Consider the following 55,378-nt stretch of genomic DNA (forward strand, 5'->3'; position numbering starts at 1 on the left):
CGTGCGGTGGTGGCGAAGTTCGCTCAGCCCTCGCCAGTGACCGTGATTTCTCAGGCTCGCCTCGACCTCGTCGGCCACCAGGAGGCCGCGAACGGTGAAGAACATGTCCGTGGTGAGGACCTCGTCGTCCGTCAGGGAATCGAGGCCCACGAGTGCGCGTCCGGCTGGATTGACGTACAGCACCGCACCCGAGAATTCGGACAATGCGATCAAATCGGGCGACAGGTCCAGTATCGCCTGCAGTACGGCCAGGTCATCGGTCGGATCCGGCATAGCCGTCCTTTCAGGCCAACTGACAGTCGACAACACATCGTATGGCCTGGCCCAGCCGAAAGTACTGGATCCGTTAGAGCGCACAAGAGCCGTCGGATACCCCGCGACGGCGGAACCGAATCACTTGGCCTCTTCCGCCGACAAACCTTTTGGTTTCCCTGCACACTGACGAAATGTGGTGGTGGATTCTGGGCATCCTGGCGCTGTGGATCGTGATAGCGCTCATCTTCGCTCTGCGCATCAGCCGTGGGCTGGGATCGATCGGCAACTGGGACGACGAGGACGAGGATCTCTAGAGCGCCGGATACACTATGCGTCGTCGATTGCAGTTCGCGGTCGACCCGGAGGGTCATCCGTCGAGCAGCGGCGTTGTCACCCGGAGCAGGTGCACGCCATGGTTCCGCGCTGCTACCTGCATCAACGTTGATTGCATGCAGCTCGGACTGAGGTGAACGATGGCAGAACCCACCGCGCGAGCGTCGGACAATTCGCCGACGTTGTTGGGACTCGCGGACTTCGCGCGTGACCTGCGCAAGGGCAACCGCACGGTCGAGGAAACCGTTCAGCAGATCCTGGCGCTGTCGATCGAACTGATCGGCAATGTCCACCACGGATGCGTGACCACCCTGGAAAAGGGGAAACGCACCGTGGTCGCGTCGACGGATTCCGTCGCCGAGGAGATGTGCCGGCTGCAATACGAGCTGGACGAGGGGCCCATCGACAACGAACTCCAGCACCTCGACACTGTGGTGTCCGGGGAGCTCGACGGCGAGCAGAGGTGGCCACAGTTCGCGAAGATCGCGGTGGCCGAAGGGGTGCGATCCCTGGCTGCGTTCCGGCTGTACTCCGGTGACGGCGACCTCGGCGCACTGGTGTTCTACAGCAAGAGCACCGATGCGTTCGACGAGGACGATCTGATCGTCGGGGAAGCCGTCGCGACGCACGCAGCATTGGCTCTCCTCGCCGCGCGCGAACGGGATCAACTGAAGTCGGCGCTCGCGCGGCGGGACATCATCGGCCAGGCCAAGGGCATGCTGATGGAGCGGTACTCGATCGACGCACTCCGTGCCTTCGACCTGCTGGTCAAGCTGTCCCAAGAACGTAACCAGCGACTCCACGACGTCGCCGCAGAACTCGTCGCCGTCGAATCGGTGTCGCAGTAGTCCGAGGTCGACAATGCTCGAGGTTACTGTCGAAGTATGACCTTCGAGAGCACCTACGCCGATCGATTGGATGCGCTCGTGCTGCCGTGGCAGGGAGCCGAGGCGCCGAGTCCGCAGTTACTGGTGTTCAACGACGCCCTCGCCGGCGAGCTGAGAATTCCCGACGTCGGCGTCGACGTTCTGTCCGGCGCCACTGCTCCGGCCGGGTCCAACCCGGTGGCCATGGTCTACGCGGGTCACCAATTCGGTGGGTACGCACCGCTTCTCGGCGACGGTCGCGCACTGCTGCTCGGAGAAGTGCTCGTCGGCGACGGGCGGGTGGACGTTCATCTCAAAGGATCCGGCCCGACGCCGTTCTCCCGCGGAGGCGACGGATTCGCCGTCGTCGGCCCGATGCTGCGTGAGTACCTGATCAGCGAGGCCATGCACGCGTTGGCGATTCCCACGACGCGTTCGCTGGCCGTGACGGCCACCGGGCGGGATGTGTACCGAAACGGGCCGGAGCCGGGTGCGGTGCTGACGCGCATCGCGGCCAGCCACATTCGGGTGGGAACGTTCGAGTTCGCCGTTCGTCGCGACGGCCTCGTTCAACCGTTGGCGGACTACGCGATCGAGCGTCACTACCCGGCCGCGACGGGCGATTACCTGGCGTTCTTCGAGGCTGTGGTCGACGCGCAGGCATCGTTGGTGGCGAAGTGGATGCTCGCTGGGTTCGTGCACGGCGTCATGAACACCGACAACACCACCATCTCCGGCCAGACCATCGACTACGGGCCGTGCGCGTTCATCGACGGGTACGACCCGGCCGCCGTCTTCAGCTCCATCGATCAGGGCGGGCGGTACGCGTTCGGCAACCAGCCCGCGGTTCTGAAATGGAATCTCGCGCGATTCGGCGAAACCCTGCTGCGGCTGATCAGTGACGTTCCCGACGACGCCATCGCCCAGGTCACCGCGGTGCTGGAAAGCTTCGACACGCGGTACGACGGTTACTTCACGGCTGGAATGACGTCGAAACTCGGCCTGGCCTCGCCGGACAGAAGTCTGATCGACGACTTCCTGGCGGTCCTGCAGGCCGAGGGTGCGGACTGGACAGGGACGTTCCGAACGCTGGCGGACTCTTTGAGGGCAGGAGTGGAGCCGGCAGGAACGACCGTGGGGGCAGGAGTGGAGCCGGCAGGAACGACCGTGGGGGCAGGAGTGGAGCCGGCAGGAACGACCGTGGGGGCAGGGCCAGTTGTTCCCTCGTGGCGGGCGGGGTGGGAGTCGCGGTGGCGTTCGGCGCTGGTCGGCGATCCCGCGGCCGTGGCCGATGCGATGGATCGTGTGAACCCGGTGTACATCCCGCGAAACCATCTGGTCGACGCGGCCCTCGTGGCTGCGACGGGCGGGGACATGAGCCAGTTCTCGACGCTTCTCGATGTCGTCACTCACCCGTTCGAGGTTCGTCCCGAGTGGGCGGAGTTCGCGGGACCGGCGCCTGCGGTCTTCGCGAGTGGGTTCCAGACGTTCTGCGGAACTTGACACTCGTCGCCGCTTCTGTCTAGGTTTAGCCCACCTCGCGTGTGATCCAAGCCACCCGCGACTGGGTCATCCTTGGGGGATACGGTGAATCTGCGCGTCGTCACGGTCGTACTGTCTCTAGCTGCCGCGGTGCTGATTCCGGTGGCGACCGCGTCGGCCGATCCGGGATCGGACTTCTATTCTCCACCCGCAGAATTCGATTCGACGCCGGGCTCGCTCGTCCGGACCGAGCCGCTCCCCCTCCTCGCGTCGTTCCCCGGCGCGGACGGCACGTGGCCCGGCAAGGCTCAACGCGTCATGTATTCCTCACGGCTGCAAGATGATTCGCCGGTCGCCGTCACCGGAACATACATCGAGGCAAGTCAACCCTGGCGCGGCACCGGGGAGCGCCCCACGATCGTCGTGGCGCCCGGGACCGTCGGGCAGGGGGATCAGTGTGCACCGTCGAAGGCGTTCCAGACGGGACTGAACGCCACACTCGATCCGGTCTCGTTCTCGGCCAACCAGGAACAGCTCGCCGCGTCCGTCTGGATCGCCCGCGGTGCGCGGGTGTTCGTCACCGACTACGTCGGTCTCGGCACGCCCGGTGTGCACACGTACGTCAACCGCATCGAAGAAGCACATGCGGTGCTCGACGCAGCCCGCGTCGCGAACGTCCTGAGTGGTACCGGCTCGTCGACTCCGCTTGCGCTGTGGGGATATTCGCAAGGCGGTGGCGCCGTCGCCGCGGCCGCGGAGATGCAGCCGTCGTATGCACCGGAGCTGAACGTCAAGGGCACCTGGGCGGGTGCGCCTCCGGCGGACCTGCTGGCGACCCTCGGGCAGGTCGACGGAACACTCATCGGCGGTGTCATCGGATTCGCGGTCAACGGATTCGTCGCACGCAGGCCCGAACTGCTGGAACCCTTCAATGCGCGGCTCACCCCCGAAGGCAAAGCCGTCATGGCCGAGCTGAGCAACGCCTGCATCGGCGACGTCATCCTCCGCCACCCCTTCCTGCGGACCGAGACGTTCACCGCCGACCACCAGCCCCTGCTGGCCAACCTGCGCACGATTCCGGAAGCAGCGCCGATCTTCGACGAACAGCGCATCGGCACCCTGACGCCGACCACCCCCGTGCTGGTCACCAGCGGACGCAACGACGACACCGTCCCCTACGAGCAGGCCAGACAGCTCGCCGTCGACTGGTGCGACAACGGTGCCACCGTCGACTTCGTCAGCAACGACCTGCCGCCGATCCTCCCCGGCGCCGTCCTGCCGAACCACTTCGGCCCGGACCTCATCGACGGCTACGGCACCGGACTGGCACTGAACTACATCACCGACCGGCTCAACGACGTACCCCTTGCCAGCGGTTGCCGCCTGGGCTGACAGCGTCACCCCCTCGCAGGACCGACGCGTGGGACCGAACGCGTGGGACCGAACGCGTGGGACCGAACGTGACGTTCGGTCACTTCAAGTGACCGAACGCCACGTTCGGTACGGAAACCGCGCGATGAAATTTTGACTAATTCCAGAAAACACGAGATTTTTGGGTTGGATCTGGTTATCGTCGGTGTCATGACGACGGACCTGACCAATGCGGATCGGCTACGTGCAGCCGGTCTACGGGTCACGCAGCCCCGCACTGTCGTCATGGACGTTGTGCACAGTCATCCGCATGTCGACACGGATACCGTGTTCACGCTGGCTCGTACAGTTTTGCCTGCGGTGTCCCGTCAGGCCATCTACGACGTTCTCGATGCGGTGACGGCTGTCGGCCTCATGCGTCGCATTCAACCGGCGGGTCATGTGGCCCGGTACGAGATGCGCGTCGGCGACAATCATCACCATGTCGTGTGTCGCAGTTGTGGTCTCATCGCCGATGCGGATTGTGCGCTCGGTGAGGCTCCGTGCCTGACGCCGTCCCACAGTCATGGTTTCGTCGTCGACGAGGCCGAGGTCACGTTCTGGGGCTTCTGTCCCGATTGCGCGACCAGATCTTGATCATCGCCAGGCGTTGATCACAGCCCGAAAAATGTAGCCCACCGGAAAGGACCACGCGTGACCTCCGACGCCCGCCCACCCCACTCCGACACGAAGACCGACAGCACCAGTGAGAGCGAAAACCCGGTTATCGAGTCGCCGAAGCCCAAGAGCGGGGCTCCGCTGACCAACAAGGACTGGTGGCCCAACCAGATCGACCTGTCGATCCTGCATGCGCATACGTCCAAGTCGACGCCGTTGGGTGAAAAGTTCGATTACAAGGCAGAATTCGCGAAGCTGGACGTCGACGAGTTGAAGGCCGACGTCACGGCTGTGCTCACCGATTCGAAGGATTGGTGGCCTGCGGATTACGGCAACTACGGTGGTCTGTTCATTCGCTTGAGCTGGCACGCGGCCGGTACGTACCGCGTGTTCGACGGCCGAGGTGGTGGCGGTCAGGGCGCGCAGCGTTTCGCACCGCTCAACAGCTGGCCGGACAATGCCAACCTGGACAAGGCTCGCCGCTTGCTGTGGCCGGTCAAGCAGAAGCACGGAAACAAGATCTCGTGGGCCGACCTGCTGGTGTTCGCCGGCAACGTCGCACTGGATGCCATGGGATTCAAGACGTTCGGCTTTGCGTTCGGCCGTGAGGACATCTGGGAGCCCGAGGAAGTTTTCTACGGTCCCGAGGACAGCTGGCTGGGTACCGACAAGCGGTACACCGGTGAGCGTGAGCTCGCGAAGCCGCTCGGCGCGACCACGATGGGTCTGATCTACGTCAATCCCGAAGGGCCCGAGGGCGAGCCGGATCCGGTGAAGGCCGCGCACGACATCCGCGAGACGTTCGGTCGCATGGCCATGAACGACGAGGAGACGGCTGCGCTGATCGTCGGTGGTCACAGCTTCGGCAAGACGCACGGCGCTCGTCCCGCGGACAAGATCGGACCGGAGCCCGAGGGCGCACCGATCGAGCAGCAGGGTCTCGGCTGGAAGAACGGCCACGGCACCGGCAAGGGCGAGGATCAGGTCACCAGTGGTCTGGAGGTCGTGTGGACCAAGACGCCGACCAAGTGGGGCAACGGTTACCTCGAGAACCTGTACGGCTACGAGTGGGAACTGCAGAAGAGCCCTGCGGGCGCATGGCAGTTCGTGGCCAAGGACGGCGCGGGCGCCGGTGAGATCCCCGACCCCTTCGGTGGTCCCGGACGCGCACCGACCATGCTCGTCACCGACATCTCGCTGCGTGAGGATCCGATCTACGCCGAGATCACCCGTCGCTGGCTGGATCACCCGGAGGAGCTGTCCGACGCCTTCGCGAAGGCCTGGTACAAGCTTCTGCACCGCGACCTCGGCCCCATCTCCCGCTACCTCGGTCCGTGGGTTCCCGAGGAGCAGCTGTGGCAGGATCCGGTTCCGGCGGCGACGTCCGAGCCGATCGACGACGCCGACATCGCCTCGCTCAAGTCGAAGATCCTCGACTCGGGACTGACGGTGCAGCAGCTCGTGTCGGTTGCATGGTCGTCGGCAAGCACGTTCCGCCACACGGACTTCCGTGGCGGCGCCAACGGCGCACGTGTTCGGCTCGAACCGCAGAAGAGCTGGGAGGCATCCGAGCCTGCCGTGCTCGCCGAGGTGCTGCCGAAGCTCGAGCAGATCCAGCACGATTTCAACGGTGCTGACGGACATCAGGTTTCGCTCGCGGACCTGATCGTTCTCGCCGGATCCGCCGCGATCGAGAAGGCTGCCAAGGACGCCGGGCACGAGGTGACGGTTCCGTTCACTCCGGGTCGCACCGACGCCTCGCAGGAGCAGACGGACGTCGAGTCCTTCGGATACCTCGAGCCCCGCGCCGACGGTTTCCGCAACTTCTACAAGAGCGACGAGGAGACGCCGGAGGAAGTTCTGTGGCTCGATCGCGCGTACCTGCTGAACCTGACCGCGCCCGAGGCGACGGTTCTGGTCGGCGGCCTGCGTGCACTGGGCGCGAACCACGGTGGCAGCAAGCACGGCGTGTTCACGGACCGTCCGGGTGCGCTGACCAACGACTTCTTCGTCAACCTGCTGGATTCGGACACCGAGTGGAGCAAGGCGGACGACGGGTCCTACGTCGGGAAGACGCGCAAGACCGGTGAGCAGAGGTGGACGGCCAGTGCCATCGATCTGAACTTCGGATCGCACTCGCAGCTGCGCGCGATCTCCGAGGTATACGCCCAGGCGGACAACGGTAAGAAGTTCGTCGACGATTTCGTTGCGGCCTGGGTCAAGGTCGCGGACAACGATCGGTTCGACGTCCGCTAGTCCACGTCCGTGAGTGGAGATACGTCGATGTGTCTCCACTCACGGCGTTTGGGTTCTTCCAGTCCGGGGATTCCACGCTGTGTGAACGCAATACGAGGACCGCTGTGCGCATCGCGGTGACCGGGGCGAGCGGGAACGTGGGCACCGCTGTTCTGCGGGCTCTCCGCGCTGCGTACCCGGATGCGCAGGTCGTCGGCTTGTCGCGACGGCGACCGCCTCAGGAACCGCCCTTCGACGGCGTCACCTGGGTTCAGGTCGATCTTGCATCCGACGACTCCGCGAAAACCCTGCTCGACGCTTTCAGTGGGGTCGACGCGGTGGTTCATCTCGCCATTGCATTCCAGCCCATGCGGGACCGTCGGTATCTTCGGCGAGTCAACGTCGACGGCACCGAGCGCGTGGCGCGGGCCTGTGAGGCTGCAGGCGTCGGACATTTGGTTCATCTGTCGTCCGGCGGTATCTATGCGCCCGGCGCCTACGGCGTCGAGGTCGACGAATCCTGGCCAAGGACAGGGGTCGAGGCGTCGACGTACAGCATGGACAAGGCCGCTGCCGAGGATGTTCTGGACGGTCTGTCCACTCGAATGCGTGTTGCTCGTCTTCGTCCCGGGCTGATCAGTCAGTATTCGTTCGGAAGTGCGTTGTTGCGTTACGCGCTCCCGGATCTCGTACCGTCCTCGATCGTGGACGTCGTTCCGTTCCTACCCATCGACCGATCCTTCGTCGTTCCCGCTGTGCACAGCGACGACGTCGCCGACGCGGTGGTCAGGGTTCTGCAGCGTCGCGCGTCGGGACCGTTCAATCTTGCTGCGCCGACACCGGTTCGGGCCGATACGGTCGCGGATGCGTTCGGTGTTCGAATAGTTCCGACCCCGAAGAGGGTGCTGTCGACCGCCGTTCGAGTGGGTTTCACGGCGCATGTGCTGCCGATCCATCACGGGTGGGTGGAACTGGCTTTCGAGACACCGCTGTTGAACGCGGCGCGGGCTCGCAACGAATTAGGATGGCAGGCAAGCAAAGACGGCCCGGCGGTCCTGCGGGAGACGGTGCGTGGAATGCAGGACCGAGCGTTCGGAGACAGTCCGCCGATGCGTAAGAGAACCATTTCGGACACGGCACGGTCGTTCGTCCGGCGCGGATTCGTGTCGCGAGGCCGGCCGTCCTAGCCGACTCCCTCAGTTGCTTCTTTTCTCCGCAAGCAGGGCAAGGCGTCGTAATGCTTCGGAATTGCGCGGGTGCACCAACAGGTGCTGAACCGAATCAGGGACGATGCTTGCAGGCATCGTCGCGGCGTGCTCGATCATTTCGATTCTGCAGCCCGACGCCTGAGGATGAAGACGCAGCGTGATGTGGGCTTTTCCGAAGGGGAGTGCGCGGGCTTCGAGCTGTAATTCGCGTCCCTCGTGCATTCCGACAGACCGGGTCTCGTCGCTCAACACCGCCGGCCACACCCCGACGGAGTGGTGAATTCTCGATCCCTCGGCGGGCCATTTCTCGTCCACGGCGCGGATGCGGCTGGCTCCGACAACCCACGTGGCGTAGTTCCACCCGTCGGCGAGCACTTCCCACACGTCGTCGCAGCTGGCTGTGGTCTCACGTGAGGTGGGCATGCGGAACTTCCTTCGCTGGATAGATAGGGCCGTACTACCCACCGGGGATCCGTTTCACACTTCGTCGGGCACACGCCGTCGTAGCAGGCGTGAGGCAACGACGAGCGCCCCGACCATGGCGGTGACCAGGACCCCGTCGGACACGTCGAGAGCGAGTGCGATGGCGGTGAACAGCGTCGTCGCGCCGACGATGTCGAGCACGATCTTCGTCGGGAGTGCGTCGAGGAGAATCGACTCCTCGGGTTCAGTGCTGTTTTCGGCGTGCGCGGTGTGGTCGAGCGTCATCGGTGAAGGTCCCTTCTTGTCCGCGACACTTGTTCCCCATTTTCATCGGAATCAATCCTTCGCATTTCACGCGTCGGCGTACCGAACGGTCTCCACTGCGGTCATCTCGAATAACGATTCTCAACCCGATTCTGCTTTTCCATTCGCTATTGGATAGCCTTGAAGACAAATCCCTCGATACGAAAGGCCTCGCACCGTGGCGAAGCAGGTTATCTACGAATTGATCGATGACATCGATGGCACGTCGATCGACGAGGGCCAAGGGGAATCCATCGAATTCTCGCTCGACGGTGTCGACTACGTGATCGACCTGAAGAACAAGAACGCCAACGAGTTTCGCAAGAAGGTCGAATTCTACGTCGACTACGCCACTCGTGTCGGTGGGCGTAAGCGCAAGGCCGCACCGGCCGGTGCGGCACAGAGCGCGCCCGCTGTGTCCGCCCCGACCACCAAGCGTGATCCGGCACAGACTCGTGCGATCCGGCAGTGGGCCGCGGACAGCGGTTACGAAATCAACGACCGCGGCCGGATTCCAGCGGAAATCGTCGAGGCGTACGAAGCCGCCAACTGACAGCTGTTTTCATGTTCCCGTGACGTGAATCGGGTCGTGCACCGCCACTGTCATTGCCCGGTCGATTCCTGTTTCGGGGTAGGAGACAGTGAATTCGAGATCGATCGTCGGCAGCGGGCTGAGAAAGTAGCGGGTACGTGCGTTGTGGGTTCTCCCGCGGTGCAGCCACGGTGTTCGGCGGTCGTCGTCGGGGACGAAGGCGTAGTTGATGCGCCTCACACACCTGGGTCGTTGGGGGGCGAGGTCCTCGACGAAGTTCATGAAACCCCGGTGCTCACAGGACCCACAGCGCAGTCATGGGCGGGAGGTGAAGGCGAGCGCCCCGCCCAGGCCGCAGAGCGCAATGCCCGCGGTGCCGTCGATGGCCATCCGGGCGCGCCTGCGTCGGAGAAGGCCCTGCAGGTGCACGGTGATGACGACGAACAGCAGCCACCACAGTGCACCGAGGGCAATGTCCAACACTCCGAGCACGACGATCTGCAGGGTCACGCCCGCGGCCGGGTCGATGAACTGGGGCAGTACGGCAACGAAGAACAGGGCGGCTTTCGGGTTGAGGACGTTGGCGAGGAATGCCTGAGCCCAGATCCGCCCGGATCGGTCGGTGGTGTCCGGCGCGGGTCTGCCGCGTACGGCGTCGCGCAGGGATTGGACACCGAGGTACACGAGATACGCGGCCCCGAGGAGCTTGACGACGGTGAACGCCTGGGCGCTCGCGAGCAGTACCGCGGACAGCCCGAGCGCCGCCACGGTCAGGTGGACCATCAGCCCGCTCTGGACGCCCAACGCGGCGCGCAGACCGTCGGCTCGTGATCGCGACGAGTGTCTGAGCACCACGAACCAGTCGGGCCCTGGAATGACGTACGCCAGCGCCGCGGCGATCGCGAAACCCCACAACATGTGTGTGTTCACGTCTTCACCGTAGCGACGATCGCCCCGTGTGGTCGACAGCCGACGCCCGTTCGGGTGTGCGTTTCGACGACATCGAACGCTCCCAGCCGGTCCGTCAGCGCAGGTACGGGCCACCGATAGGCCGTCGTGACCGCGTGATCGAACGGGCCCAGTTCGGGCGCTTCGAAGAACCCGATCAGCAGGCTTCCACCTGGTCCCAGTACCCGGGCGAACTCCTGGAGCGGCGCGGAGATCTCGTCCGGTGTGTGGTGGATGAGGGAGTACCAGGCCAGGATCCCGCCGACGGGCCCCTGCAGTTTCTCGGCGACCCCGACGTCGAACTTTCGCCCTGGATATCTGCGAGACGCATGTTCGACGAATTCGGGTGTCGGATCGATCCCCCGAACATCGTGGCCGAGGGACGCGAGATGGTCCGTCCAGTGGCCAGGGCCGCAGCCGACGTCGACGATGGGTCCCGACACCGACGTCGCCCACTCGATGACCAACTGCCGATCCGACGGGTGCACCGCGCCCATCGAGTCCAGCAGGCGTACGTATTCGGCGACACGATCGGAGTAGGCGGTCACCGAGCAACGGTAGCCTTTCCGGCATACGGAGGTGGCCGGCGGCGCCCCGGTACCCAGCTTCGCGCCACTCCGGTACTCAGCGTCGCTCGACGGGGATCCAGAGCTCGCCGGTTCCCGAAGTCCAGTCGGCGCTCTTCTCGGTGACGGTCAGCAGTTCCGGCCCCGGGACCACTTGGTAGGGGTTGGAAGGGAACCATTCGCTGAACGCGTCGGCCCAGAGTTGTTGCAGTGCAGACTGAAAGTTCTCCGATGCCTGCGCCTCGAACACCACCCACTTCGACGGCGCCACCGGGAGCGAGTCCCACTCCGGATGGTGCGTCGTCGACGCCACCGCGAAGTAGTAATCGAACAGGCTCCCGTCTTCTCGCTCCGGCTCGAATCCGTCACTGACGAAGAGGATCTCGGGTAACTCCGGGACGTCGGCGACCGCTGTGAGCGCCTGCCCGGTTCCAGGTTCAAGGCTCTGGTGGAACTCCGTCATCGCGGTGTTCTCGCCTTGATACTTCAAGGGGATTCGCGTTTTTCTACCGACGACGTGGAACTCCGGCAGGTCGACTATTCGGTATCGCATGGTGCTCCGTCCTTCGATGGTCAGGTGAAATGTCACCGCTTGCTGCGAACGAAGGACTGCACCCGGCCTGCGTGCCGCCGATGGCGTCAGGCCGTTCATCTGGCGGAACGCCCGAGTGAAGGCGTCCGACGACGAGTATCCGTACTTGGAGGCGACGTCGAGAACCCCGACGCCGTCGAGAATTTCCGCCGTTGCCAACGTCATTCGACGCGCTCGGATGTAGTGCGACAGCGACATGCCTGCCAGCGCCGAGAAGACGCGTCGGAAGTGGTACTCCGAGGTGAGCGTGATCCGCGCGAGTTCCGTCGCGTCGATCTCACCCGCCAAGTTGTCCTCGATGTAGCCGAGGGCATCGTTCCACCGACCCAGCATGCCGTCCCTGCCTTCCTTCGTTCTGACCGAAACGATAGGAGCGCACCCGGCGCGGATTCTCGACTTTCCGTGCCGCGAACTGTCGGTGATGCTACCAATGCCAGGCGTTACCGCCGACGTTCTCGACGGTCTGCTGCAGCACGCGAATGGTCGTCGCGAAGTCCTCCGGGCTGATCCCCTGCATCCGTTCGGCGTGCAGGTCGCGTTGAAGGTCCGCGGCGTCGCGGAACTTCTCGGCGCCCGCGTCGGTGAACGTCAGCCTGGAGTCTGTTTGCGTCACCCACCCCTTGTGCGTTGCGGAGTCGATGGCGTCGACGATCGCCTGCGGGGTGTCGTTGTGGCCGATCAGCTCGATGGTCGCATCACGATCGACGCCTCCCGGGTGCAACGAAAGTTGGTGAAGAAGCCACCATTCGGGTTGTGCCACATCGATGTCGCGGAGCGCGCCCTGGGTCCGGGTGCGGATCGCTTCACCTGCGCGGACGGTCCAGAATCCTATGGGTTGCTTTTCCGGCGGTTGCATGTCTCGTGTCGTGTTCATGTACTCGACGGTAGAAGCTCGAGTGCACTCGAGGTCAAACGCTGCGTCAGGATGCATACTCGTGAGATGGCAGACGAGTTCACGTGGTCGCAGTTCTCGTCGATCGTGCTGATCTTCGTCGGTGTGCCGACCGTGATCGGCGGATGCGCGGCATGGTCAGCGCTGTGGTCGGAGAGGGCACGGTTCGCCGGGCAGACGGGTAGCGGACGAGTGGGAGTGTGGGGCACCGGTTGGATTGCGTTCGTCGGTGGGTTCGTGGCGTGCGCCGGATGGCTGAGCTGGTCGGCCGACTACAGGGGAGAGGTCCGAGGGCCCGGATTGCCCGCGCCGAACCAGTTTCTGACGTGGCAGGTAGTAGCCTGCGGCGCAACGGTTGTCGGAGTGTGTTTCGGCGCAGCACGGCTATCCAGGTGGGTCCGTGCCGGCGGGTTGGCCGCTGCACTGGGCACCGCAGGGGGATTCACGACTGCATTTGCGGTCAGCGCGAGCACCGATTCGACAGGGCAGGCGGGCGTGGGAGTGTTGCTGTCCCAGGTCGGCTGGCTTGCGGCGCTGGTGGTTCTGATGCTGGTTCGCGCGAAGATACTGACGCGCAATTCACGTACGCACCAAGGACCTACGCGTCGCACCGGTACCAGTGGGTGCGACGCGTAGGTCGGGTCCGTGAACCGCGCGTGGGGATTCGTAGCCCGAGTCAGCAGCTGACGTCGTCGTTCGGCATGACTCCGTCGACCAGGTAGTCGGTGATGACGTCCTGGGCGCACTGGTTCTGCCCGAGAGCGTAGACGCCGTGACCGCTTCCGTCGGCGGTGAGGAGTCGCGAGCGGTCGCCGAACATCTCGTTGATCCGTTCGCCGTTGCCGAGCGGTGTCACCGGGTCGCGTCGGTGCTGTGCGACGAGGATGTTCGTCGGGCCGTCGGCCTCCACGGGCACGGGTGGTTCGGTGTGCTCGAGCTGCCAGTACGCGCACGGCATGATGTTCGCGGCTGCGGCGCCGAACAGCGGGTTCTTCTCGCGGTCTTCTTCGATTGCCTGCTTGTAGACCTCCGGGTCACGGGGCCATTCGACGTCGTTGCAGGTGACCGCCAGGAAGACCGACCAGGTGTTGTCGAATGCGGACGCCCCGTGTCCGACGGGTGGGCCCTCGGAGGGGAGTGTGTCCAGCGCAGCCCTCCATGTCTGTGCCGTCGCGTCGTAGGAGGCCGGGTTGTACAGCGCCACGAACATTCCGAGCCGGAAGCTGCGGCCGTCGAGTCCCTCGACCGGTTCGCGATCCAGCTTGTCGGCGATGGTGAAGTACGTCTGCCGTACTTCTTCCGGCGTACTGCCCAATCGGTACTGCTCGTTGCGCTCCGCCGCCCACTTCGCGAAATCGGGGAAGGTGTCCTCCATGCCTTCGGAGTAACTACGCATACCGTCGCGGTCGAGGTGGGTGTCACCGATATTGCTGTCCAACACTATTCGGTCGGTCTTGTCCGGGAACAACGATGCGTACGCACCTCCGAGTGCGGATCCGTAGGAGTACCCGAGGAAATTGCCCTTCTCGTCTCCGAGTGCTTGACGGATGCTGTCGAGGTCGCGTGCCATGTTGGCCGTCGTCACGTGCTTCATACGGCCGTCGTCGCCCTCGGCGCAGTTCTCCGCGACGCGCCTCGCTACGGTGTTCTGCTCGTCGAATGCGCTGTCGTCGTACGCATACGGTGGAACAGCTCCTCGGTACTGGATGTCGTCGGTGATTCCGCAGTTGATGGGCGACGAGTGTCCGATTCCGCGTGTGTCGATGCCGATGAGGTCGTAAGTGTCCAGTGTCTCCTGCGGTATTCCGCGTTCGACGAGGAACGTGGGTTGGTCCAGTCCGGTGCCGCCGGGGCCGCCGGGATTGAGCATGAGCGAGCCGCGCCGCTCGTCGGGGTTCGTCGACGCGAGCTTGGAGATGGTGAGGTCGATTCGTTCGCCGTCCGGGTCGTCGTAGTCGAGCGGTACCGGCACTGTGGCGCACTGCAATCCGGTGCTGTCGACGTCATCGGGGCAGGCCGTCCACGTGATCGGTTGGTTGTGTGCGGTCCAGTCGTATGCGGCCGTGGCGGGAGGTGGGTGCGCGTCCGTGTCCGGGGTGGAGGATGCCGAACAACCGGCGATCACCGTTCCGGACACCGCGAGGATCAATGCTGGGCGAATCACTTTCATGGTGTTTCCTTTCGGTTCAGTTGGCCGCTGCGTCGAGCAGCCAGTGGTAGCGCAGGCGAAGGCCGCGCTCGATGCTGGCGACGGCGGTGGCAAGGGTGAGCGTGATGTTCAGCCACACCGGCAAGCTGACGGGTGAGGTGAAGACTCCGAGGGAATCGGCGATGGGCGGCGCCTTCGACAATGCGTCAGCGAGCTGCAGAAGCAGCAGCACGACACCGACGATCAGCATCGTTGCCGATACCGCCCCGATGGCGCGGCTGGCGATCGGGTGGTGGCGGTCGAGGCGTGCCCGACGCCCCTCTGCCGACGCGGGGTCCGGCACGAGCTGATGCTCGGTACCGTCGTCGGCGATGAAGTGGCAGCGTTTGAGGCCGAAGCCGCTCATCGCGACGTCGATGATGCCGCCGTCGACGGTGAACGCCGCAGGTAGTTTCGATTCTGCGAGGTGGCGCCCGTCCCGGTAGAGGTCTGCCTTGACGTCTCCCGAGCTCTGGTTCTGCCAGTGCCTGACGTCGATCGCGTACTCCGTGTTCTCGCGCTTCAGGTAGAACAGCGCGCGGCCGGGCAGTTGCCACCAGCGAAATCGCTGTAGTGCGCGTCCGTCGCCCACTCGCACCCGGCGGGTGGCCCTGTGCTGTTTCCATTCGTCGAACACTGCTCTTCCTTTCCTGGTAGAAGCACTAGCACGCTGTACTGTCGTAAGCGATGAGCCGACACTAGCACACTGTGCTAGCACGGCGTGCTAGTCAAGTGGAAAGAGGGACACGATGGCAGAGGTGCTCGATACGCGAGCGAAGATCATCATCGCGGCGTGCGAGATGATCGGCGAGGATCAGGCGTCGACGCTGAGCGTGCGCTCGGTGGCCGCGCGCGCCGGAGTGAGCATGGGGTCGCTGCGGCACCACTTCCCGACGCAGCGCGCGCTGCGCGATGCTGTTCTCGAGACCATCTACGACGTGGTGACGACGGACGACCAGGTCATTCACGACGAGACGGTGCCGGCGCGGGACCGTCTGGTGCAGTGCCTGCGTCTGATTCTGAGTCCGCTCGTCGGCGACAAGGCACGGGAGGCGTGGTTGAACTTCATGGCATCGTTCGTGGAACCCGAACCCACCGATCGGCTTCGGGCCTCGTACGCGGCGATCACCGACGAGGGCAGGCGCAGGGTCGAACACTGGCTGGGCGTCCTGGGCAAGGAGGGAGCCCGCGCCGACGGCGACCTGGGTCAGCAGGCAACGTTCCTCAACACCGTCGTCACCGGCCTGTCGCTGGATCGGGCGATGCCCATCGACCATTCGGTTCTGCACACCGAAACCGCCACACTGTATTTCGCGGTGGACGCGGTGCTGACGCCCGCCTCCGGCGGGTGAGTCAGCCGGGGAGAGTTCCCCCGAACCAGGCCGTCAGTGCGGCGGACAATCCGTCGTCGGTGCCCTCTCCCACCCAGGCGACGTAACCGTCCGGCCGCACGAGTACGGCTGTCGGCGCCGGAATTTCGCCGATCACGGGCAGTTCCCATGGCCCGTCGCATCGCGCGCGCACTCCGTTCACCGACGGCCCGGAAAATTCGAGCAGTACCGGCGCGGCAGAGTGCAGCAACTCGAACACCCTGGTCGGCCCGGTATCGGTGACGAGGTCCAGGTCCGGCATGCGCCGCCCCAGAAGCGGATGTCCGACGCCCATCTCGTAGGTCACGTCGAGCCCGGAGATCAACGCTGCCATACGATTTCCCGCATCGCCGACGACTATCTCGTCGAGCAGATCCTTCATTGCCTCGTGCCGCGGGTCGGCTTTCTGGAAGAGCGATTGCGCCATCGTGTATTTCAATGCTCGTGCGCCGGCGGGGTGCCGTTCGGAATGGTAGGTGTCCAGCAGTGCGTCGCTGCTGATGCCTCGCACTACCTGCGCCAGCTTCCACCCGAGATTCACGGCGTCCTGCAGTCCGAGACCGATGCCCTGGCCTCCCGTCGGCGAGTGCACGTGTGCGGCATCGCCGGCGAGCAGGATTCGACCTTTCCGGTACGACGCCGCCTGGCGCGTGGCGTCGGTGAATCGGGACAGCCAGGTGGGTGAGTGAACGCCGAAATCGGTGCCGAACACCTCCACGAGACCGCGCCGGAGATCGTCGAGCGAGGGCTCGGTGCCTCGCTGTAGCTCCTTCTCGGTCAGTACCACTCTCACCGTGCCGTCGCCCATGGCGTGCAGGCCGTGAACACCGCGTTCGTCGATTTTCCCGGCAGTGGGAAGTTCTTCGGTGACGGATACGTCGGCGATCAGGCTGCTGCGGGTGGCGTCGGGTCCGACGAAGTCGATTCCGGACTCCCGACGTACGACGCTCCGGCCTCCATCGGCGCCGACGACGTACTGCGCGTCCAGTCTCTCGCCTGAATCGAGAACGACTGCAGCGTTGTCGACGGCTGAACAGTCGACCGAGGTGACCTCGCTGGCCCGTCTGATGGTCACGCCGAGTTCGAGGGCGTGTTCCAGCAGTAAACGCTCGATGTGATTCTGGAACAGCGCAAGGGTGTACGGGTGGCGGGTGGGTAGCTGTCCGATGTCCAGCCGCGTGCCGGCGAACGACGCCACCTGTACGGTAGTGCCCTCGTCGAGGAACCGTTGGGCTATCCCTCGCTGATCGAGTAGTTCGATTGTGCGGGAGTGTATTCCGCCGCCTCGGGAACCCGCGAGCTCCTGGGACGAGCGTCGATCCAGGAGGAGGGCGTCCACCCCGGCCGATTTCAGTTCGGCGGCGAGCATCAACCCCGTCGGACCGCTGCCGACGATCACCACGTCATACACGACGACCTCGCTTTCGGGAGGGTACGAGTAGCGGGACGAGTCGAACGTACGCCACCATGCCGACCAACTCCACCAACGTCTGCGTCACCACGACCACCGCGGCTACCGACAGAGAATCCGGCAGAGCGAGCGCCAACGGCAGCACGACGAGCGAGTTACGGGTAGCGCCGGAGAAGACCAGCGCACGCGTCGCCGGTACGTCCTGACGGGCGATCCGTCCGGCGGCCAGACCGACGAAAGCCATGACCACGAGAAACGCGATGAATACGGCTACCGCGGAGGCCAGTTCCGTTCCGCGGCCACGAACGGAATCGATCTGCGACGCGACCACCACCAGCAAGGTGGCCATCATCAAGGGAACCATCGCTGCCGCCGCGACGTCCATGATTCTCCGGCCGATCGTGTGCCGGCGCGCCACCGCCTGTGTCACAGCCGCCGATCCGAGAGGAACGACGACGAGGAGGAAGAATGCCTCGGCGAACGGCGTCACATCGATGGCGGACACCACATCGGAGCCGACGAAAATCCACAGATACAGTGGCAGAAAAGCGATTTGAAGAAGCATCAACAGCGGAGCCGCGGCAAGCAGACGCTGTGACGCGGCTCCCGCCAGTCCACTGAACACGATGACGTAGTCGATGCAGGGCGCCAGCAGCACCAGCAGAATTCCGACGAGAATTGCCTCGTTGCCGGACACGGGCCGCGTCAGAGCGAACACCACGATCGGCACCGCCACGAAGTTCAAGAGCACCGCGGCGGCGAGAAACCGAGTGTCCTTCAGCGCCTTTCCGATCGAGGCGAACGGGACTGCGAGGAACGTCGCGTACAACAGCACGATCAGGACCGGGTTGATGGCGTGTTCGAACACCGGCGCCGACTCCGGTGACGCCGACCCCACCACGGCTCCGACCGTCAAAGCAGCCAGATACAAGGGAATCTGGTGCCTCTCGAGCCAGGTGTGCATACTCGTCACAGTAGTGGGCCGCGTCGTGTTCCGGGGTTCGGCTCGGGGCCTATCGGTAGTCGAAACGGATGAACACCGTGTCGTTCGGCCCGTGGGTGCTCACGTGGGCTCGCACCTGATACACCTCCCAGATCAGATCCTCGGTCAGTACCGCAGCCGGGGTGCCCGCAGCGACCACTCTGCCCTGCGACAGCACCACCATGTGGGTGCAGAACATCGCTGCGAGGTTGAGATCGTGCAACGCAACGACGCTGGTGATGGGCAGCCGGGAGACGAGGGACAGTAGTTCGAGCTGGTGATGGATGTCGAGGTGATTGGTCGGTTCGTCGAGCAGAAGCTCGCGCGGTTCCTGGGCGAGGGCGCGCGCGATCTGCGCCCGCTGTCGCTCGCCACCGGACAGTTGGTGCCACAACCGGTGCGCCTTGTCGGTCAACCCGGTGTGTTTCAACGCAGCGTCGACTGCCTTCTGGTCCGCCGACGCATTACCGCCGAATGCGCCACGGTGCGGGATGCGGCCGAGCCGGACGACGTCTGCGACGGTGATGTCGAAATCCGTGTCGGCGTGCTGACTCACCACGGCAACGGCTTTCGCGATGTCGCGTCGACGCATGCCGGCCAGTTCCGCGTCGTCGAGCGTGACGACGCCGGACGTCGGCTTGACGGCGCCGTTCATCAGTTGCAGCAGTGACGATTTGCCGGATCCGTTGGGGCCGAGCAGTCCGACGGTATCGCCGGACGCCGGTGTCAGAGTCACCCCGTCGACGACGAGAGCACCACCGCGCTGCCACCGCACGTCGGACGCTGCGAGTGTCATGCGGACTTCTTCCGTCTGGCCAGGATGGCGATGAATGCAGGAACTCCCACCAGCGCCGTGCCGACGCCGACGGGCAGAGGCGTCGGCGCGAAGGCGACGCGGGAGACGGCGTCGACCCAGACCATGAACACCGCGCCCATCAGCGCGGTCACGGGGATCAGCCGGTTGTGTCGTGATCCGATGAGAAACCGTGCGGCGTGCGGCAGTACGAGGCCGACGAAGCCGATGGCGCCTGCGACGCTGACGAGCGTCGCGGTGATGAGCGCGGTGACGACGAGCAGTGCGGTACGCGCCGCGCGGACGTTGATGCCGAGGGATGACGCCACTTCGTTGCCGAAGCTGAAGGCGTCGAGGACGAAGGCGTAGTAGAAGCAGAGGGCGACGCCAACGGCGACCACCGCGACGCACAGGATCACGTCGTCCCAGCGAACGCCCTCGAGTGATCCGAGCAGCCAGAACATGACTCCGCGGGTCTCGTCGGAGTCGGCGAACGCGAAGATCACGAGCGAAGTCAACGCCGAGAAGAGTTGTGTGCTGGCCACACCCGCGAGAATGACCCGGTCGTTGTTTCCGCCCGACAGGTGGGCGAGCAGAAGGACGAGCCCGAACGCGACGAGGGCACCGACGAACGCGCCACCGGACAGGCCCAGTGCGGCACCACCGATTCCGAGGATGCCGACGACGACAGCTCCTGTCGAGGCTCCCGAGCTGATGCCGAGCACGAACGGGTCCGCCAGCGGGTTTCGCAGCAGCGACTGCATGATGACACCGCAGATGCCCAGGCCGCTCCCGCATGCGGCGGCGACGAGGCTGCGAGGCAGTCGTTCTTCCCAGACGATCGCGTTCTTGGACACCTTCACCGGTATGTCGGTCAGACCCAGATGATTGGTGACGACGTCGCGGACGTTGACCAGCGACACACTCGCAGGCCCCAGCGTCATCGCGACGGCGACCGATGCCACGAGCAGGACGAGGCCGCCCGCCAGAACGGCGGGCAGACCCAGCCCGCGACGTACTGCGGGCGCCGTGGTGTTCAGGACTGTGGTGTTCAGGATTGCGGGCCCATCTCACGCAGGCCCGCGGCGACTTTCTCGACACCGTCGACGAGCCTGATGGACGGGTTCATCTCGGCTCCGTGGAGAGAGATGTAGCGCTTGTCCTGTACGGCCTGCATGGTGTTGGTGACCGGGTCCGATTCCAGGAACGCGATCTTGTCGGCGAGGAGGTCGCCGGGGAAGCGCGCACGAAGCAGATCGCCGAGCACGAGCACGGACGGGCTGCGGTCGACCATCGTCTCCCAACCGACGGCCGGCCAGTCGTCGTCCAGGTCGGAGTAGACGTTGGTGGCGCCGACCGTCGTCGCGATCAGGTTGGCGGAGCCGAGTCCGCCGGCGACGTAGGGACTCTTGGTGTCGGCGAACCAGAACGCCATGGTCTCACCGGTCTCGGCCAGTTCGGCGGTCGCGGCGGTCATGCGGTCCTGCAGTTCGGTGACCAGGGCGGCGCCGCGGTCCTGCACGTCGAAGATCTCGGCGAGCTCAGTGATCTCCTGGTAGAGCGCGTCGACTGTCAACGGGTTGGTTCTGGTGTTGCCGCCGTTGATGCTGAGGCCGTTGTCGCAGTCCGTCGGCGACAGGTAGGTCTGGGCGCCGGTCTCGGCGAAGCGGGCACGCTCGGCGACGCCGCCTTCCTTGAAGTGACGGCCGAACGACGCGGTGACGAAGTCGGGGTCGGCGTCGAGCACCACCTCGTAGGTGGGTGCGTTGTCGGCGAGACGGGGCACGTCGGAGTTCGCCGCTTCGAGGTTCTCTCGCACCGGGTCGGTCCACGATGCGGTGCCGACCATGCGGTCCTGCAGCCCGAGAGACAGCAGGATCTCGGTCGAATTCTGATCCAACGACACCACACGCTGCGGGGGAGCGTCGACGGTGACGGACTCGCCGCAGTTGTCGAGGACGAGTGGGTAAGCCGTGTCGCCGTTGCCGCCGACGGCATCGGAATCGGTCACGGCCTCGGACTCACCGCACGCGGTGAGAAGTCCAGCGACGACGGCCATGGCGCCGACGCGCCTGAGCAATGCACTCACGATGAACACTTTCTGAGACGGCACAATGCGTGAGTGAACACGGCATGTCTGCGCGATCCACTCGCGCAGAACGTACGAGGCGACGAACGCGGATAGGCTAACCTATGCCGATCCCCGAAGTCATATCGTGGTCGGACTACTGAACGAGCGGGGGGATTGATCGTGGCGGCGGGCGTCGACGGCCGACATTCGAGATGGCGCTGGTCGTTCATCACCGAGTTGACGCGGGCAACCCCGACGATCCGGCTTCTCGTGCTGACCCAGTTGACGTTCAACATCGGGTTCTTCATGGTGCTGCCGTACCTGTCGGTGCACTTGACGTCCGACCTGGGGCTCGGTGCGGCGGTGGTCGGTGTGGTCCTCGGCGTCCGCACGTTCTCGCAGCAGGGACTGTTCTTCATCGGCGGCACTCTCGCCGATCGATGGGGTATCAAGCCGGTCGTCCTCGTCGGATGCGGCATCCGGGTGCTCGGATTCCTCGGCATGGCGGTAGCAGGTTCTCTGGCCGGTGTGGTCGCGGCGACGGTGGCCATCGGCTTCGCAGCCGCATTGTTCTCCCCTGCCGTCGAATCCGCGATCGCCATCGAGGCGGGCAGAAGCGAGCGCGACGGCGGGCCCAGCCGGGTCGAGACGTTCGCGCTGCTGTCGGTGTGCAATCAGATCGGCTCGTTCACCGGCCCGCTGATCGGATCGGTACTGCTGGTCGTCGACTTCCGTGTTGCCTGCACGGTCGCTGCCGTGATCTTCGTCGGCGTCATCGGAGCACATCTTAGATGGCTGCCGAACGAACCGGGCGAGCACCGAGGCGAGTCGTGGCTCTCCGGGTGGAACGACGTGGTGCGCAACAAGACTTTCGTGTTGTTCGCGGTCGCGATGAGCAGCCAACTGGTGGCATACAACCAGCTGTATCTGCTGCTGCCCCTGGAGGTCGAACGGGCGTGGGGATCGCAGGCAGTGCTGGGGTGGTTCTTCGCGATCTCCGCGGTGTTCGTGGTGTCCTCGCAGATGGGCATCACCCGCATGGTCGGCGCACGATCACCCCGGGTCACGTTGCCGGCCGGATTGGCAGTCATGGCACTGTCGTTCGTGGTCGTGGCACTGACGACTCCCCTCGGGCTCAGCGGGTTCGTCGGCCTGCTCCCGGCGGCAGGTTTCGTTGCCCTGCTCGCACTCGGGCAGATGATCGCCATGCCGCAGGCCCGTGACATCGTCCCGCGTTTGGCCGGTGAGCGCAGGCTGGGTGCCTACTACGGCTTCATGGCATCCCTCGGAGGCATCGGTGTTCTGATCGGTTCGGTCGCCATCGGGGCTGTCATCGACGCCGCTCCATCGACGGGGTGGGGTTCGAGCACGCCGTGGCTCGTGGCCGCCGTCTTCCCCCTCGCCAGCGTCCTCGGTATCCGCTTCGTGCTGAGGATCCTCCCTTGAGGGCTCGGGGCCGGGCCTGAAGCTCCATTGTTAGGTGCTGGCGGGCAGATCCGGGCATATGAGGCCACAGAATGGAGCGTCAGGCACCCCTGGTGAGCCGGAATCCGAATCTGTACGCGATGATCCCCGCGACAGCCCCGAGCGCCGCACCCATCAGAGGGGCGAACCAGACGGCCCGTCGCAGGAACAGCCCCGATCGAACCTGGAACGAGATGTCCTGCGAGGTCTCGGAGGCGTGGCTCATCTGCACTCCCCGCAGCGGTTCGTACACACCGTTGTACTCGACCTCGGAGGCGAAGTATGCCTGCTGAACGAACTCGAGAACCGCAGGGAGAAGACCGACAACAGCACCGGTGAGGCTCAGCAGCAGCACGAGTGAACGCACGGTGCGTATCGTAACGAGTCGTGTCGGACGAGGCGTACGGACGGGTGACCAATCCAGAGCGGTTCGCGCCGCTGGTGACTGCAGCGAAAGAATTTGCGGACGATGTGGCGACACGGTTCGACGTCGATGTCACTCGTGTGGCCGGTGACCCGGGTTCGCAGGTGGTCGAGGCCGTTCACTTCGTACCAGCGCAGGACGACCAGGCGCCGTTGATCGTCTCCTTCACGTCGTTTCCCGGAGTGCTTCTCGATGTGGGTGCATCACAGCGAATCGCGTTGCCCGCGTGCGGGTGCGATGCGTGCGAAGAGGATGTCGAGAATCTGATCGGCCACCTGAACAGGTACCTCTCCGCTCTCGTCTCGGGGCAGTTTTACGAGCGCATTGTCGATTCGATGGTCGAGCACGTGTGGGAAGGCGGTAATTGGCGCAATTCGGGTCGTGGCCCGATTCCCGAGTTACGTGTCGCGATGCCCGAGGATGGGCGATGGAAGCGGTGGTCTCCGAAGTGACCGGTCAGAAGTCCTGCTCGAATCGGTACCAGTCTCCGTCGAAGTCGTAGAACTCGATGGCCTCGTCGTACTGTGGCCGCCCCGGCGCCGGGGGACCGTCGGGGAGGTAGCCGAATCCGATGGAGCCGCCCAGTCCGCTGTCGACGAAGACAAGGCACCCCGTCCCCAGTGGGCGGACGGCCACCACGGTGTAGACGCCGATTCGTTGACCCCCGGATGCGGAACGGCATTGCGAGACAGTCTCCGTCAGCGCGTCCTCGGATACTGCGAATGCAACGGTCCGGGGCAGCGACAACGCCACTGCGCCGACGGTGAGTAGTACGAGAACGGGTGCGACGACACTCCACCCCCGTGCCCGGTACTTGGACCAGCCGATGAGGGCGAAGGCCGACCACAGCACTGCGAACACCACGAGTGGGACCACCGCGAGACCGAGGAACAGGCCATTGGGACTGGGAGGCGTGAAGGCCCACAGAACGAGGCCACACCCGAGCGCTACCAGCACCGTGATGACGGCGGACGCCCAGTTCCACCGTGTCCGATCGGGTGCAGTCATGGTCGCCGACCCTACTTGATTCCACTCCGCGCGAAGCCTGCGATGAAATATCGCTGGAACAGGAGAAACACCACGGCCATCGGGACGACATTGACGAGCGCGAAGGCCATGGTCGCGCCGTAGTCGCTGTTGGCCTGACCTTGTAGGTAGAGCAGACTGATCGGCAGAGTGAAACAACTCGTTCTCGCGCAGCGCGATCAACGGCCATGCGAAATCGTTCCACGACTACAGCAAGCCTGCCGTAGGTAATCGACACCGACCGTTGTCGAACCTGCGGGGGAGAAACGGACCGGACCTCTCGAAATTTCGCGTGCGCGGGGCGGGTGTGAAGTACCGTCGTGGTTCGGGGCGACAGCAGGGGGATCGATGAGACGTGTGATTGCGGCGGTGTTCGTCGGAGCACTGGTGTTCGTGGCACCGGCTGCAGCGCAGCCACTTCCACCGGCTGCAGTGCAGCCACTTCCACCGCCTGCGCCCACGTCGTGGTTGTGCAGTCCGGATTTTCCTGCTGATCCGTGTGATTTGCCTTCCGACACCACGGACCTCGCAACCGGTGAGGTGACGCCTGCGTCGCAGATTCCCGATGCGGAGAAGCCCGTGGACTGCTTCTACGTCTATCCGACCGTCAGTGACCAACTCGCGCTGAACGCGGACATGACGGCTCAGCCGGAGGTGCAGTCGATCGCGAGCTATCAGGCGTCGCGGTTCGGGGGCCAGTGTCGAGTGTTCGCGCCGATCTATCGGCAGATGACGCTGACCCCCGGTTTACCGGCGGGTCTGCTCGGAGCCCCGGTCGGTCTGACCGGGTACGCCGATGTGCTCGCAGCGTGGGACGACTATCTCGCGCACGAGAACAACGGCCGAGGCGTCGTGTTGATCGGGCATTCGCAGGGCACGATGATTCTGCGGAAGCTGATGCAGGAACGGATCGATCCCGACCCCGTGTTACGCGAACAGCTGGTTGGAGCGTTCTTGCTCGGCGGTAACGTCCTGACGTCTCGTGGAAGTACCGTCGGTGGAGACTTCCAGAACATCCCGCTGTGCACCGAGCGCGGCCAGTCCGGCTGTGTCGTGGCGTATTCCGTTGCGAGTGCCGATCCGCTGGTGTCGCTTTTCGGCAATTCGTCGTTCGATCTGCTTTCGCGTGCAGTCGAGCTTCGGACGGGGCCGGAGTATCAGGTGGCGTGCACCGATCCGGCGCCGCTGAGCGGAATCACCGGCCCGGTGGGCATCACAGTGCCGAGCGCGCCGTACAGCCCGAGCCTGATGTCGTTCCTTCTCGACTACTCATGGTTCCCCGGCGGCGAGCCGACGTCGGCATCGACGTGGACCACCAGCGCACAGCGCGCCGTCGGCTCATGCACCAGCGTGAACGGTTACGAGCTGTACAAGTTCGTCCTGTCACCGGGGCAGCAGGTCAACGAACTACCCGCATTCAGCAGCCATCTCGTGGACATGAATCTGGGATACGGCAGGCTCGTCTCGATCGCGCGTCAACAGATCGAGACGTACACACGCTAGGGCCCGAACATTTCGAGGAACTGCTCCAGGGTGGGTACTGCGGGAGGTGCTACGACTCCCGGGGACAGGTCGATGCCGCCGAGGGCGCCGAGGACGTCGTCGGTCTGTGCTGCGGCCGAGCCGTAAGTGTTGGCCGCGACCGAGAAACCGTCACCGATGGATGCGGAGGCGACGACGCTGGATGCGTCGTCGGCCCAGCCCCATTTGGTTCCGGTCACGTCGGCGAGCTCGCCTGTGCCCCAGTCCTGCTGGGTGCCGTCGGTGGCGACGGGGCTCGACGAGTTCATCCATCCCAGGATCGGGCTCGCCGGGTCGGTTCTTTTCTTCGCTTCCAGGAAGCGGACGGTATCCGCGGTGCTGGTGTAGGAACTACCCCAGAAACCTCCGCGGGAGGTCGACGGCAATCCGAATTCGGCGGCGGTGGCGTCGATCGCGTTCGGGTACTTGGAGTCTAGTGCGGACGCGGCGCCGTCGTCGCTGGATTGGATCATCCGTGCCGCGAGATCGCGGTCGCCGGCCGACCCGTCTCCGTGGCGTAGTGCGTAGTCCGCCAGGTACAGCTTGACCGTGGACAAGCCCGGTCGGGCGTCGTTCTCGTTGGCGGTTCCCACGCGCAGACCGCTGGGCGAATGCTCGAAGGAGATCGAGGTCCGAGCGGGTACGTCGGCGAAGTTCTCGGGACCGGGGAGCGCCGACGCCGGTGCCGCGGCTGCGAGTGCGCATGCGACGGCGGCGAGGGGTGCGAGGGACAGGTGTCGTAGCGACGGCATGCAGGGTGTTACCCCGTTGTGGAACCGGTCAATCCGGACTCAGCGAAGCGCGTCCGCGATGCGGGGGACCAGGGTGTCGATGGCGTAGGGAATGGACAGCACCGAGTTGTAGGTGATCGCGCCACGCTGATCGAGGGTGGCGGGAATGATGGCACCGTTGCGACCGGCTGTGGTGTTGGCGAACGCACGGTTCTCGGCGACGATGTCGAAGTTCTCGTCGGGTCCGAGAACGAGCATGACGTCGGCGTCGAGCATGTTCGTGTTCTCGGCCGAGAATTCGACGTAGAACGTGTCACCGGTGTCGCCGTCGAGCACGGGCTGCGGCGTCGCGAAACCGAGGGAGGTGAGGAACTGGCCACGTCCGTCACCGGGGAGGAAGCCTGCGTACACGCCGCTGTAGGACATGACGGCGACTCCGGTCTTGCCTGCGAACTCGGGATGCGCGGCTACGGTGTCGGCGAGTAGGGCGTCGGTCTCCTCGTTGAGCCGCACCCCCTCGTCCTTCATGCCCATTGCGGTGGCGATGGTCTCGGTCGCAGCGGCGCGAGGGACCGCGTACGCCGCAGTGCCAACCGGCCGCGCGACGGTGGGTGCGATCTCGCTGAGCTTGTTGTAGGTCGCCTCGTCGAACCCGGCGTTGAGGCCGAGAATCAGGTCGGGTGCGAGCTCGGCGATCTGCTCGAGATTGGGTTCCGAGTCCGACTCTATGCGGGTGAGTTCGGCGTCGCCGACTTGTTCCTGGGCCCACGGGCCGAGCCCGGTTTCGTAGAACGCGAAACCACTGTTTCCGACGGGAACCTGGCCGAGGGCGAGTACGACGTCGGCGTCGGAGACCCCGAGGGTGACGATGCGTTCCGGCGTCGAGGGCACTTCGGTGCTCCCGAAGACGTGCTCGATCGTCACGGGGAACTCGCCGGTGGGGGCGGTGGAGGTCGTCTCGCCTTCCGAGCTGGAACACCCTGTCAGGGCGCCTGCGAGCAGTACCGCGCCGACTATCGCTGCACCGATTCTCATCGAACTCATCCACCCGATCCGTGATTCCGCTTGTTTGGTCAGGGAACCCTAACTCAGCTTCGGGTGAGGGCGAGCTCGAGGGTCTGTGTCGTAGGTGTGTGGCACCGTGGTCGGTGTGACACTGTTCGGTATCGACGTCAGCAATCATCAGGGCAACTTCGATTTCGCCGCGGCCAAGGCCGAAGGGTTCGTGTTCGCGACGCACAAAGTCACCGAGGGGGCCGGGTATCGCGACCCGTTCTGGCCGCGGGCCGCTGCGGAGATGGCGACGCATTTTCCCGGGCGGTGGGGCGGGTACGTGTTCTGTCGAACGAACACCGACCCGGCGGCCGAAGCGGAGACGCTGCGCAATCACGCTGGCGGCGTTGATTTTCCGTTGCAAGTGGATTACGAGGACACAACGAACGGCGGGTCGGTGGACGATCTTCTCCGGCGGTTCGACGCCTACCGCGCGGTGGGGTTCCAGCAGTTCCTTCCGGTGTATCTTCCGCGCTGGTTCTGGGAAACGCGAATGGGCAGTGCGCCTCTGGACCGATTACCGGTAGGGGTCTGGAACAGCGATTACGTCTCCGGGCGTGACTTCGCCTCCCGGTTGTATCCCGGGGACAACTGGGCGCCGGCGCGCGGCGCCGGCAGGTTCGGTGGCTGGGCGGACATGGGAGGCAAGCCCGTGCAGATCCTGCAGTTCTCCGAGAGTGCCTCGGTGGCCGGTCAATTCATCGACGCCAATGCTTTTCGGGGCGACGACGCGGCGCTGGCGGAGCTGTTCAGAACACCTGCGTGAACTGGTACCACTCACCGTCGTAGTGGGAGTACTCGATGTCCGGCCGTCCGGCATAGTGCGTGTACGAGTTCGGGATTCCCAGCGGGAGGTAGGCCAGGCCCACGCCGTCGACTCGGCCACCGCCGCGTAGGTACAGCATGCAGCCGCCCTGCCCTGTCGCGTCTGAATCGACCGGCATCGTGTGCCAGACGCGGTACAGGCCGACCCGTCGTTCGGCGGTGTCGACGTCGGGGCACTCCTCAGCGGTCGCCGTCAGCGCGCCCTCGGACACGGCGAAGGCGAACGACGACGGTAGGGACAACGCCACGAGGACGGCGGTGACCAGTGCGAACACCGGTGCGATTGCCGTCAGCCGTAGCCTCCGATACTTCACCCACCCGATCAGGCCCAGTAGCAGCCACATCGCGGCCACGGCGAGCGCGGCATCCTGCGCGATTGCGAAGTACAGGTAGTTACGTTCGGGCGGTACGTACGCCCACAGCACGAGCAGACACACGAGAGCGGCGAGTACCGCCACCACGATCGTCAGTCCAACCCACCACGGCGCCCCCCTGGGCCTGTCGGTCATCCACGACACTGTGCCACGTCGGCGCCGAGTTCACGCGCGTTTCGGCCGGGGCACCGTGATGGAGGCGATGAGGGCCGCGTTGGCGGGGTCGTCCCAGGCGCTGGGGGTGATGCTTCGTACCTGCCCATCGGCCACGCCTCGGTTCAGGTCGATCCGCGTCGTCGTTCCCGCCTCGAAGTCGAGCTTCAGCAACTCGTCGGTTTCGTGTACCTGCCATTCGATTCCGTGCGGGCCAAAGGCGCGATCTGCTCGGGAGAACGTCATGTCGGGCCGATCCTGCTCTGCGACATCGACTGTGCGTCGGTGGTGCTCGTCGAGGACCTGGACCTTCGTGCTCGGCCAAGTTCGGATCACCCCGTGTCGACGGTTGTGCATCATGTGCGATCCGGACGCGTCGATCAGATAGAGGGACCCGTCGACCATGGCCGAGGCCCAGGCGCCCGAGGTTGCGTACCGGTCGATGGTCACGGAGTTCTCGTCGACGACAGTGCATCGGTGGACATCGTGTTCGGACGTGATCCAACACCCGCCGGGGACGGCGTGGAGGCGTCGGGTCCAGCGGTCGTCGGTGGGTTCGATGGTGAGCGGCAACAGAAACCGGGTGATCGCGGGAACGGCGCCTGCTGCCTCGACACGCAACAGGACGGGGTCCGACGCATGCATGACCCAGACGTCGCTGCCGTCGGCTGAAACGGCTCCCGCGGCGAAAGGCGTTGGTGGTGAGAGCATATCGAGATCGAGTTCGACGAGGATTCCTGTCGTCTGCACGTGGCCGTTCTCGATGGGCTCGCGCTCCCACCAAGGATCACCCGTGGGGACGGCGTCGATCTCGTCGAGGCGCTCGGTTCCGTCGACTCCGCGCCAGCCGTTGTCGATTTTCTCGACTTGCTTGTGCACGAGGTGCATTCGCTCGATTCGGCCGTGCACCCGAGCGGGTCGGTCGATCGCCCGGTCGTCGAGGACCGCGCTGAGTATCCCGTCGAGCATCACCGAACCGTTCGTGGGGCGATCCGCCCACCACTGCCCGCTCCAGCCGTCGCCGTGGACGAGGTGCAACCACCGGAGTTCTCCGTCCCGCCCTCGGGGACAGGCTCCGAAGGCGGGACGGGCTGTGGCTCTGCGTTTGTCGGCGAGCACCGAGCGGACGGGGCCCGCCGAGTGATGCTCGAGGGCGACGTCGACCACGTCGCCCACCGATGCACGTGGGAACGACCCGTCTTGGATGACCCAGCCTGCGACGAATATACGCAGAGCCTTCGGTCGTTCGGCGGGCTCCACTCCTGGCTTGCTCATGTCAGTCCCGACGCACTAGGGGAACCGTGCGGCGAAGCGTCACGGGCGTCGGGTCACCGTGCGTGTAACCGTACACCCGCGGCTGCGTCAGCTACCGGCGACTTCCGTTGCGTCGGCCAGACCGTCGACGAGGGTCGGGAGGAAGAAGGGGATGGACAGAGCCGTCGGCCCGATCGCGGAACCGGCCTCCTGGCCGACGAATCCGGCGACGGCGCCCTTCGCGACGGCCGGAATCTGCCGCGACACGTCCGAGGTCAGGAACTCCTGCAAGGCCTGGTCGGTGTCGACCTGGGTGAACACGACGTCCGCGTCGATCTTCGAGATGTTCTCCGCCGAGACGGTGGTGGAGAACGGCGATTCACCGTTCGAGAGGGACGTCACCGATTCGGGCGTGGTGAATCCGAGATTCTCGAGCAGTTCGACGCGAGGATCCGTCGGCAGGAGCAGGTAGTAGACGTCTGCTGCCTCGGACACGTAGGCGATGGATCGACCGTCGAATTCGGGGTGCTGATCGCCGGCGTCGGTGACCTGTCGATCGAGGTCGGCGACGAGGTCGCGGGCTTCGTCGGCGCGGCCGAGGACGTCCCCGGTGGTGGTGATGACGTCACGCCACGGCGTCGACCACAGTTCTTCGGGCGGTGCGACGACGGGGATGCCTGCCGCGGTCACTGCGTCGAATTCGGCTTGGGTGAGTCCGGAGTGCGGTGCCATCAGCACGTCCGGGTCGGTGGCGAGGAGTTGTTCGACGGGGAGTTCGTACGCGGAGTTGTCGAGTAGTACCGGGGTCTGTCCGCCGAGGTCCTCGATGGCGTCGGACACCCACGGGTACATCAGGTCGTCGCCTCCGCCGTATTCGGCCGACGGGATGGCGACGGGTACGACGCCGAGGGCGAGGACGGCGTCGGTGGTGCCGAATCCCCACGTCGCGACGCGTTCCGGTAGTGCATCGACTGTTGTCTCGCCGTACATGTGGTCGACGGTGACCGGGAACGAACCTTCGGCTGCGGGTGTCGCGGCGTTGTCGTCCGCGGTGTCGGAGGTGCTGCACCCGGCCAGTGCGAGGGATGCGATCGCAGCGACGGTGACTGCGGTGATGTGAAGCTTCATGAGGATCCTGTACGTCGAACAATGCGGACCTTCAGGTTAGCCTTCGCTTACTCAGAGCCGTCGATCGGCCGGGGAACGTTTAGGCGGCCTCATCGTCGGGCACCGTAGTTGTATGAGCGACACAACGAAGGTCACCGTAGAACGCACCATCGAAGCTCCCGTCGACGCGGTGTTCGATGTGCTCTCCAATCCCGAGCGGCATCAGAAGATCGATGCTTCCGGCTTCATCCGCGGGGTGGATCATGCGGATCGCATCCAGAAGGTCGGTGAGGTGTTCACGATGAACATGGCCGGCGATCACATGGGCGGCGAGTACCAGACCGACAATCACGTCACCGGCTACGCCAAGGACAAGCTGCTCGCATGGACCACCGCGCCTGCGGGCACCGAGCCTCCCGGGTGGGAGTGGCTGTGGGAGTTGGAGTCTCAGGGTCCCAACGAGACGCTGGTGCGTCACACGTACGACTGGTCGAAGGTGACGGACAAGAAGCTTCTCGAGAAGGTGAAGTTCCCGTTGGTCACGGAAGATCAGTTGAACAGCACCCTGTCCCTGCTGGACGCGGAAGCGACAACCTGATCGGCGTCAGCCTGACGTAGCTACCGACTCTGCCGCGCTCACTGCCCTCGTATCGACACGGGCGGTGGGCGCGGCGTTGTCGTGCGCGGTTCAGGTGGCCTGAGGCGTCGCGCTGTTCGGCGTCGCGGAGTGATCGCCGGCGATCCTGCCGGTGCGCTTGACCGCCCAGACGATCAACGCGATGGGAACGACCCAGTTGAGCAGGAGATTGCCCGGGTGGTTGTTGGTCATCTCGGTGGACGACGCCAGTGCACCGGCGATGACGTGGCAGACGGCCATCGCGAACACGACGCCCGCCCACATCGCGCTGATGGACTTGTTCTTCTCGTGGAATCGCGGGGTGCCCCAGTACTGCGGGTCCACCGAGTCGCGGGCGTACTGCTCGGTGAACGGCACCGTCACGACCGAGACGGCCATGACGGCGGCCAGCACGAACGTCGCGCCGCCGCGACCGAAGTCGGCCAGGGCGTCGTTCAGGCTGCTGTTGCCGAGGAACCCGAGCACCGCGATGATCCCGAAGGTCACGATGCCGGCCGCGTCGATGATCTTGATGCCGCCGTTGCCCCTGGCCACGGACGTGCTGCGGCCGACGAACGCCAGCGCGAGCGAACTCACGCAGGCCAGCAGTGCGGCGATCCCGACTGCGCTCGCGCCCATTCTCTCGGTAAGGATGGCGAACAGCGCCCAGGGCGCCAGGCCGAGGATCGTCATTTTGCCGTTCATGGTGGGAGCCTTTCGACAGCACTGCGTCGGACGAGCGGAATTCGATGAGATCAGCTTCCAACGATCGGCGTGGCAGATCATCGGTGTAGGCACGCACGATTCGCTGCCACTCATCCGATATGTATGAATCGACGCGTTCCGCCGAGGTCGGCGCTGCTTCGGCGTTACCGTCGTATGCATGAAGTTGCCGTCCACCGGGGCGCGCAGGTCGATCGTCGACGAGATCGACTCCGCGCTGGACCTGGCGATGAACGGCATCGGTCCGCGGACGTTGGTGGTGACGGCCGGACCGGGCAGTGGCAAGTCGTACACGCTGCGTCGGCTCGTGTCCGGCCGGGGCATCGAAACGCGGTGGGCGACGGCTGACGAGTTGTCCTGGCGTCAGCCCTATGCGGTGGCCGCGGCTCTCATCGGCGTCGCCGTGCCGACGACGGCGCCGGCCGGGTTCGACACCGAGCTCCATGCAGCGGTCGATTCACTGTGCGCGGTTCGGCCGCAGCTGCTGGTGGTCGACGATGCGCACAACGCGGACGCGGGCAGCCTGGAAGTCTTGTCCCACCTCGCCGCGGCGGCGAAGGATCTGCCGTTGGTGGTGCTCGTCGCGCGACGTCACCTGCCCACCCGTGAGCTGTTGACTCGCATGCTGGCCCGCCCGACGGTCCGTGAGTGGAATCTGCCGGCGATGGACGCCGCGGATCTCGAGGTGCTGGCCCACGAGGTACTCGGTGCGTGGCCGGACGCCGCGTTGTCGACGCTTCTGGCGCGGTCGGGTGGTAACCCGATGCACGCGTTGACGATGCTGACGGAGCTGCGTGCGCAGGGCACCGTCGTCGTGAAGGACGGCCGGGCAACCGCGCCGAGCATGCTCGACGCGTCGGCGTCCAGCAACTTGCAATCGGCTATTGCGGAACAGCTTTCGCTGCTCGATGCCTCCTCGCGTGATCTCGTCCGCAAGCTCGCGGTGTGGGGCGGGCCTGCCACGCTGGCCGAGCTGGCCGACCTGGGGGACACGTCGGCGGCGGTGATGGTGGGGGCGGCGCAGACGGTGATCGACGCGGGCATGGTCGACGCGTCGCCGAGCGGGGAGTTGACGTTCACGCACGACGTCTACGCCGATGTGGCGTACGACGGTCTGGCGCCGCCGCTTCGGGCGATTCTGCACACGGAGGTCGCGCGTCACCACGAGGCCGCGGGCAACCGACAGATGGTGGCGCATCACCTGCTCGCGGCGGGCGGGGACGAGTCGGTGCTCGGTGCGGCGGTGAGCCGGGCGCAGGAGGAATTGCAGTACGTTCCTGCGGTCGCCGTCGACCTGTTGGGGACTGCGACGGCCACCGTCGCCGGGTCGTTCGAGCTGGACCTGGCGACGGCACTGGCGCGCAGCGGCCAGCTCGCCCGGTCGGCCGAGGTTGCAACGCAGGGTCTGTCGAACGCGACCGATCCCGCCGTCGTGCCGTTGCTGTACCGGACGCTGCTGTTCACCTCGATCGCGCAAGGAAAGTCGCAGCACGCGCTCGGGTTGATCTCGTCGACACTGCAGATGCCCGTCGACGACGCCACCCGCGCGGGTCTGCTGGACACGCAGCGGTACGTCTCGCTGTTGGAGGGCGTCACTCCGGTGCCAGGCGGGGAGCTGGGGGCCGTTCAGGGACCGGTCAGCGTGTTGGTCACCGAGGCTCTGCGACGGTTTCTCTCCGGTGCTGTCGACAGTGGGTTGAACCTGGCGCTCGAAGCGTCCCAGCAGGAAGGCGCGGTGGGCGCAGGGTTTCAGCTCAGTACGTCGGCGGACGTGTGGCCGCCGTTCATCGAGCTGTACGCGCACGGGCCGGTCGCGGCGGAAGCGCTGATGGACCGCGCTCAGCAGCTGCGGACCGACCGCGGTGCCGCGTGGATGACGGCGTACCAGGACTTCACCCGCGGAGGCATCGCGATGAAGAGAGGCCGTCTCGACGACGCGGCCGCGCACATCGACGCCGGGTTGGAACGTGCGGGCTCGGCGGACATGGGGTGGACGTCGATCGTGGAGGGCACCCGCGCTCAGATCGACGTGTACCGAGGCGACGTGGAGGCGGCTCTCGCGCGGTTGGATGCGTTCGAGACCTCGGGACAGCCGCATCAGTTCGGACTGCCGATCTGCGGTATGACGCGGGTGTCGTTGCTCGAGTCCGGCCGCAAGTTGTTGCCTGCGGTGGCCGCAGCCCGCAGGTATTGGGGTGGCGCCAGGGAGTTGGGGATCTACGGGTGGCTTCCGTCGTTCGCCGTCGACTGCGCTCGTCTGGCTCGGCGGACCGACGACGGTGAGTTCGCCGCGGAGATCGTCGACACCCTCGCGGAGATCTCCGATCCACTGCCCGTGGCGAGCGTCGGACCGGTCGCTCTCGCTCGGGCCCTGTGCGCGGGTGATTCGGAGTCCGTCGTCGCGCAGGCCGTTCGGAGCGCGGAGAGCGCTCGCCGGGAAGGCAACGTCATCGCCGAGGCCGCAGCCTGGGAGGAAGCAGCGTGCGAGCTCGCGGCGTCGGGAGACAAGGTGAGTGCGCGTGAACATGCACGGACGGCGCTGCTGATCACCCAGAACATGGGCGCCACCGCGTTGTCCTCGCGAATCGCCATGCGCCTGCGTCCGCTGGGAGTGCGGTTGGATCCGCGGACCGTCCGGGAGCGTCCGCGGACGGGGTGGGACAGCCTCACCCGGACCGAGACGACCATCGCGGACATGGTGGCGAGCGGTCGAAGCGGCCCGGAGATCGCGCAGAGCCTGTTCATCTCCCAGCGCACCGTGCAGACGCACGTCTCGCACGCGCTGGCCAAGCTGGGCCTGCGTACCCGAGTGGAACTCGCCGCCCTCGTCGCCGGCCGCCGGGAGTGACTGGCAGGGATATCTACGTGCTCTGACCGATGTTCCTCCACGGTCCCGAAGACCAGGATCGAAGCATCGCACCGACGAACGGGAGTCCCCTCATGACGAACGACACGCTCACCACCGACCCGCACCGGCCGGCGCCCGTCGACGTCGTCCACCACACCCACCTGAACGGTGTGTTCGCACCGCAGCGCGAGGAGGTGGACGTCGCCGACCTGCACGTCGTCGGCGAGATCCCGGCCGACCTGAAGGGCAGTTACCTGCGGAACGGACCCAATCCGCGTTTCGACCCGATCGGATCGTTCGTCTTTCCCCTCGACGGCGACGGGATGGTCCACCGGGTCGGCATCGCCGACGGCCGAGCGTCGTACACCAATCGGTTCGTTCGGACGCCGATGGTCGAGCTCGAAGAGCAACGCGGAGAAGCGATCTGGTCCGGCGTGATGGACGGATACACGCCGCCGGCGTCGGTCGTCGGCGATGCCCTCGCCGGCACCACGCGTCAACTGCCGGACATCAACATCGTCGATCACGCGGGCAAGCTCCTGGCGATGGCCGAAGGCGACCGGCCGTACCTGCTGGACCGTGAGAAGCTCGCGACGCTCGCGCAGGAGGACTGCGACGGCGCGATGCGGGTCGGCAGCACGGCGCACCCCAAGATCGATCCGCACACCGGGGAGATGGTCCTGTTCAACTACTCGCTGGAGGCGCCGTATCTGACGTGGTCGATCGTCGGCGCCGACGGCAGGGTGTTGCTGTCGCCGACTCCCGTCGACGGTCTCGACAAGCCCTACATGATTCACGACATGGCGTTGACGCAGAAGTACGTGGTGCTGTTCGTCAATCCGTTGGCGTTCGACCTCGCCGCCGCAATGACCGGTGGAGCGCTGCTGTCGTGGCAGCCGGACCGAGGAACTCGCATCGCGCTGATCCCCCGGGACGGTGGCGCGATTCGGTGGATCGACACGGATGCGTTCTGGGTGTGGCACTTCGCCAACGCTTTCGACAATCCCGACGGCACCGTCACCGTCGACTACGTCGAACACCTGTTTCCCGGTGGTCTGACGAAGCCGACGGGCGTCAACAACCCGGCGTTGACGCGGGCGCTGCTGAATCCCGTCACCGGTGCGGTGAGCCGTACGCAGATCAGTGACCGGTTCGGAATCGAATTCCCTCGCGTCGACGACAGGTTGCTGACGCTCGATCACGGCCGCATCGCCACCGTCGGAAAATCCGAGGTCGACGACGGATTCCTCGAATCACTGTTCTTCCACGACGTGCACTCCGGGCGCGACGAGGTGTGGTCTCCGGGAGTGGCGATCGGCGAACCGATCTACATTCCGGGTGAGACGCACGATTACTGGGGTGCGATCGGCACCGATCCCGAGGATCTGAAATCCCGCTTCTACATCCTGGACGCCGACAACCCGGCGGACGGGCCGCTGGCGACGATCGAGCTGCCCATCCGTGTTCCCGCGGGATTGCACGGCATTTGGGTCCAATAAGGCGCGCCGTACCGTCATCGGGTGGAGGATCGAACCCATGAAGACGTTCGTACGGAGACTGACGGTGTGTGGGGCGGTAATGATCGGGGCGGTTTTCGGTCCGGTGGCAGTCGCGTCCGCTGAGGTCACGGTGCCGTTCCAGATCGACCCGGCGCCGTACGGAAACACCAACGGCAGCTTCGATTCGCCCGAGGTCCGCTGCGTAGCGGTACTCGGCGAGCAACCGGGGGTCGCCAGGGTTACCAGCCCGGCCGACGGCAGGCCTGGGTGCTATCAGGTCGCCGACGTGCGCTGGGTGAACCTCTCCACCGGGGCGTCAGGTGCGGCCCGAATGTCCGACGGTCTGGGCGGCGCACCGCGCGAGGCGGTACTGCGGACCGGGCCGGGGCAGGTAGCCCTGGTCGCCGTTTCCTCTTACGCCACGACGGTCCCCGGGTTCGCCACCTTCTACCTTCCGTAGTTCGGCCGTCGAGCTAGCCCGTCGACTCGTCGTCGCGCGGAGGGTGTGGCACGTTCTCGTCGTCGACGTGTGCGCCCACGGCAGTGTTCTCGTCCGCCGGGTGGTCGCGGGGGCCGTCGTTGGTGCCGTGGGATTCCACTGCGGCGTCGGCGTCGCTGGGCATCGTCATGAGATCTCCTGGGGTTCGAAGCTGGGTCGAGGAGAGTGTGCCCGTTTCGGCGGAAACTACACAGGACTTACAGGAGCTGTTCAGGTGCCCGGCCGGATGCCTGTGTAGATACCGGGCACTCGAAAGCGAAGGGGCGGTTCGTCGTACTCCTCGAGGGCGTGCGCGGTCCACCCGGCAATACGGGCGAACGCGAACAGCGCCTCCGGGGTGTCGGGCCGGAGACCGAAGGCGCACGTGAACGTGGCGAGCGCGAAATCGGAGTTGGGGAACGTGTCGAACCGATCGCGCATCTCGTCGATCACTGTGTCCGCGGCTGCCATCACGGCGGCGTCGGCGCCGCTTGCCGGGTCGCGGAGCAGCCGAAGCAATTCCTGGGCGCGAGGGTCCCGGTCGGTGTAGATCAAGTGACCGAACCCGGGGACTCGCTCGCCGGATCGAAGGTGCTGTGCCAGAGCGGAAATCGGGTCGACGCGTGCAGACGTCATGAACCGGTAGGCAGGCTCGGCCGCGGATCCGTGCAGTGGTCCGTCGATGCACCCCAAGCCCGCGGCGACGACCGAGTAGAGGTGGGCTCGTGTACTGGCCGCGACCCGTACGGCGAGCGTCGACGCCGCCAGGCTGTGGTCGAGCATCAGCACGAGGGCGGCTCGTAGAACGGTCAGCCCGCGAGGGTCGGATGCCTCCGATCGCACTGCAGCCCACATCGACTCCGCGACGGAGGTGTCGGGCGCAGCTTCGGTGAGAGAGGCAGCGACGGTCGCCGACAGTTGGCCGGCCTCGGATACAACCGATTTCGGGCTGATGTCGACACGCATCGGACGGTGGGTCGCGGCGACGTCGACGGCGAGGCGGATACGGTCGATGAATCGGCAATCCGGCGACAGTGACGCGGCGGCATCTCGGCACTTCTGTGCCACAACGGGATCGACGTGAAACCTGCGATCCGAGTCCATTTGCCCTGTCCACACGAAGTGCGCTACCGACTCGAACGAGTAGGCGGTCAGGTCGACGGCGTTGCGGCCGCGGTAGTACAGGTGATCGTCGTCCAGCAGGGTGATCCGAGTTCTGATCCGTTCCACCGTCCCGATGTCGGTGCGGCGAGCGGTGTCTCGACCGGCGAGTGCTTCGACTTCCTCGACGTCGAAGACGCTGCCCCTGACGCCGGGGAGGCGACTGCTGGTCAGCAACCCGCGGCTGACGTAGGCGTAGACAGTTTCGGATTTGACCCCCAACCGGGCGGCGGCCTGGGCGGTGGTGAGGAGATCTCGGCCGTCGGGGGATGGCATGTTCGCCTCTCGGTTCGGCGTGCTGAACATTGACTGTATCAACATTGACAACGATCAATGTTAACGCGGATCGTGGTGGGTGACCAGCAGAGGAGAGATGTCATGAGCGTTCTCGACGCCCCGCGTGGGCTACACAATGTCGTCGTCACGTCCACGTCGATCGGTGACGTCCGAGGCGACGAGGGTTTCTATCACTACCGTCAGTATTCGGCGATCGACATCGCCGAGAGCCGCACTTTCGAGGATGCGTGGTTCCTGATGGTGGAGGGTCGTCTGCCGAGCCTGTCCGAGCGAGCAGAGTTCAGCCGTACGGTCGCGCCGCTGCGGGTCCTGTCGGCCCAGGTGCGCGAGGCCGTGGCGTCGGTTGCCGCGACCGGCCCGGAGCAGCCGCTTCTGGCGCTGCGCACGGTTCTGTCCGGCCTGTCCGGCGCTGTTCCGCTGTACGAATCCACCGAGGCCGACAAACGAGCGACGGCGTTGCGCCTGTGTGCGGTGACGCCCACCGTTCTGGCTGCGGTCCATCGTCTTCGGTCGGGTCAGGAGCCGATCGAACCGCGGGAGGATCTGACGACGGCGCAGAACTGGCTGTTCATGATCAGTGGCGACGTTCCGAGCGACGCTCATGCCAGGGCGGTCGACCGGTACCTGACAGCGACCGTCGATCACGGGTTCAATGCGTCGACCTTCACGGCGCGAGTGGTCGCGTCGACGGGGTCGGACATCGCCTCCGCCGTGTGTGCGGCGATCGGCGCGTTCGCCGGTCCGCTGCACGGAGGTGCGCCGGACCGGGCGTTGGACGGGCTGGATCAGATCGCCGACCTGGCGGACGCGGATTCCTGGGCTCGCACGAAAATCACTGCGGGTGAACGCATCATGGGGTTCGGTCACCCGGTGTATCGCACCGAGGACCCCAGGTCGGTGATGCTCCGCGAAACGGCGCAGCAGCTGGGAGGCGAACTGATCGACAAGGCCGCGCAGGTGGAGAAGGTGATCGCCGCGGCGCTGGCGGATCTGAAACCGGACCGGAAGCTCTACGCGAACGTCGAGTACTACGCGGGCGTGCTGATGGAGCTGTGCGGGATACCCAGGTCCATGTTCACGCCGACCTTCGCGTGCAGCCGGATCGTGGGGTGGTGCGCCAACATCGTCGAGCAGTCCGCGGACAGCAAGATCATCCGGCCCATCGCCCGGTACGACGGTCCCGAGGCACCCCAGGCGCTTCCTGCGCTGTGACGTGTTCGGGTGTCCCGGGGCCGCCGCGTCGGCGTCGGATATATCTTGTGGTGGATGCGTATCGCGGTGGTGGAGGACAACGACGGACTCGGTGAGGCGCTGGTCGAGGCGCTGACCGAAGTCGGCCACGCGCCCGTTCGGATGCGCCGCGGAGCGGATGTACTGCTCGGCTACCACGACATGGACGTCGTGTTGCTCGACCTCGGGCTGCCGGACATGGACGGGCTCGAGGTGCTGCGCAAGCTCCGAACTCTCAGTCCGGTGCCGGTGGTGGTGCTGACGGCGAGGGACGACGAGCGTTCGGTGGTGCGGGCGTTGCGCGGCGGTGCCGACGATTACGTCGTCAAGCCCGCTCGGCTCGGTGAACTGCATGCGCGGCTGGAGGTGGCGGCGAGGCGTCGCAGTGCAGCGGCCGAGTCCTCGGCGGACCGGGTGGTGCTCGGCGATGTCGTGGTCGATCTCGTGGGACGCGGGGTCGAGGTCGACGGCAGAGACATCGGGCTGACGACCAAGGAGTTCGAACTGCTGGCGCACCTCGTGACGAGGCGGGGCGAAGCCGTGAGCCGCGAGCAGTTGATGGACGCCATCTGGGGTGATGCGTACGTGGCGATCTCGCGCACGCTCGACGTTCACATGACTGCGCTGCGGGCCAAGCTCGGGCGTCCCGGGGCGATCGTCACCATCCGCGGCTTCGGTTACCGCTGGGACACCTGACGTGCGACGCCGGGTGCTGGTCGTGTTGATGATCTACTCCATCGTCGTCGTGCTCGCGCTTGCGGTGCCTCTGGCGGTGTTGGTGGGGCGGGAACGTGTGCAGAGGTTCGGCGAGAACCGCGCCGCGGCAGCGACGTTCTTCGCGGAGTTGTCCTCGCGGGAGGACGAGTCCGGGGTGCCGAGGTTGCGAGAGTCCGTGCAGCGCTACCACTCTCTGTACGGCGAGGGCCTCGCCATCGTCGACCGGGGCGGTGTGGTGCGTGCGTCGGCGGGTATCGACGTCGACCGGCCGGATGTGCAGGAGGCCGTGTCGGGAGCGTTACGTAACCAACGCGGCGACGTCCCTTCGAGTTTGACGCCGTGGGCTCAGTCCGAGGTGTTGGTCGCGGCTCCCGTCGGCGGTGGAACCCAGGTGGACGGTGCGGTGGTGATCGATGCGTCGACCGATGCGGCGCGTAGAGACGTAGCGGTGGCGTGGGTGGTCATCGGCGCAGGTGCGCTGCTGATCCTGGTGTCCGTGGCAGTGATCGCTGCTGCGTTGTCGCGCTGGGTGGTTCGGCCGTTGACGGCGTTGTCGTCGCGTGTGCAGTCGTTCGGAGACAAGTTCCACGCCGAGCTGCCGGCGGAGGAAACGCCGAGGCCTGAGTCGACCGAGTACGTCGGGCCGCCGGAAGTGCGTGAGCTGTCCGGTGCGTTCGACGCCATGGCCGACGACGTGGAGGCGGCCACCGCGGCTCAGCGTCGGCTGGTCGCGGACACCGCCCATGCTTTGCGTAATCCTTTGGCTGCGCTGCGTATTCGACTGGATGTGCTGGGTATGAGGGTGCCGGAGTCGGCATCCGAGGCGCACGTGAAGACGACTCTGGAGGTGGACCGGCTGAGCACCGTTGTCGAGGATCTTCTTGTCCTGGCGGCTGCCGAGACGCCGGCGAGCGCGCGAACGACAGGGTGCGACGCCGGGGCGGCTATACTGGGCCGCGTCGAATTCTGGTCGACCACATTGGCCGTCGCGGGGATGTCCTTCTCGCTCGCCGTCGCCGACGATGTGCCGTGCGCAGCGTTGCCGGAGGACGACATGATCAGGATTCTCGATGCGCTGCTGAGCAACGTCACGAAGTACGCGGGCGCGGGTTCGTCTGTCGAGATCGGGTGCCGGGAGAGCGACGGTCACGTGCTGGTGTGGGTGGCGGACTCGGGTGGGGGAGTACCCACGAGCGAGCTGCCGAAGGTGGTCGACCGGTTCTATCGGGCGCCGGGGGTCGGCGGTGAGGGCACCGGGCTCGGCTTGTCGATCGTCCACGCCTTGACCGAGCGAGCAGGAGGGTCCTTGCAGGTCAGCGCGGGTGTGCCATCGGGTCTGCGCGTCGAGCTGGCAGTACCGGCGGTCCTTTCCTAAGAGAGTGTTAGGAAATCGGAAACGGTTTTGTCGGAGGCTGTGCCTGGGGTCACAGTAGGGGCACGACGGTTGCCGCACAGCTCGCGGCGACCAGCACGAGCCCCCTGTGGAAGGACTGCCCATGGCCAACGAGGCCACCTCGACCGCTGACTCACCGCGGTCCGCCCCCGTTTCGTCTCCCGCGGCGACTCGGCGTGCGGTGTTCAACACGCTCCGCGGGTCGTCGGGCAACCTCGTCGAGTGGTACGACGTGTACGTCTACACCGTCTTCGCGACGTACTTCGAGAATCAGTTCTTCGATTCGGCGGACAAGAACTCGACCGTCTACGTGTACGCGATCTTCGCCGTCACGTTCCTGATGCGTCCGGTGGGTTCGTGGTTCTTCGGCCGCTACGCCGACCGCAACGGCCGACGTGCTGCGCTGACCTTCAGCGTCTCGATGATGGCTGCGTGCTCGCTGGTCATCGCGCTGACGCCGGGACGCGAGAGCATCGGTGTGTGGGCCGCGGTCATCCTGATTCTGTGCCGTCTGGTGCAGGGCTTCGCGACGGGCGGCGAGTACGGCGCGTCGGCGACGTACATGTCCGAGGCCGCGACGCGGGAGCGTCGGGGATTCTTCTCGTCGTTCCAGTACGTCACCCTCGTCGGTGGACATGTGCTCGCACAGGTGACGCTGCTGATCATGCAGGCGTTCCTGGACCGGGGGCAGATCGAGGAGTTCGGTTGGCGCATCGCCTTCTTCATCGGCGGTGTCGCTGCGGTGGTGGTGTTCTGGCTGCGTCGCAGCATGGACGAATCGTTGACGAAGGATCAGCTGGCGGCCGTGCGCAGTGGTGCCGACCGGGCGTCGGGATCGATGAAGGAGCTGGTGCTGAATCATTGGCGGCCGTTGCTGGTGTGCTTCATGGTCACGATCGGCGGCACCATCGCGTTCTACACGTACAGCGTCAACGCTCCGTCGATGATCAAGACGGCGTACGAGGACCGCGGCATGACCGGGACGTGGATCAACCTCTTCGGCCTGATCTTCCTGATGTTGCTGCAGCCGATCGGCGGAATGATCAGCGACAAGGTCGGTCGCAAGCCGCTGCTCGTGTTCTTCGGTATCGGCGGTGTCCTGTACACCTACGTGCTCATCACGTACTTGCCGTCCGCGACGTCGGTGGTGGAGTCGCTCGCGCTGGTGTGCGTGGGTTACGTCATCCTGACCGGCTACACCTCCATCAACGCGATCGTGAAGGCGGAGCTGTTCCCGTCGCACGTGCGTGCCTTGGGCGTCGGCCTCGGGTATGCGTTGGCGAACTCGGCGTTCGGTGGCACGGCGCCGCTGATCTACCAGGCCGCGAAGAACGGTGGCCACGTCTCGTGGTTCATCCTCTACGTGACGGTGGTGATCGCGGTGTCGCTGGTGGTCTACATCTTCGTTCTGCGGAACAAGACCGAGACGGTTCTGGACCGCGAACAGGGTCGCGCCTTCCAGTGAGCGACCTCGCCTTAAGGTGAGAACCATGGTCCAGCCCGCAGTGCTGCTCTCACGAAGAGCAGTTCTGCGGGCTGCCGGCGTTCTCGCCGTCGGTGCGGCGACAGGGGCCTCGGTGTCGTGCTCGTCGGAGCCGTCGCCTCGGGTGCGTCTCGCGGCCGGTGAGATCGGCGGCTTCTTCTGGGAGTTCGGCGGACTGCTCGCCGACGCGGCCGCGGGCGCCGGAGCAGCCGACATCGTCCCGCTGACGACGGAGGGTTCCGTCGACAATCTCGATGCGCTGCAGTCCGGGCGGGCCGAGTTGGCGATGACGCTCGCGGACGCGGCGTACGACCATCCGGGCCAGGATCTGACGGCGGTGGGCTGCGTGTACGAGAACTACTTCCAGATCGCCGTGCGTGCCGATTCCGGGATCGAGTCCATTGCCGACCTGCGCGGACGGTCGGTCAGCATCGGCGCTCCCGGCTCCGGCGCGACGCTGGTGTCGCGCCGGGTGCTCGATGCAGCGGGGCTGCCCGACGCTGTTCGCGAGGTGCAGATGTCGATGAACGCGGCGGCCGATGCGTTGTACGCCGGCGAGGTCGACGCGGTGATGTGGGCGGGTGGGTTGCCGACGCCTGCGTTCGCCGATCCGCCGGTGCCGGTGCGGCTACTCGATCTGGGCGGGGTGGTCGCGGGCTTGAGGAGTGAATTCGGGACGGCGTACGAGGCGGTGCCGGTGCCGGCGGGTGTGTACGGCGAGCACCCGGAGGTCACGACGGTGGGCATCCCGAATCTGCTGCTGGTCCGCCCGGATGTGCCGGACGAGACGGTCGCAGCGTTGGTGAGCGTGCTGCTGGACAGGTCGTCGGCGTTGGTTCCTCGCCAGGCGATCGGCAGTCAGTTCCTCGACGCCCGGTCTCTCGTCATGACCGGCACGATCCCTCTCCATCCGGGAGCCGAGGCGGAGTACCGCCGCAGGCACGGGTGAAGGAGAGCAAGTGCTCCCCGGGAGTCAGTGGGGTCCGCATGGTGACCCTGTGCCCGAGGACGGTTGACCTGGAAGGCGCAGTTACATCCGGGTTGTGGGGTGGTCAGGCCTCGACGGCGGTGCCGCAGATGCTGCACTGTTCGAGTTGTCGGCGGCTCCACCTCGCGACAGGGATGAAGAACACCGTGAACTGTGTGTACGTCCGGATCCGCGACCACTGCGTGGTGTTGTTGCACCGAGGGCACGTTCGGGTCTGGCCTGCGCCGAGGTGTTTTTGCTTGCTGCCGTAACCGAAGAGGAAGAACACCTGGCCAGCCTAGCGATTTCTGCGCGGACGCCGCGGTGCTTGCCCAACACCTCTGGCACCCAGCCCCTGCCCGGGTGGTCCGGGGCGGGGAGGGTGCTGTGGACGGCTCGACCGGTCAGGCAGCGGGGCGGCGTTGTCGGTGGAAGCTGGGTATCGGTTTTCGTTCGGGGTCGATGGCGGCGGGTGGGATGACGCGAGGGTGGCCGTCGGCGCCGAAGTCGATGTCCCAGCCGTGATTGTGAACGAGGCGGTGGCAGTCGCCGCAGATCAGGACCAGATTGGTGAGGTCGGTCGGCCCGCCGTCTTCCCAGAAGACGATGTGGTGCACTTGGCACCACTGCGCGGGGAGGCCGCATCGGACGCAGCATCTGTCGCGGACGGACACGGCTGCGCGTTGCTCAGGAGTGGCGAGCCGGACTTCCTTCCCCATCGAGAGGGGAACGTCGTTGTTGTCCAGGATGATTGGCTTGAGGTTCGCGTCGCAGGCGAGCAGGCGTGCGAGGCTGCGACTCAAGGGGCCCGTCCATTCGAGCTGGAACGGCCAGTCCGGGTCACCCATCTTCGGCGACCTGTGTGTGGCGCCGGAAGTGGCTGTCCCACTTGTGGTGTCCGGCGATGACGAGCGGGCTCTGTCGGCGAGGAGGTCACTGAGGTTCACGGTGACGTTGACCGTCGCCGGTGGTGTTCCCGGCCCGGCGGAGCGTGTGCCGCCGCCGACGAGGTCGAGGAGCCGCGACAACCCGTCGGCCTGACGTCTGGATGTACTGCGGGGATCGCGGGTGCCGTCGGGTGCCGGTTGTGGCCGCGAGAGCGGGGACAGTGCCGACCGGAGCTTCTCGCCGAGAACCTTGTCCACATCCCCCTTGAAGCCAAGGCGTCCGTTGGCCAGGAGGAACAGCTCGAGCTTGTTGAGCGCAGTGTTCTCCGATACCGGTTGTGGCGGAGGGTTCTTCAACACATCGGTATCAGGATCGGGATCGTCGTCAGGATCGTCGTCGGGCAGGGGCTGTCCTTGCTCTTCTGCTTCGCGCTCTTTCTGTTTGCGTGCTTCTTGTCGTCCGAGTGCGCTGTCGTATCGGGCGCGGGCGTCGTCGATGACTGCGTGCATCAACACCTGAGCGCGCTGCTTGACCTGGTGAGCTGTGCCGTTCATTGCTGTCGCGAGCAGGTCTGCGACCGCTGCGGCCAGGCTTTCCTCGGAGAGCGTGGAGTCCGCGCTGCTGATGTTGGTGTAGCCGTCGTGGATTTCCTTGACGTGGTCGACGAAGATGTCGCTGGTGGCGAGAGCCTCGGTCACCGAAGGCCATCGGCTGAGCCAGTTGGCAGTGACGAACTGCCGGGTCGAGTTGGCGAGGGTGACACGGGTGCCCGAGGCGATGTAATGCTGTGGCGTCGAATGCCCTGTCTTCAGGTTCAGGCCACGGCGGGCGAACTCGTCGAGTAGAACGTATTTACGTGCGGCAGTCTGATTCTGGGCGTGGGTGAGCTCGGTGATGGCGGCGATGACGTCTCGGTCCGAGAGTTCCGCTGCGGTGCTCGAGTCCCCCAACTTCTGCATGCGGGGAAAGGTACCGCGACCCACCGACAAGTTCCGGATTCGGCCGTCAACCAGGGTGTTTCGTCCCTCGCCACGCACGTGAGGGCAGAAGTCTCATGCCGTTGAGAGCGACGAGGACGGTGGAGCTTTCGTGCCCGGCGACGCCGATTGGGAGGGGCAGGGTTCCGATCAGGTCCCAGGCCACGAGGACGACGATGAACGTGCCGGCGATGACGAGGTTGGCGACGACGATGCGATGGGCCCGGCGCGACAGTTCGATCACCTTGGCGAGCGCGGCGACGTCGTCGCGCACCAGGACGGCGTCGGCGGTGTCGAGTGCCAGGTCGGACCCTTTGCGACCCATGGCAACTCCTGTGTCGGCCGCGGCGAGGGCTGGTGCGTCGTTGACCCCGTCGCCGACGACGAGGACCCGTTGCTCGCGTGCTTGCAGTCCGCGCACGGCGTCGACCTTGTCCTCCGGCAGCAATCCGGCTCGCACGTCGGAGATTCCGGCGCGCCGGGCGACGTGCTGTGCGGACCCGAGGTTGTCGCCGGTGATCAGCACCGACGAGGCGCACGTCAGACGCTCCAGCTCGGACACGGCGCCGTCGACCCCGGGGCGGATGGTGTCGACCAGAGCGATGGTTCCGGCGGGCACGTCGTCGACGGTGACGACGACGGTGGTCGTTCCGTGCGTTCGGATGCCGGAGGTGATCGAAGACGTCTGGGCCGAATCGGGTTTGGACACTCTGATCTGTCGTCCGTCGACCCGTGCGCGTACGCCGACGCCCGGTGTCGATTCGAAATTCGATGCGGGAGGTACCGTAAGCCCGCGGCTACGGGCGTGGTGGACTACTGCGACTCCGACCGGGTGCTCGCTTCCCACTTCGGCGGCCGCGGCCCATCGCAGGACGTCGGTGTGATCGAAGCCGTCCACGGCGTCGACCCGTTCGACGCGAGGTGTTCCCTCGGTGAGGGTTCCGGTCTTGTCGAAGGCGACGACGTCGGTCAGGCGCAGCTGTTCCATCACGACGGCCGACTTGACGAGGACGCCGTTGCGGCCGGCGGTTGCCATCGCGGCGAGCAGGGGCGGCATCGTCGCAAGGACGACCGCACACGGCGACGCCACGATCATGAACGTCATCGCGCGCAGCAACGCCGCCTGCAGGTCGCTGCCGAACAGCAGGGGAATGGTGAACACCGCTGCCGTGGCGGCCACGACGCCGGTCGAGTAGTACTGCTCCACCTTCTCGATGAACAGCTGCTTCTTCGCTTTGGTCTCGGAGGCACGCTCGACCATCGTGACGATCCGGGCGATGACGGTGTCCGACGGGTCGACGTCGACTCGGATCCGCAGCACACCGGTGCCGTTGATGGTCCCGGCGAACACGTCGTCGCCGACGGTCTTGAAGGCCGGGACGGACTCCCCGGTGATCGAGGACTGGTCGATGTCGGACCCGCCGTCGACGACGGTTCCGTCACCGGGGAGGCGCTCGCCGGGACGGACGACGACGATGTCTCCGACGGTCAGGTCCGTTGCGTCGATTCGGTGTTCGGTGCCGCCGGCGTCGAGCCGGACCGCGGTGTCGGGTGTCAGGCCCAACAGGCTTCGGACGGAGTCCGCGGTTCTCTCGGTGAGGACTGCCTCCAGCGCGCCGGATGTCGCGAAGATGACGATGAGCAGTGCCCCGTCGAACACCTGCCCTATCGACGCTGCTCCGATGGCGGCGACGATCATCAGCAGGTCGACGTCGAGCGTCTTGTTGCGAAGCGCGCGTAGGCCTTCGAGCGCCGATTCCCAGCCGCCGACGGCGTAGCACGTCAGGTACAGCGCCCAGTAGAGCCACGTCGGGCCACCGGTGATCTGCACGAGCAGGCCCACCGCGAACAGTGCGGTGGCGGCGAGTGCCCACCGGACTTCGGCGACGGCGAGCAACCGGGTGCGGGTGGCGGTCCCGGTCCGAGGGCTGTCGATCGACGGTGACGGGGCGGTCCCGATGGAAGTCATGACGTCACGCTACCTCATCACATGAAGACCTATACATGTGAACATAAACTATGATCGTCGAATGGGACATGGAGTCGAGGGACGCACCACTCCTCCGGCGCAGTTGGATGCGGAATCCGCCGCGACGGTGGCAGCGACGCTTCAGGCGTTGGCGACGCCGAGTCGGCTACGCATCCTCACCCAGCTCCGCCAGGGGCCCAGCGGCGTCAACGACCTCGCCGACGCTGTCGAGATGGAACAGTCCGCTGTCTCCCATCAGCTCCGACTGCTCCGAGCGATGGGGTTGGTGACCGGCGCGCGATCGGGCCGCAGCGTCATCTACCGTCTGTACGACAATCACGTCGCCATGCTGCTCGACGAGGCGGTCTATCACATCGAGCATCTCGGTATGTCCGTGCCGGACATCGACTCCGACGTGGACTCAGCGACCGGAGCCTGATCCCAGTCCGACGCTGACGGGTCCCGGCGTGCCGCAGCATCCGCCCACCACCGAGGCGTCGGCTTCGGGATCGTCGAACAACCCTGCACCGCCGCAGACGCCGGTATCCGGCAAACGTAGCTCGACGGTGCGAGCGCTCTCGGGGTCGCCGGACAGTTCGGCAGCGATGCTGCGAACCTGTTCGTACCCGGTCATCGCCAGGAACGTCGGCGCCCGGCCGTAGCTCTTCATGCCGACCAGGTACAACCCTGGCTCGGGTTGGGTGAGCTCGTCCACGCCGTGCGGGTAGACGGTGCCGCAGGAGTGGACGTTGGGATCGATCAACGGCGCCAACGACCGTGGTGCCTGCAGTGTCGGGTCGAGGTCCAGACGAACTTCGGACAGCCAACTCAGGTCGGGTCGGAACCCCGTCAGCGCGACGACGTGGTCGACGCCGTCGATCCGGGTTCCGTTGTCGCCGACGAGCGCGAGTCTGCCGTCGTCGTGCAGGATCGTCTCTGTCCGGAAACCGGAGACGACCTGCAGGAGGCCGTCGTCGACGGCTTTCTTCGCGCGGAGGCCGAGCGCGCCGCGTGCGGCGAGCTCGTCGGATTCGCCTCCGCCGAACACCGATTCGGTGACTGCGCGCCGCACGGCCCACGTCAGTGTCGTGCCGGGGTTGGCCGCGGCCAGGTCGGCGAATGCGATGATCGCGGTCAGTGCAGAATGACCACTTCCGGCGATGACCACGTGTGTGCCGGCGAAGCGGCCGCGTACCGACTCGTCCGAGAGGTCGGGGACTCGATACGAGACAGTCTCGGCGGCAGCATGTTCCCCGATTGCGGGGAGTCCCTCGGACCCGAGCGGATTCGGGCTTCCCCATGTTCCCGATGCGTCGATGACTGCCCTGGCGAGGATGCGTTCCTCGGTGCCGTCGGTTCGTCTGACATGAACAGCCAGAGGTTCGGTGTCACGACCGGAGTCGACGACACGGTCCCGCCCCCGGCGGGCGACGCCCACGACCTCGGAGTCGAAACGCACCGAATCGCCGAGAACTGCGGCCAGCGGTGCGAGGTACTTCTCGACCCACTCGCTTCCGGTTGCGTAGCCTTTGCCGTCCGGGGCAGACCATCCGGTGGGTTCGAGGAGGCGTGCGGCGGCCGGGTCGACGATTTCCGACCACGGCGAGAACAATCTGACGTGATTCCATTGTGCAACAGCAGTACCGGCCGAGCGTCCACGTTCGAGGACCAGGACGGGAGTGCCGGCTTCGGTGAGGTGAGCTGCGGCGGCAAGACCGATGGGTCCTGCTCCGATGACGACTACAGGGTGAGCGGACATGACGGTGACGTCCTTTCGTCGAGGCCTAACGGAGTATGCGTCGGGCGAGATCGTCGACGCGGGTGGCGATGTCGTCGCGCACGAGTCTCATGCGTTCGATGCCGTCGATTCCGCGTTCCGACGGCTCGTCGGTGTCCCAGTTCTCGAACGTCGGGCCTTCTACGGCATCGACTTTCGCCTCGCTGCCGAGAGTGACGACGTAGTCCATTCGGGCGAGGAGTTCGGGGTCGATGGGCTTGGGGCGTTCGCCGGTGAGGTCGACGCCCACTTCCAGCAACGACTGCGCGGACAGCGGATTGACGGCACTTCCGGGCGCGGTTCCGCCGGAGTGGATCTCGACGGAATCGCCGACGGCTTTGCGCATCAGTCCGGCAGCCATCTGCGACTTGCCGCCGTTCTTCACGCATACGAACAGCACGCTCGTCATGGGTACGTCCTTTCGGGTGTGAACCGCTTGCGTAGAGCCAGGGACACGTACACCAGTCCGACGAGGACCGGTACTTCGATGAGTGGTCCGACCACGCCGGCGAGTGCTTGCCCGGACGTGGCGCCGTAGGTGGCGATCGCGACGGCGATGGCGAGCTCGAAGTTGTTGCCCGCAGCGGTGAATGCGAGTGTGGTGGTGCGTTGATACCCCAGGCCCATCGCGGCGCCGAGGGCGTAGCCGCCGCCCCACATCACCGCGAAGTAGACCAACAGCGGAAGTGCGATGCGTACGACGTCGAGAGGCTGTGACGTGATCCGATCACCCTGCAGCGCAAAGAGAACGACGATGGTGAACAGCAAGCCGTACAGCGCCCACGGTCCGATCCTGGGAATGAATGTCGACTCGTACCACTTCCTGCCCTTGGCGCGTTCGCCGAAGTAGCGCGATGCGAAGCCAGCGACCAACGGGATGCCGAGGAAAATGAGCACCGACTTCGCGATCTGCCACGGTGACGCCTCGATGGTGGTCTGCTCGAGCCCGAGCCATCCGGGAAGGACCGACAGGTAGAACCACCCGAGAACGGCGAACATGACCACCTGGAACACCGAGTTGATCGCGACCAACACGGCGGCGGCTTCACGGTCTCCGCACGCGAGGTCGTTCCAGATGATGACCATGGCGATGCAGCGGGCGAGGCCGACGATGATGAGTCCGGTTCGGTACTCCGGCAGATCGGGCAGGAATATCCACGCCAGAGCGAACATCAACGCCGGACCCAGGATCCAGTTCAGCACGAGCGAACCGACGAGAAGCTTCCGGTCGCCGGTGACGGTGTCGAGTCGGTCGTAGCGCACCTTCGCCAGCACCGGATACATCATGATCAGCAAGCCGACTGCGATGGGCAGCGAGACGCCGTCGATCGACACGGCCGCCAGAGCGTCATTCAATCCGGGAATCGACCGTCCCAACAGCAGACCGACGACCATGGTCACGCCGATCCAGACCGGGAGGAACCGGTCCAGCGTGGAGAGCTTGCCGACGACGGTCGTGGTGCTCACGAGGCGACCTTCGTCGTTGTGCCGAGGACGGTCGACAGTTCTTCCAGTGCAGTCGGAACGACCCAGTAGTACACCCAGGTTCCGCGTCGCTCGCAGTCGAGGAGGCCGCACTCCCGAAGCACTTTCAAGTGGTGGGAAATCGTAGGTTGCGACAGATCGAAGTGCGGCGAGATGTCGCAGACGCATGCCTCCCCGCCGTCGTGGCTGGCCACCAGGCTGAGCAAGCGCAACCGCACCGGGTCACCCAAGGCTTTAAACATCCGAGCCAGGTCTACCGACCGATCGACGGTCAGCGGCTCGCGAACCAGCGGCGAGCAGCATTCTCCTGCGGAGACATCCTCGATCGGCAGAGGCTGATTCGACATCCGTCTATATTGAAGCTTGTCGAATCAGGCGTCAAGTCCTGAAGGGATTTCGTCGCGTCAGCCGCCGTTCCGACCGTTGTTCGAATTGGCGTTGCTGTTCCCGGAATTGGCAAACCCGTTGCCGTTGCCGTTTCCGCTGTTGCCGTTGCCCGAATTGCCGTTCCCGTTGTTTCCGTTTCCATTGCCACCGCCGTTGGACGCGGGAGGTTCGACGGGTGCCTGAGGTTGGGGAGCGGGTGCGGGTGTGACTGCGGCCGGTGGCGTGGTGATCGGCAGTTCCGGAGGAATGGTGGTCGGGGGCGGCGTCGGCTCGGTGGATGTCGCAGGGGATGTCTGCACGGCGTCGGGTACAGGGGTGTCGTCGCTGCCGAAGCTCGCCCATCCGACGGCAACGGCGACGGCGAGGGCGGTCACGGCGGCAGCGATCGGAATCCAGAGCTTGCGTCGTCGGGTGGTCACCGGCTGGACCGCCATCTGGTCGGTGGTCAACGAGGCCGTCAGGAACTGCGGGTCCAGTGCGGCGGTGGCGCCAGCTGCGGGCCCGGTGCGGATGAGGTCCTGCAGTCGCGATCTGATTTGGGCGGCGTCGGGACGATTCTGGGGATCGCGCGCCGTCATGGCGGTGAGCAATGCTGCCCACTCCGGTCCGACGTCGTCGGGAACCACTGGGTCGCGGTGCAAGCGTGCGATCGCGGCGGCGACGGCGCTGCCTTCGAACGCCATGCGTCCGGTGAGGCATTCGATGAGGACCAGGCCCAGGCTGTAGATGTCGGTCGCCGGTCCGGCGGCGGTGCCGGTTGCCTGTTCGGGGCTCATGTAATGCCCGGTTCCGACGGTGGTGCCGTGGTCGGTCAGGCGGATGCCGTCGACGATGCGGGCGATTCCGAAGTCGGTGAGTTTGGTGAACTGGCTGTCGTCCGGGACGTCGGGCCGGGCGATGAGGATGTTGGCGGGCTTGATGTCGCGGTGTACGACGCCGCGGCTGTGGATATAGGTCAGCGCAGAGGCCAACTCGGCGCCGATTCGGGCTACGACCTGCGGCGGCAGTGCGCGGCCGTATCGGAATGCGGACAGGGTGGGGCCGTCGACGAGTTCCATCACCAGGTACGGAACGACCACGCCGCCGGGATCTGCTGCCTCGCCCGCGTCGTACAGCGCGACGAGGTTCGGGTGGGTGAGCGAGGCCAGTGTGCGCTTCTCGGCGTCGATGCGTCCCGACGTGTCGTGCGGCCCGGCGTGGGCGAAGATCTTCACCGCCACCGACCGGCCCAACACGTCGTCGACGGCTGTGACGACCTCGGCCATACCGCCGCGGCCGAGGACCTCGCCGAGTCGGTACCGGCCGGCGAACAGGAACTGTTCGTCCGGTGGACGGTGCCGATCCGATCCAACCATCGATGTGTCCGTCCGATCCGAGTGTGCGATTACGTCGAACCATATCGCCGTGTGTCCTGCCCGCACGCGGTGCCCGGTGGCCGCGCAGGGCATGATGATGGCCGGGTGGGGTGGAATTGTCGTGTTCGGACGAGGAGGCGCGCAGTTGGACCACCACCACGACACGGCTGCGGCGTCACCCCTCACGGTGGACATCGGTTCGGTGTACCAGCCGATCGTCGAGCTCGACGGCAACGGCATCGTCGGGTTCGAGGCGCTCACCCGCGTCGGCCCCAGTAGCCCGTGGTCGACGACACCCGACTTGCTGATGGCAGCGGAATCGCACGACGTGCTCGTCGACTTCGATTGGCGATGCCGGTTGACGGCCCTGCGCGGAGCACTCGATGCAGGCCTGCCCGACGGCGTGATGTTGTTCGTGAACGCCGAGCCCGTCGCGCTCGAGACTCCGCCGCCTCGTCGGTCGTCGACGGTTCTCGCGCAGGCCCGCGGGTTGTCGATCGTCATCGAGATCACCGAGCGGAACCTGCTCCGTGATCCTGCTCGTCTGCTCCGGGCCGTCGAACATGCGCGGCACCTGGGCTGGCGCGTCGCCGTCGACGACGTGGGCGCGGACTCGTCGAGCTTGGCGTTGCTGCCGTTCCTGCGACCGGACGTGATCAAGCTCGACATGGGGCTCGTGCAGAGCAGGCCCACCGCACACACCGCGGCGGTGGTGTCGGCGGTGGCCGCGGAAGCGGATCGGACCGGCGCGCGGATCGTCGCGGAAGGCATCGAGACGGAAGAGCACCTGCGGACGGCGCTGGACATGGGTGCAGGCTGGGGGCAGGGCTATCTGTTCGGTCCGCCCGCGCCGCTTCCGGCGTTCGGCAGTGGGGCACCTCGGGTGGTCCCGGAGGCGCACGACGTCGCCGTCACCGTTCGCGCCCCGGCGGCCGTGACGCCGTACGGAGTCGTCAGTGCGGCGACGCGGCCGCGGCGTGCGGACGAAGCTCTGATCGGCGCACTCGGATCGGGCCTGCTGCTCAGTGCGATGACGGCGGGGCCGTCCACGATCGTTCTCGTGACGACAGGATCATCGCTGTCCCTCAGCCGCGTTCACGCTGCCGCCGTGAACGACGTTGCCGTACACAGCGCTTTGACGGTCGTCTTCGGCACACGCGATCCTGAATCGGTTCGTCCAGACACGAGCGATGCACACCATCGCTATCGTGAAGTAGCCGTCGGACCCAACGAGCCACTGGCCGAGGAACATTCGATCGTCGTCGTGTCGCCCGTGCTGACCGTCGCGCTCGTCGCCCTGCGCATCGGCGTAGGACCTGGCGGCACCACCAAGTACGACTACCGACTCACCCACGCCCGAGACGTGGTCCTCGACGCCGCCACCACCCTGCTCCAGCGAATCGGTTCCTAGGCAATCCGCACATACCGTGTCAGCTGGGCAAATGGCCCAGCAGCTCAGTGAGAATCGGGCGGTGACCTTTGAGCAGTTTGGCTTCGGCGTCGTCGGAGGTGAACCATTCGTGCTTGTCGATTTCAGGGAAACTCTTGAAGTTTCCCGATCCCTTCGGCCATTCCATCTCGAAGGTGTTGCTTTGCGCGCCGGCGGCGTCGAGGTCACCTTCGACGCCGAAGGCTGTCACGATTTTTCCGCTGGGCTGCTTGACGGGTGTGAGCTGTATCGGGTCCGTGCCCGCCGGCACCGGTGAGCCGGTTTCCTC

At 65.7% G+C, this 55,378-nt stretch carries 59 protein-coding genes (2 of these 59 cut by a window edge); 25 read left to right on the forward strand and 34 right to left on the reverse strand.

Features of this window, described 5'->3' with window-relative positions; all coding sequences use genetic code 11:
- A protein-coding gene (locus CH290_RS07500; protein ID WP_020110545.1) for a putative bifunctional diguanylate cyclase/phosphodiesterase crosses the window boundary here: on the reverse strand, positions 1-273 show its 5' portion. Its footprint begins 1,920 nt before the window's first position; only the first 273 of its 2,193 coding nucleotides appear in the window; its start codon is at positions 271-273; its stop codon lies beyond the left edge, outside the window.
- 173 nt (positions 274-446) lie between these two features.
- On the opposite strand from CH290_RS07500, the gene CH290_RS30935 reads away from it, so the two are divergent.
- The 7 genes from CH290_RS30935 (at position 447) to CH290_RS07530 (ending at position 8,386) form a co-directional block, all read left to right on the forward strand.
- Entirely contained in the window at positions 447-569 is a 123-nt protein-coding gene (locus CH290_RS30935) for a hypothetical protein (protein ID WP_019665661.1), read from the forward strand.
- A gap of 159 nt (positions 570-728) precedes the next feature.
- The gene (locus CH290_RS07505; RefSeq protein WP_019665662.1) at positions 729-1,436 is read left to right on the forward strand and encodes a GAF and ANTAR domain-containing protein; all 708 of its coding nucleotides are present in this window, start codon (positions 729-731) and stop codon (positions 1,434-1,436) included.
- Positions 1,437-1,472: 36 nt separating this feature from the next.
- Positions 1,473-2,957, forward strand: coding sequence for a protein adenylyltransferase SelO (locus tag CH290_RS07510; RefSeq protein WP_033188917.1), 1,485 nt, complete (start codon positions 1,473-1,475; stop codon positions 2,955-2,957).
- An 84-nt stretch (positions 2,958-3,041) separates the two neighbouring features.
- Positions 3,042-4,328: a lipase family protein gene (locus CH290_RS07515; protein ID WP_033188918.1), complete on the forward strand. Its 1,287-nt coding sequence runs from the start codon at positions 3,042-3,044 to the stop codon at positions 4,326-4,328.
- 189 nt (positions 4,329-4,517) lie between these two features.
- Entirely contained in the window at positions 4,518-4,943 is a 426-nt protein-coding gene (locus CH290_RS07520) for a Fur family transcriptional regulator (RefSeq protein ID WP_033188999.1), read from the forward strand.
- A gap of 57 nt (positions 4,944-5,000) precedes the next feature.
- The gene (gene katG, locus CH290_RS07525; RefSeq protein WP_033188919.1) at positions 5,001-7,220 is read left to right on the forward strand and encodes a catalase/peroxidase HPI; all 2,220 of its coding nucleotides are present in this window, start codon (positions 5,001-5,003) and stop codon (positions 7,218-7,220) included.
- Positions 7,221-7,324: 104 nt separating this feature from the next.
- Positions 7,325-8,386 (forward strand): NAD-dependent epimerase/dehydratase family protein, encoded by a 1,062-nt coding sequence (locus CH290_RS07530; protein WP_033188920.1) that lies wholly within the window; start codon positions 7,325-7,327, stop codon positions 8,384-8,386.
- 9 nt (positions 8,387-8,395) lie between these two features.
- Here the strand turns inward: CH290_RS07530 and CH290_RS07535 are convergent, their stop codons facing one another.
- Together CH290_RS07535 and CH290_RS07540 are read right to left on the reverse strand one after the other, a co-directional pair.
- Positions 8,396-8,830, reverse strand: a complete 435-nt coding sequence (locus tag CH290_RS07535; protein WP_019665668.1) for an SRPBCC family protein — start codon at positions 8,828-8,830, stop codon at positions 8,396-8,398.
- 54 nt (positions 8,831-8,884) lie between these two features.
- The gene (locus CH290_RS07540; protein ID WP_019665669.1) at positions 8,885-9,115 is read right to left on the reverse strand and encodes a hypothetical protein; all 231 of its coding nucleotides are present in this window, start codon (positions 9,113-9,115) and stop codon (positions 8,885-8,887) included.
- 196 nt (positions 9,116-9,311) lie between these two features.
- Between CH290_RS07540 and CH290_RS07545 the strand changes: the two genes are divergently transcribed.
- On the forward strand, positions 9,312-9,686 hold the full coding sequence (locus CH290_RS07545; protein ID WP_020110549.1) for a histone-like nucleoid-structuring protein Lsr2: 375 nt from the start codon (positions 9,312-9,314) through the stop codon (positions 9,684-9,686).
- Between the two features lie 9 nt (positions 9,687-9,695).
- Here the strand turns inward: CH290_RS07545 and CH290_RS30175 are convergent, their stop codons facing one another.
- From CH290_RS30175 to CH290_RS07565, 5 genes are all read right to left on the reverse strand, one after another.
- Positions 9,696-9,905, reverse strand: a complete 210-nt coding sequence (locus tag CH290_RS30175; RefSeq protein ID WP_170947514.1) for a hypothetical protein — start codon at positions 9,903-9,905, stop codon at positions 9,696-9,698.
- Positions 9,906-9,980: 75 nt separating this feature from the next.
- Positions 9,981-10,595 (reverse strand): LysE family translocator, encoded by a 615-nt coding sequence (locus CH290_RS07550; protein ID WP_033188921.1) that lies wholly within the window; start codon positions 10,593-10,595, stop codon positions 9,981-9,983.
- Positions 10,592-11,161: a class I SAM-dependent methyltransferase gene (locus CH290_RS07555; protein ID WP_033188922.1), complete on the reverse strand. Its 570-nt coding sequence runs from the start codon at positions 11,159-11,161 to the stop codon at positions 10,592-10,594. Before CH290_RS07555 ends, CH290_RS07550 begins: the two co-directional genes overlap by 4 nt.
- A gap of 76 nt (positions 11,162-11,237) precedes the next feature.
- A complete protein-coding gene (locus CH290_RS07560; protein ID WP_033188923.1) occupies positions 11,238-12,104 on the reverse strand; it encodes an AraC family transcriptional regulator in 867 nt (288 codons plus the stop codon).
- A 91-nt stretch (positions 12,105-12,195) separates the two neighbouring features.
- Complete coding sequence (locus CH290_RS07565; RefSeq protein ID WP_033188924.1) at positions 12,196-12,645, reverse strand: MarR family winged helix-turn-helix transcriptional regulator; 450 nt, start codon at positions 12,643-12,645, stop codon at positions 12,196-12,198.
- A 66-nt stretch (positions 12,646-12,711) separates the two neighbouring features.
- Between CH290_RS07565 and CH290_RS07570 the strand changes: the two genes are divergently transcribed.
- Entirely contained in the window at positions 12,712-13,299 is a 588-nt protein-coding gene (locus CH290_RS07570; protein ID WP_033188925.1) for a hypothetical protein, read from the forward strand.
- A gap of 40 nt (positions 13,300-13,339) precedes the next feature.
- On the opposite strand, the gene CH290_RS07575 is transcribed toward CH290_RS07570, so the two are convergent.
- Entirely contained in the window at positions 13,340-14,833 is a 1,494-nt protein-coding gene (locus CH290_RS07575) for an alpha/beta hydrolase (RefSeq protein WP_033188926.1), read from the reverse strand.
- 16 nt (positions 14,834-14,849) lie between these two features.
- Positions 14,850-15,488, reverse strand: coding sequence for a hypothetical protein (locus CH290_RS07580; RefSeq protein ID WP_033188927.1), 639 nt, complete (start codon positions 15,486-15,488; stop codon positions 14,850-14,852).
- A 112-nt stretch (positions 15,489-15,600) separates the two neighbouring features.
- Between CH290_RS07580 and CH290_RS07585 the strand changes: the two genes are divergently transcribed.
- On the forward strand, positions 15,601-16,203 hold the full coding sequence (locus tag CH290_RS07585) for a TetR/AcrR family transcriptional regulator (protein WP_033188928.1): 603 nt from the start codon (positions 15,601-15,603) through the stop codon (positions 16,201-16,203).
- A 1-nt stretch (position 16,204) separates the two neighbouring features.
- Here CH290_RS07585 and CH290_RS07590 read toward each other — a convergent pair whose 3' ends face one another.
- Genes CH290_RS07590 through CH290_RS07610 form a run of 5 tightly spaced genes read right to left on the reverse strand, consistent with a single transcriptional unit; the run spans position 16,205 to position 21,520 of the window.
- Positions 16,205-17,632, reverse strand: a complete 1,428-nt coding sequence (locus tag CH290_RS07590; RefSeq protein ID WP_033188929.1) for an FAD-dependent monooxygenase — start codon at positions 17,630-17,632, stop codon at positions 16,205-16,207.
- Entirely contained in the window at positions 17,625-18,596 is a 972-nt protein-coding gene (locus tag CH290_RS07595; protein ID WP_033188930.1) for an arsenic resistance protein, read from the reverse strand. The genes CH290_RS07590 and CH290_RS07595 overlap by 8 nt, the downstream gene beginning before the upstream one ends.
- Before the next feature lie 49 nt (positions 18,597-18,645).
- Complete coding sequence (locus CH290_RS07600) at positions 18,646-19,410, reverse strand: ABC transporter ATP-binding protein (RefSeq protein WP_020110559.1); 765 nt, start codon at positions 19,408-19,410, stop codon at positions 18,646-18,648.
- Positions 19,407-20,447 carry a FecCD family ABC transporter permease gene (locus CH290_RS07605; RefSeq protein ID WP_495677186.1) on the reverse strand — a complete coding sequence of 347 codons (1,041 nt, stop codon included), beginning with the start codon at positions 20,445-20,447 and terminating at the stop codon, positions 19,407-19,409. Before CH290_RS07605 ends, CH290_RS07600 begins: the two co-directional genes overlap by 4 nt.
- A gap of 11 nt (positions 20,448-20,458) precedes the next feature.
- Entirely contained in the window at positions 20,459-21,520 is a 1,062-nt protein-coding gene (locus CH290_RS07610; RefSeq protein ID WP_033188931.1) for an ABC transporter substrate-binding protein, read from the reverse strand.
- A 138-nt stretch (positions 21,521-21,658) separates the two neighbouring features.
- Here CH290_RS07610 and CH290_RS07615 point away from each other — a divergent pair, with 138 nt between their 5' ends.
- Positions 21,659-22,924 carry an MFS transporter gene (locus CH290_RS07615; RefSeq protein WP_230620932.1) on the forward strand — a complete coding sequence of 422 codons (1,266 nt, stop codon included), beginning with the start codon at positions 21,659-21,661 and terminating at the stop codon, positions 22,922-22,924.
- A gap of 79 nt (positions 22,925-23,003) precedes the next feature.
- On the opposite strand, the gene CH290_RS07620 is transcribed toward CH290_RS07615, so the two are convergent.
- Positions 23,004-23,309 (reverse strand): hypothetical protein, encoded by a 306-nt coding sequence (locus CH290_RS07620; protein WP_033188933.1) that lies wholly within the window; start codon positions 23,307-23,309, stop codon positions 23,004-23,006.
- Between the two features lie 20 nt (positions 23,310-23,329).
- Between CH290_RS07620 and CH290_RS07625 the strand changes: the two genes are divergently transcribed.
- Positions 23,330-23,818 (forward strand): DUF6226 family protein, encoded by a 489-nt coding sequence (locus tag CH290_RS07625; protein WP_020110564.1) that lies wholly within the window; start codon positions 23,330-23,332, stop codon positions 23,816-23,818.
- A gap of 4 nt (positions 23,819-23,822) precedes the next feature.
- Here CH290_RS07625 and CH290_RS07630 read toward each other — a convergent pair whose 3' ends face one another.
- Positions 23,823-24,374, reverse strand: a complete 552-nt coding sequence (locus tag CH290_RS07630) for a hypothetical protein (protein ID WP_033188934.1) — start codon at positions 24,372-24,374, stop codon at positions 23,823-23,825.
- 366 nt (positions 24,375-24,740) lie between these two features.
- On the opposite strand from CH290_RS07630, the gene CH290_RS07640 reads away from it, so the two are divergent.
- On the forward strand, positions 24,741-25,895 hold the full coding sequence (locus CH290_RS07640; RefSeq protein ID WP_033188935.1) for a DUF3089 domain-containing protein: 1,155 nt from the start codon (positions 24,741-24,743) through the stop codon (positions 25,893-25,895).
- On the opposite strand, the gene CH290_RS07645 is transcribed toward CH290_RS07640, so the two are convergent.
- A complete protein-coding gene (locus CH290_RS07645; protein WP_020110566.1) occupies positions 25,892-26,665 on the reverse strand; it encodes a serine hydrolase in 774 nt (257 codons plus the stop codon). The two genes, CH290_RS07640 and CH290_RS07645, sit on opposite strands and share 4 nt — an antisense overlap.
- A gap of 39 nt (positions 26,666-26,704) precedes the next feature.
- Positions 26,705-27,688, reverse strand: a complete 984-nt coding sequence (locus tag CH290_RS07650; RefSeq protein ID WP_033188936.1) for an ABC transporter substrate-binding protein — start codon at positions 27,686-27,688, stop codon at positions 26,705-26,707.
- A gap of 106 nt (positions 27,689-27,794) precedes the next feature.
- Here CH290_RS07650 and CH290_RS07655 point away from each other — a divergent pair, with 106 nt between their 5' ends.
- The gene (locus CH290_RS07655; protein WP_230620933.1) at positions 27,795-28,463 is read left to right on the forward strand and encodes a glycoside hydrolase family 25 protein; all 669 of its coding nucleotides are present in this window, start codon (positions 27,795-27,797) and stop codon (positions 28,461-28,463) included.
- Here the strand turns inward: CH290_RS07655 and CH290_RS07660 are convergent.
- From CH290_RS07660 to CH290_RS07670, 3 genes are all read right to left on the reverse strand, one after another.
- Positions 28,447-29,031 (reverse strand): phage holin family protein, encoded by a 585-nt coding sequence (locus CH290_RS07660; protein WP_230620934.1) that lies wholly within the window; start codon positions 29,029-29,031, stop codon positions 28,447-28,449. The two genes, CH290_RS07655 and CH290_RS07660, sit on opposite strands and share 17 nt — an antisense overlap.
- Before the next feature lie 30 nt (positions 29,032-29,061).
- Positions 29,062-30,324, reverse strand: coding sequence for a hypothetical protein (locus tag CH290_RS07665; protein ID WP_230620935.1), 1,263 nt, complete (start codon positions 30,322-30,324; stop codon positions 29,062-29,064).
- An 87-nt stretch (positions 30,325-30,411) separates the two neighbouring features.
- Positions 30,412-31,431, reverse strand: coding sequence for an ABC transporter substrate-binding protein (locus CH290_RS07670; RefSeq protein WP_033188939.1), 1,020 nt, complete (start codon positions 31,429-31,431; stop codon positions 30,412-30,414).
- Between the two features lie 112 nt (positions 31,432-31,543).
- Here CH290_RS07670 and CH290_RS07675 point away from each other — a divergent pair, with 112 nt between their 5' ends.
- Entirely contained in the window at positions 31,544-32,008 is a 465-nt protein-coding gene (locus CH290_RS07675; RefSeq protein WP_020110572.1) for an SRPBCC domain-containing protein, read from the forward strand.
- 90 nt (positions 32,009-32,098) lie between these two features.
- On the opposite strand, the gene CH290_RS07680 is transcribed toward CH290_RS07675, so the two are convergent.
- Positions 32,099-32,731: a hypothetical protein gene (locus CH290_RS07680; RefSeq protein ID WP_033188940.1), complete on the reverse strand. Its 633-nt coding sequence runs from the start codon at positions 32,729-32,731 to the stop codon at positions 32,099-32,101.
- A 178-nt stretch (positions 32,732-32,909) separates the two neighbouring features.
- Here CH290_RS07680 and CH290_RS07685 point away from each other — a divergent pair, with 178 nt between their 5' ends.
- The 3 genes from CH290_RS07685 to CH290_RS07695 all read left to right on the forward strand — a co-directional run bounded on the left by CH290_RS07685 (position 32,910) and on the right by CH290_RS07695 (position 37,556).
- Complete coding sequence (locus tag CH290_RS07685; protein WP_033188941.1) at positions 32,910-35,597, forward strand: ATP-binding protein; 2,688 nt, start codon at positions 32,910-32,912, stop codon at positions 35,595-35,597.
- 92 nt (positions 35,598-35,689) lie between these two features.
- The gene (locus tag CH290_RS07690) at positions 35,690-37,096 is read left to right on the forward strand and encodes a carotenoid oxygenase family protein (protein ID WP_033188942.1); all 1,407 of its coding nucleotides are present in this window, start codon (positions 35,690-35,692) and stop codon (positions 37,094-37,096) included.
- Between the two features lie 37 nt (positions 37,097-37,133).
- Positions 37,134-37,556 (forward strand): hypothetical protein, encoded by a 423-nt coding sequence (locus CH290_RS07695; protein ID WP_033188943.1) that lies wholly within the window; start codon positions 37,134-37,136, stop codon positions 37,554-37,556.
- Positions 37,557-37,569: 13 nt separating this feature from the next.
- Here CH290_RS07695 and CH290_RS30180 read toward each other — a convergent pair whose 3' ends face one another.
- On the reverse strand, positions 37,570-37,725 hold the full coding sequence (locus CH290_RS30180) for a hypothetical protein (protein ID WP_167336912.1): 156 nt from the start codon (positions 37,723-37,725) through the stop codon (positions 37,570-37,572).
- Positions 37,726-37,805: 80 nt separating this feature from the next.
- The gene (locus tag CH290_RS07700; protein ID WP_230620936.1) at positions 37,806-39,011 is read right to left on the reverse strand and encodes a citrate synthase; all 1,206 of its coding nucleotides are present in this window, start codon (positions 39,009-39,011) and stop codon (positions 37,806-37,808) included.
- 102 nt (positions 39,012-39,113) lie between these two features.
- Here CH290_RS07700 and CH290_RS07705 point away from each other — a divergent pair, with 102 nt between their 5' ends.
- From CH290_RS07705 to CH290_RS07725, 5 genes are all read left to right on the forward strand, one after another.
- Positions 39,114-40,244 (forward strand): citrate/2-methylcitrate synthase, encoded by a 1,131-nt coding sequence (locus CH290_RS07705; RefSeq protein ID WP_033188945.1) that lies wholly within the window; start codon positions 39,114-39,116, stop codon positions 40,242-40,244.
- A gap of 54 nt (positions 40,245-40,298) precedes the next feature.
- The gene (locus tag CH290_RS07710; protein ID WP_033188946.1) at positions 40,299-40,958 is read left to right on the forward strand and encodes a response regulator transcription factor; all 660 of its coding nucleotides are present in this window, start codon (positions 40,299-40,301) and stop codon (positions 40,956-40,958) included.
- Positions 40,959-40,971: 13 nt separating this feature from the next.
- Complete coding sequence (locus CH290_RS07715) at positions 40,972-42,354, forward strand: sensor histidine kinase (RefSeq protein ID WP_033189001.1); 1,383 nt, start codon at positions 40,972-40,974, stop codon at positions 42,352-42,354.
- Between the two features lie 121 nt (positions 42,355-42,475).
- Positions 42,476-43,837, forward strand: coding sequence for an MFS transporter (locus tag CH290_RS07720; protein WP_033188947.1), 1,362 nt, complete (start codon positions 42,476-42,478; stop codon positions 43,835-43,837).
- 25 nt (positions 43,838-43,862) lie between these two features.
- A complete protein-coding gene (locus tag CH290_RS07725) occupies positions 43,863-44,804 on the forward strand; it encodes a TAXI family TRAP transporter solute-binding subunit (RefSeq protein ID WP_080748690.1) in 942 nt (313 codons plus the stop codon).
- A 103-nt stretch (positions 44,805-44,907) separates the two neighbouring features.
- On the opposite strand, the gene CH290_RS07730 is transcribed toward CH290_RS07725, so the two are convergent.
- The 3 genes from CH290_RS07730 to CH290_RS07740 all read right to left on the reverse strand — a co-directional run bounded on the left by CH290_RS07730 (position 44,908) and on the right by CH290_RS07740 (position 48,656).
- On the reverse strand, positions 44,908-45,111 hold the full coding sequence (locus tag CH290_RS07730; RefSeq protein ID WP_033188948.1) for a zinc-ribbon domain-containing protein: 204 nt from the start codon (positions 45,109-45,111) through the stop codon (positions 44,908-44,910).
- 115 nt (positions 45,112-45,226) lie between these two features.
- Positions 45,227-46,669, reverse strand: a complete 1,443-nt coding sequence (locus CH290_RS07735; protein WP_033188949.1) for an HNH endonuclease signature motif containing protein — start codon at positions 46,667-46,669, stop codon at positions 45,227-45,229.
- A gap of 46 nt (positions 46,670-46,715) precedes the next feature.
- Positions 46,716-48,656 (reverse strand): heavy metal translocating P-type ATPase, encoded by a 1,941-nt coding sequence (locus CH290_RS07740; RefSeq protein ID WP_230620937.1) that lies wholly within the window; start codon positions 48,654-48,656, stop codon positions 46,716-46,718.
- 61 nt (positions 48,657-48,717) lie between these two features.
- On the opposite strand from CH290_RS07740, the gene CH290_RS07745 reads away from it, so the two are divergent.
- Positions 48,718-49,095, forward strand: a complete 378-nt coding sequence (locus CH290_RS07745; RefSeq protein ID WP_033188951.1) for an ArsR/SmtB family transcription factor — start codon at positions 48,718-48,720, stop codon at positions 49,093-49,095.
- On the opposite strand, the gene CH290_RS07750 is transcribed toward CH290_RS07745, so the two are convergent.
- Genes CH290_RS07750 through CH290_RS30940 form a run of 5 tightly spaced genes read right to left on the reverse strand, consistent with a single transcriptional unit; the run spans position 49,078 to position 53,660 of the window.
- Positions 49,078-50,415, reverse strand: coding sequence for an FAD-dependent oxidoreductase (locus CH290_RS07750; protein ID WP_033188952.1), 1,338 nt, complete (start codon positions 50,413-50,415; stop codon positions 49,078-49,080). The two genes, CH290_RS07745 and CH290_RS07750, sit on opposite strands and share 18 nt — an antisense overlap.
- Before the next feature lie 25 nt (positions 50,416-50,440).
- Entirely contained in the window at positions 50,441-50,842 is a 402-nt protein-coding gene (locus CH290_RS07755; protein WP_019665714.1) for an arsenate-mycothiol transferase ArsC, read from the reverse strand.
- The gene (arsB, locus tag CH290_RS07760) at positions 50,839-51,900 is read right to left on the reverse strand and encodes an ACR3 family arsenite efflux transporter (RefSeq protein ID WP_033188953.1); all 1,062 of its coding nucleotides are present in this window, start codon (positions 51,898-51,900) and stop codon (positions 50,839-50,841) included. The genes CH290_RS07755 and arsB overlap by 4 nt, the downstream gene beginning before the upstream one ends.
- Positions 51,897-52,265 (reverse strand): ArsR/SmtB family transcription factor, encoded by a 369-nt coding sequence (locus CH290_RS07765; protein WP_033188954.1) that lies wholly within the window; start codon positions 52,263-52,265, stop codon positions 51,897-51,899. The genes arsB and CH290_RS07765 overlap by 4 nt, the downstream gene beginning before the upstream one ends.
- A 57-nt stretch (positions 52,266-52,322) precedes the next feature.
- On the reverse strand, positions 52,323-53,660 hold the full coding sequence (locus CH290_RS30940; RefSeq protein ID WP_033188955.1) for a serine/threonine-protein kinase: 1,338 nt from the start codon (positions 53,658-53,660) through the stop codon (positions 52,323-52,325).
- A 49-nt stretch (positions 53,661-53,709) separates the two neighbouring features.
- Here CH290_RS30940 and CH290_RS07775 point away from each other — a divergent pair, with 49 nt between their 5' ends.
- A complete protein-coding gene (locus CH290_RS07775) occupies positions 53,710-55,071 on the forward strand; it encodes an EAL domain-containing protein (RefSeq protein WP_230620938.1) in 1,362 nt (453 codons plus the stop codon).
- Between the two features lie 19 nt (positions 55,072-55,090).
- On the opposite strand, the gene CH290_RS07780 is transcribed toward CH290_RS07775, so the two are convergent.
- A protein-coding gene (locus CH290_RS07780; protein ID WP_033188957.1) for an NUDIX hydrolase crosses the window boundary here: on the reverse strand, positions 55,091-55,378 show its 3' portion. It continues 180 nt past the right edge of the window; 288 of the gene's 468 nt are visible here — the last part of the coding sequence; the start codon falls outside the window, past its right edge; the stop codon is at positions 55,091-55,093.

Origin of the sequence: Rhodococcus sp. 06-156-4, from assembly GCF_002259345.1 — a bacterium.
Lineage (GTDB): Bacteria > Actinomycetota > Actinomycetes > Mycobacteriales > Mycobacteriaceae > Rhodococcoides > Rhodococcoides fascians_E.

Bases quoted from the DNA above. Each gene is read 5' to 3' on its own strand.
- CH290_RS30935 (WP_019665661.1), top strand. From the start codon at position 447: ATGTGGTGGTGGATTCTGGGCATCCTGGCGCTGTGGATCGTGATAGCG.
- CH290_RS07505 (WP_019665662.1), top strand. From the start codon at position 729: ATGGCAGAACCCACCGCGCGAGCGTCGGACAATTCGCCGACGTTGTTG.
- CH290_RS07510 (WP_033188917.1), top strand. From the start codon at position 1,473: ATGACCTTCGAGAGCACCTACGCCGATCGATTGGATGCGCTCGTGCTG.
- CH290_RS07520 (WP_033188999.1), top strand. From the start codon at position 4,518: ATGACGACGGACCTGACCAATGCGGATCGGCTACGTGCAGCCGGTCTA.
- CH290_RS07535 (WP_019665668.1), bottom strand. From the start codon at position 8,830: ATGCCCACCTCACGTGAGACCACAGCCAGCTGCGACGACGTGTGGGAA.
- CH290_RS07540 (WP_019665669.1), bottom strand. From the start codon at position 9,115: ATGACGCTCGACCACACCGCGCACGCCGAAAACAGCACTGAACCCGAG.
- CH290_RS07560 (WP_033188923.1), bottom strand. From the start codon at position 12,104: ATGCTGGGTCGGTGGAACGATGCCCTCGGCTACATCGAGGACAACTTG.
- CH290_RS07565 (WP_033188924.1), bottom strand. From the start codon at position 12,645: ATGAACACGACACGAGACATGCAACCGCCGGAAAAGCAACCCATAGGA.
- CH290_RS07570 (WP_033188925.1), top strand. From the start codon at position 12,712: ATGGCAGACGAGTTCACGTGGTCGCAGTTCTCGTCGATCGTGCTGATC.
- CH290_RS07575 (WP_033188926.1), bottom strand. From the start codon at position 14,833: ATGAAAGTGATTCGCCCAGCATTGATCCTCGCGGTGTCCGGAACGGTG.
- CH290_RS07585 (WP_033188928.1), top strand. From the start codon at position 15,601: ATGGCAGAGGTGCTCGATACGCGAGCGAAGATCATCATCGCGGCGTGC.
- CH290_RS07595 (WP_033188930.1), bottom strand. From the start codon at position 18,596: ATGCACACCTGGCTCGAGAGGCACCAGATTCCCTTGTATCTGGCTGCT.
- CH290_RS07600 (WP_020110559.1), bottom strand. From the start codon at position 19,410: ATGACACTCGCAGCGTCCGACGTGCGGTGGCAGCGCGGTGGTGCTCTC.
- CH290_RS07630 (WP_033188934.1), bottom strand. From the start codon at position 24,374: ATGACTGCACCCGATCGGACACGGTGGAACTGGGCGTCCGCCGTCATC.
- CH290_RS07640 (WP_033188935.1), top strand. From the start codon at position 24,741: ATGAGACGTGTGATTGCGGCGGTGTTCGTCGGAGCACTGGTGTTCGTG.
- CH290_RS07645 (WP_020110566.1), bottom strand. From the start codon at position 26,665: ATGCCGTCGCTACGACACCTGTCCCTCGCACCCCTCGCCGCCGTCGCA.
- CH290_RS07650 (WP_033188936.1), bottom strand. From the start codon at position 27,688: ATGAGTTCGATGAGAATCGGTGCAGCGATAGTCGGCGCGGTACTGCTC.
- CH290_RS07660 (WP_230620934.1), bottom strand. From the start codon at position 29,031: ATGACCGACAGGCCCAGGGGGGCGCCGTGGTGGGTTGGACTGACGATC.
- CH290_RS07665 (WP_230620935.1), bottom strand. From the start codon at position 30,324: ATGAGCAAGCCAGGAGTGGAGCCCGCCGAACGACCGAAGGCTCTGCGT.
- CH290_RS07670 (WP_033188939.1), bottom strand. From the start codon at position 31,431: ATGAAGCTTCACATCACCGCAGTCACCGTCGCTGCGATCGCATCCCTC.
- CH290_RS07675 (WP_020110572.1), top strand. From the start codon at position 31,544: ATGAGCGACACAACGAAGGTCACCGTAGAACGCACCATCGAAGCTCCC.
- CH290_RS07680 (WP_033188940.1), bottom strand. From the start codon at position 32,731: ATGAACGGCAAAATGACGATCCTCGGCCTGGCGCCCTGGGCGCTGTTC.
- CH290_RS07685 (WP_033188941.1), top strand. From the start codon at position 32,910: ATGAAGTTGCCGTCCACCGGGGCGCGCAGGTCGATCGTCGACGAGATC.
- CH290_RS07690 (WP_033188942.1), top strand. From the start codon at position 35,690: ATGACGAACGACACGCTCACCACCGACCCGCACCGGCCGGCGCCCGTC.
- CH290_RS07695 (WP_033188943.1), top strand. From the start codon at position 37,134: ATGAAGACGTTCGTACGGAGACTGACGGTGTGTGGGGCGGTAATGATC.
- CH290_RS30180 (WP_167336912.1), bottom strand. From the start codon at position 37,725: ATGACGATGCCCAGCGACGCCGACGCCGCAGTGGAATCCCACGGCACC.
- CH290_RS07700 (WP_230620936.1), bottom strand. From the start codon at position 39,011: ATGCCATCCCCCGACGGCCGAGATCTCCTCACCACCGCCCAGGCCGCC.
- CH290_RS07705 (WP_033188945.1), top strand. From the start codon at position 39,114: ATGAGCGTTCTCGACGCCCCGCGTGGGCTACACAATGTCGTCGTCACG.
- CH290_RS07710 (WP_033188946.1), top strand. From the start codon at position 40,299: ATGCGTATCGCGGTGGTGGAGGACAACGACGGACTCGGTGAGGCGCTG.
- CH290_RS07720 (WP_033188947.1), top strand. From the start codon at position 42,476: ATGGCCAACGAGGCCACCTCGACCGCTGACTCACCGCGGTCCGCCCCC.
- CH290_RS07725 (WP_080748690.1), top strand. From the start codon at position 43,863: ATGGTCCAGCCCGCAGTGCTGCTCTCACGAAGAGCAGTTCTGCGGGCT.
- CH290_RS07735 (WP_033188949.1), bottom strand. From the start codon at position 46,669: ATGCAGAAGTTGGGGGACTCGAGCACCGCAGCGGAACTCTCGGACCGA.
- CH290_RS07740 (WP_230620937.1), bottom strand. From the start codon at position 48,656: ATGACTTCCATCGGGACCGCCCCGTCACCGTCGATCGACAGCCCTCGG.
- CH290_RS07745 (WP_033188951.1), top strand. From the start codon at position 48,718: ATGGGACATGGAGTCGAGGGACGCACCACTCCTCCGGCGCAGTTGGAT.
- CH290_RS07750 (WP_033188952.1), bottom strand. From the start codon at position 50,415: ATGTCCGCTCACCCTGTAGTCGTCATCGGAGCAGGACCCATCGGTCTT.
- CH290_RS07755 (WP_019665714.1), bottom strand. From the start codon at position 50,842: ATGACGAGCGTGCTGTTCGTATGCGTGAAGAACGGCGGCAAGTCGCAG.
- CH290_RS07765 (WP_033188954.1), bottom strand. From the start codon at position 52,265: ATGTCGAATCAGCCTCTGCCGATCGAGGATGTCTCCGCAGGAGAATGC.
- CH290_RS30940 (WP_033188955.1), bottom strand. From the start codon at position 53,660: ATGGTTGGATCGGATCGGCACCGTCCACCGGACGAACAGTTCCTGTTC.